Source organism: Streptomyces sp. NPDC030245, assembly GCF_055572995.1.
Map to the genome: position 1 here is coordinate 227566 of NZ_JBVICF010000007.1, position 54316 is coordinate 281881.

At 72.4% G+C, this 54316-nt stretch carries 57 protein-coding genes (2 of these 57 running past the window's edge); 17 read left to right on the forward strand and 40 right to left on the reverse strand.

Annotation, left to right across the window (positions count from 1 at the left end; all coding sequences use genetic code 11):
• A protein-coding gene (locus tag ACZ4Z4_RS20610; RefSeq protein ID WP_468328902.1) for a class I SAM-dependent methyltransferase crosses the window boundary here: on the reverse strand, positions 1-498 show its 5' portion. 336 nt of this gene lie to the left of the window's left edge; only the first 498 of its 834 coding nucleotides appear in the window; it begins with the start codon at positions 496-498; the stop codon falls past the left edge of the window.
• A 138-nt stretch (positions 499-636) separates the two neighbouring features.
• On the opposite strand from ACZ4Z4_RS20610, the gene ACZ4Z4_RS20615 reads away from it, so the two are divergent.
• From ACZ4Z4_RS20615 to ACZ4Z4_RS20650, 8 genes are all read left to right on the forward strand, one after another.
• A complete protein-coding gene (locus ACZ4Z4_RS20615; protein WP_468329455.1) occupies positions 637-2412 on the forward strand; it encodes a S9 family peptidase in 1776 nt (591 codons plus the stop codon).
• A gap of 113 nt (positions 2413-2525) precedes the next feature.
• On the forward strand, positions 2526-2759 hold the full coding sequence (locus ACZ4Z4_RS20620; protein WP_468328905.1) for an acyl carrier protein: 234 nt from the start codon (positions 2526-2528) through the stop codon (positions 2757-2759).
• Complete coding sequence (locus tag ACZ4Z4_RS20625; RefSeq protein ID WP_468328908.1) at positions 2756-3991, forward strand: beta-ketoacyl-[acyl-carrier-protein] synthase family protein; 1236 nt, start codon at positions 2756-2758, stop codon at positions 3989-3991. The genes ACZ4Z4_RS20620 and ACZ4Z4_RS20625 overlap by 4 nt, the downstream gene beginning before the upstream one ends.
• A 78-nt stretch (positions 3992-4069) precedes the next feature.
• A complete protein-coding gene (locus tag ACZ4Z4_RS20630) occupies positions 4070-4915 on the forward strand; it encodes an alpha/beta fold hydrolase (protein WP_468328911.1) in 846 nt (281 codons plus the stop codon).
• Between the two features lie 77 nt (positions 4916-4992).
• Positions 4993-5274: an acyl carrier protein gene (locus tag ACZ4Z4_RS20635; RefSeq protein ID WP_468328914.1), complete on the forward strand. Its 282-nt coding sequence runs from the start codon at positions 4993-4995 to the stop codon at positions 5272-5274.
• On the forward strand, positions 5271-6497 hold the full coding sequence (locus ACZ4Z4_RS20640; protein ID WP_468328917.1) for a beta-ketoacyl-[acyl-carrier-protein] synthase family protein: 1227 nt from the start codon (positions 5271-5273) through the stop codon (positions 6495-6497). Before ACZ4Z4_RS20635 ends, ACZ4Z4_RS20640 begins: the two co-directional genes overlap by 4 nt.
• A complete protein-coding gene (locus ACZ4Z4_RS20645) occupies positions 6494-6712 on the forward strand; it encodes a hypothetical protein (protein ID WP_468328920.1) in 219 nt (72 codons plus the stop codon). The genes ACZ4Z4_RS20640 and ACZ4Z4_RS20645 overlap by 4 nt, the downstream gene beginning before the upstream one ends.
• A gap of 54 nt (positions 6713-6766) precedes the next feature.
• Positions 6767-7588, forward strand: a complete 822-nt coding sequence (locus ACZ4Z4_RS20650; protein ID WP_468328924.1) for an SURF1 family protein — start codon at positions 6767-6769, stop codon at positions 7586-7588.
• Here ACZ4Z4_RS20650 and ACZ4Z4_RS20655 read toward each other — a convergent pair.
• The 13 genes from ACZ4Z4_RS20655 to ACZ4Z4_RS20715 form a co-directional block, all read right to left on the reverse strand.
• Positions 7585-9168, reverse strand: a complete 1584-nt coding sequence (locus ACZ4Z4_RS20655) for a hypothetical protein (protein WP_468328927.1) — start codon at positions 9166-9168, stop codon at positions 7585-7587. The genes ACZ4Z4_RS20650 and ACZ4Z4_RS20655 overlap by 4 nt on opposite strands.
• Positions 9165-9827 (reverse strand): SigE family RNA polymerase sigma factor, encoded by a 663-nt coding sequence (locus ACZ4Z4_RS20660; protein WP_468328930.1) that lies wholly within the window; start codon positions 9825-9827, stop codon positions 9165-9167. The genes ACZ4Z4_RS20655 and ACZ4Z4_RS20660 overlap by 4 nt, the downstream gene beginning before the upstream one ends.
• A 352-nt stretch (positions 9828-10179) precedes the next feature.
• Entirely contained in the window at positions 10180-11238 is a 1059-nt protein-coding gene (locus ACZ4Z4_RS20665; protein ID WP_468328933.1) for an aspartate-semialdehyde dehydrogenase, read from the reverse strand.
• Positions 11235-12512, reverse strand: a complete 1278-nt coding sequence (locus ACZ4Z4_RS20670; protein ID WP_468328936.1) for an aspartate kinase — start codon at positions 12510-12512, stop codon at positions 11235-11237. Before ACZ4Z4_RS20670 ends, ACZ4Z4_RS20665 begins: the two co-directional genes overlap by 4 nt.
• A 239-nt stretch (positions 12513-12751) precedes the next feature.
• On the reverse strand, positions 12752-13330 hold the full coding sequence (locus ACZ4Z4_RS20675) for a Uma2 family endonuclease (protein WP_468328939.1): 579 nt from the start codon (positions 13328-13330) through the stop codon (positions 12752-12754).
• 50 nt (positions 13331-13380) lie between these two features.
• On the reverse strand, positions 13381-14337 hold the full coding sequence (locus ACZ4Z4_RS20680) for a hypothetical protein (RefSeq protein ID WP_468328942.1): 957 nt from the start codon (positions 14335-14337) through the stop codon (positions 13381-13383).
• A gap of 275 nt (positions 14338-14612) precedes the next feature.
• Positions 14613-14933, reverse strand: coding sequence for a DUF397 domain-containing protein (locus tag ACZ4Z4_RS20685; RefSeq protein ID WP_468328945.1), 321 nt, complete (start codon positions 14931-14933; stop codon positions 14613-14615).
• Complete coding sequence (locus ACZ4Z4_RS20690) at positions 14930-15100, reverse strand: hypothetical protein (protein WP_468328949.1); 171 nt, start codon at positions 15098-15100, stop codon at positions 14930-14932. Before ACZ4Z4_RS20690 ends, ACZ4Z4_RS20685 begins: the two co-directional genes overlap by 4 nt.
• Positions 15101-15120: 20 nt before the next feature.
• On the reverse strand, positions 15121-15453 hold the full coding sequence (locus ACZ4Z4_RS20695) for a helix-turn-helix domain-containing protein (protein ID WP_468328952.1): 333 nt from the start codon (positions 15451-15453) through the stop codon (positions 15121-15123).
• Entirely contained in the window at positions 15453-15836 is a 384-nt protein-coding gene (locus ACZ4Z4_RS20700) for a type II toxin-antitoxin system RelE/ParE family toxin (protein WP_468328955.1), read from the reverse strand. Before ACZ4Z4_RS20700 ends, ACZ4Z4_RS20695 begins: the two co-directional genes overlap by 1 nt.
• A gap of 95 nt (positions 15837-15931) precedes the next feature.
• Positions 15932-16597, reverse strand: a complete 666-nt coding sequence (locus ACZ4Z4_RS20705; RefSeq protein WP_468328958.1) for a DUF5063 domain-containing protein — start codon at positions 16595-16597, stop codon at positions 15932-15934.
• A complete protein-coding gene (gene recR / locus ACZ4Z4_RS20710) occupies positions 16590-17189 on the reverse strand; it encodes a recombination mediator RecR (RefSeq protein ID WP_016638709.1) in 600 nt (199 codons plus the stop codon). Before recR ends, ACZ4Z4_RS20705 begins: the two co-directional genes overlap by 8 nt.
• A 73-nt stretch (positions 17190-17262) precedes the next feature.
• Positions 17263-17604: a YbaB/EbfC family nucleoid-associated protein gene (locus ACZ4Z4_RS20715; protein ID WP_079087076.1), complete on the reverse strand. Its 342-nt coding sequence runs from the start codon at positions 17602-17604 to the stop codon at positions 17263-17265.
• A 241-nt stretch (positions 17605-17845) separates the two neighbouring features.
• Between ACZ4Z4_RS20715 and ACZ4Z4_RS20720 the strand changes: the two genes are divergently transcribed.
• The gene (locus tag ACZ4Z4_RS20720) at positions 17846-18649 is read left to right on the forward strand and encodes an SLATT domain-containing protein (RefSeq protein ID WP_468328961.1); all 804 of its coding nucleotides are present in this window, start codon (positions 17846-17848) and stop codon (positions 18647-18649) included.
• An 11-nt stretch (positions 18650-18660) separates the two neighbouring features.
• On the opposite strand, the gene ACZ4Z4_RS20725 is transcribed toward ACZ4Z4_RS20720, so the two are convergent.
• From ACZ4Z4_RS20725 to ACZ4Z4_RS20745, 5 genes are all read right to left on the reverse strand, one after another.
• Positions 18661-19311 (reverse strand): hypothetical protein, encoded by a 651-nt coding sequence (locus ACZ4Z4_RS20725; protein ID WP_468328964.1) that lies wholly within the window; start codon positions 19309-19311, stop codon positions 18661-18663.
• 124 nt (positions 19312-19435) lie between these two features.
• Positions 19436-21844, reverse strand: coding sequence for a dolichyl-phosphate beta-glucosyltransferase (locus tag ACZ4Z4_RS20730; protein WP_468328967.1), 2409 nt, complete (start codon positions 21842-21844; stop codon positions 19436-19438).
• Positions 21841-22536, reverse strand: a complete 696-nt coding sequence (locus ACZ4Z4_RS20735; protein WP_468328970.1) for a GntR family transcriptional regulator — start codon at positions 22534-22536, stop codon at positions 21841-21843. The genes ACZ4Z4_RS20730 and ACZ4Z4_RS20735 overlap by 4 nt, the downstream gene beginning before the upstream one ends.
• 137 nt (positions 22537-22673) lie before the next feature.
• Positions 22674-24029: an aminotransferase class III-fold pyridoxal phosphate-dependent enzyme gene (locus ACZ4Z4_RS20740; protein WP_468328972.1), complete on the reverse strand. Its 1356-nt coding sequence runs from the start codon at positions 24027-24029 to the stop codon at positions 22674-22676.
• A gap of 300 nt (positions 24030-24329) precedes the next feature.
• The gene (locus ACZ4Z4_RS20745; protein WP_468328976.1) at positions 24330-24839 is read right to left on the reverse strand and encodes a hypothetical protein; all 510 of its coding nucleotides are present in this window, start codon (positions 24837-24839) and stop codon (positions 24330-24332) included.
• A gap of 80 nt (positions 24840-24919) precedes the next feature.
• Between ACZ4Z4_RS20745 and ACZ4Z4_RS20750 the strand changes: the two genes are divergently transcribed.
• Positions 24920-25627: a response regulator transcription factor gene (locus ACZ4Z4_RS20750; RefSeq protein WP_468328978.1), complete on the forward strand. Its 708-nt coding sequence runs from the start codon at positions 24920-24922 to the stop codon at positions 25625-25627.
• Positions 25628-25631: 4 nt separating this feature from the next.
• Positions 25632-26996, forward strand: coding sequence for a sensor histidine kinase (locus ACZ4Z4_RS20755; protein WP_468328981.1), 1365 nt, complete (start codon positions 25632-25634; stop codon positions 26994-26996).
• Here ACZ4Z4_RS20755 and ACZ4Z4_RS20760 read toward each other — a convergent pair.
• A complete protein-coding gene (locus ACZ4Z4_RS20760) occupies positions 26914-27741 on the reverse strand; it encodes a VTC domain-containing protein (RefSeq protein WP_468328984.1) in 828 nt (275 codons plus the stop codon). The two genes, ACZ4Z4_RS20755 and ACZ4Z4_RS20760, sit on opposite strands and share 83 nt — an antisense overlap.
• On the reverse strand, positions 27738-28385 hold the full coding sequence (locus ACZ4Z4_RS20765) for a DUF4956 domain-containing protein (protein WP_468328987.1): 648 nt from the start codon (positions 28383-28385) through the stop codon (positions 27738-27740). Before ACZ4Z4_RS20765 ends, ACZ4Z4_RS20760 begins: the two co-directional genes overlap by 4 nt.
• 144 nt (positions 28386-28529) lie before the next feature.
• On the opposite strand from ACZ4Z4_RS20765, the gene ACZ4Z4_RS20770 reads away from it, so the two are divergent.
• The 4 genes from ACZ4Z4_RS20770 to ACZ4Z4_RS20785 all read left to right on the forward strand — a co-directional run bounded on the left by ACZ4Z4_RS20770 (position 28530) and on the right by ACZ4Z4_RS20785 (position 33318).
• Positions 28530-29135, forward strand: a complete 606-nt coding sequence (locus tag ACZ4Z4_RS20770) for a type 1 glutamine amidotransferase family protein (protein WP_468328989.1) — start codon at positions 28530-28532, stop codon at positions 29133-29135.
• 14 nt (positions 29136-29149) lie between these two features.
• Complete coding sequence (locus tag ACZ4Z4_RS20775) at positions 29150-29656, forward strand: MarR family winged helix-turn-helix transcriptional regulator (protein ID WP_468329458.1); 507 nt, start codon at positions 29150-29152, stop codon at positions 29654-29656.
• Between the two features lie 79 nt (positions 29657-29735).
• The gene (locus ACZ4Z4_RS20780; protein WP_468328991.1) at positions 29736-31619 is read left to right on the forward strand and encodes a serine/threonine-protein kinase; all 1884 of its coding nucleotides are present in this window, start codon (positions 29736-29738) and stop codon (positions 31617-31619) included.
• A gap of 100 nt (positions 31620-31719) precedes the next feature.
• Entirely contained in the window at positions 31720-33318 is a 1599-nt protein-coding gene (locus tag ACZ4Z4_RS20785) for a substrate-binding domain-containing protein (protein ID WP_468328993.1), read from the forward strand.
• Here the strand turns inward: ACZ4Z4_RS20785 and ACZ4Z4_RS20790 are convergent.
• The gene (locus ACZ4Z4_RS20790) at positions 33302-34585 is read right to left on the reverse strand and encodes an adenylosuccinate synthase (protein ID WP_399535686.1); all 1284 of its coding nucleotides are present in this window, start codon (positions 34583-34585) and stop codon (positions 33302-33304) included. The two genes, ACZ4Z4_RS20785 and ACZ4Z4_RS20790, sit on opposite strands and share 17 nt — an antisense overlap.
• Positions 34586-34761: 176 nt before the next feature.
• Between ACZ4Z4_RS20790 and ACZ4Z4_RS20795 the strand changes: the two genes are divergently transcribed.
• A complete protein-coding gene (locus ACZ4Z4_RS20795; RefSeq protein WP_468328996.1) occupies positions 34762-35628 on the forward strand; it encodes a diacylglycerol kinase family protein in 867 nt (288 codons plus the stop codon).
• A 34-nt stretch (positions 35629-35662) separates the two neighbouring features.
• Here ACZ4Z4_RS20795 and ACZ4Z4_RS20800 read toward each other — a convergent pair whose 3' ends face one another.
• From ACZ4Z4_RS20800 to ACZ4Z4_RS20850, 11 genes are all read right to left on the reverse strand, one after another.
• On the reverse strand, positions 35663-36889 hold the full coding sequence (locus ACZ4Z4_RS20800; RefSeq protein WP_468328999.1) for a cytochrome P450: 1227 nt from the start codon (positions 36887-36889) through the stop codon (positions 35663-35665).
• 19 nt (positions 36890-36908) lie between these two features.
• Positions 36909-37586 carry a response regulator gene (locus ACZ4Z4_RS20805; RefSeq protein WP_468329002.1) on the reverse strand — a complete coding sequence of 226 codons (678 nt, stop codon included), beginning with the start codon at positions 37584-37586 and terminating at the stop codon, positions 36909-36911.
• The gene (locus ACZ4Z4_RS20810) at positions 37583-38920 is read right to left on the reverse strand and encodes a sensor histidine kinase (RefSeq protein WP_468329005.1); all 1338 of its coding nucleotides are present in this window, start codon (positions 38918-38920) and stop codon (positions 37583-37585) included. The genes ACZ4Z4_RS20805 and ACZ4Z4_RS20810 overlap by 4 nt, the downstream gene beginning before the upstream one ends.
• 87 nt (positions 38921-39007) lie before the next feature.
• Entirely contained in the window at positions 39008-39676 is a 669-nt protein-coding gene (locus tag ACZ4Z4_RS20815; RefSeq protein WP_468329008.1) for a response regulator, read from the reverse strand.
• On the reverse strand, positions 39673-40998 hold the full coding sequence (locus ACZ4Z4_RS20820) for a sensor histidine kinase (protein WP_468329012.1): 1326 nt from the start codon (positions 40996-40998) through the stop codon (positions 39673-39675). The genes ACZ4Z4_RS20815 and ACZ4Z4_RS20820 overlap by 4 nt, the downstream gene beginning before the upstream one ends.
• Positions 40999-41008: 10 nt before the next feature.
• The gene (locus ACZ4Z4_RS20825) at positions 41009-42190 is read right to left on the reverse strand and encodes an acyltransferase family protein (RefSeq protein WP_468329015.1); all 1182 of its coding nucleotides are present in this window, start codon (positions 42188-42190) and stop codon (positions 41009-41011) included.
• Positions 42183-43136 (reverse strand): alpha/beta hydrolase, encoded by a 954-nt coding sequence (locus ACZ4Z4_RS20830; RefSeq protein ID WP_468329018.1) that lies wholly within the window; start codon positions 43134-43136, stop codon positions 42183-42185. The genes ACZ4Z4_RS20825 and ACZ4Z4_RS20830 overlap by 8 nt, the downstream gene beginning before the upstream one ends.
• A gap of 184 nt (positions 43137-43320) precedes the next feature.
• A complete protein-coding gene (locus ACZ4Z4_RS20835) occupies positions 43321-44199 on the reverse strand; it encodes an alpha/beta hydrolase (protein ID WP_468329021.1) in 879 nt (292 codons plus the stop codon).
• Between the two features lie 91 nt (positions 44200-44290).
• Entirely contained in the window at positions 44291-45505 is a 1215-nt protein-coding gene (gene kynU / locus ACZ4Z4_RS20840; protein ID WP_468329024.1) for a kynureninase, read from the reverse strand.
• Positions 45498-46370 (reverse strand): tryptophan 2,3-dioxygenase family protein, encoded by an 873-nt coding sequence (locus ACZ4Z4_RS20845; protein WP_468329027.1) that lies wholly within the window; start codon positions 46368-46370, stop codon positions 45498-45500. Before ACZ4Z4_RS20845 ends, kynU begins: the two co-directional genes overlap by 8 nt.
• Before the next feature lie 182 nt (positions 46371-46552).
• Positions 46553-47140 (reverse strand): CGNR zinc finger domain-containing protein, encoded by a 588-nt coding sequence (locus ACZ4Z4_RS20850; RefSeq protein ID WP_468329030.1) that lies wholly within the window; start codon positions 47138-47140, stop codon positions 46553-46555.
• Between the two features lie 56 nt (positions 47141-47196).
• Here ACZ4Z4_RS20850 and ACZ4Z4_RS20855 point away from each other — a divergent pair, with 56 nt between their 5' ends.
• Positions 47197-48393 carry an NADH:flavin oxidoreductase gene (locus ACZ4Z4_RS20855; protein ID WP_468329033.1) on the forward strand — a complete coding sequence of 399 codons (1197 nt, stop codon included), beginning with the start codon at positions 47197-47199 and terminating at the stop codon, positions 48391-48393.
• 243 nt (positions 48394-48636) lie between these two features.
• On the opposite strand, the gene ACZ4Z4_RS20860 is transcribed toward ACZ4Z4_RS20855, so the two are convergent.
• From ACZ4Z4_RS20860 to ACZ4Z4_RS20890, 7 genes are all read right to left on the reverse strand, one after another.
• Complete coding sequence (locus ACZ4Z4_RS20860) at positions 48637-49050, reverse strand: DUF3151 domain-containing protein (RefSeq protein WP_055533774.1); 414 nt, start codon at positions 49048-49050, stop codon at positions 48637-48639.
• A gap of 90 nt (positions 49051-49140) precedes the next feature.
• Positions 49141-50163, reverse strand: coding sequence for a class II fructose-bisphosphate aldolase (gene fbaA, locus ACZ4Z4_RS20865; RefSeq protein WP_468329036.1), 1023 nt, complete (start codon positions 50161-50163; stop codon positions 49141-49143).
• A gap of 115 nt (positions 50164-50278) precedes the next feature.
• Positions 50279-50827 carry an orotate phosphoribosyltransferase gene (pyrE, locus tag ACZ4Z4_RS20870; RefSeq protein ID WP_358709961.1) on the reverse strand — a complete coding sequence of 183 codons (549 nt, stop codon included), beginning with the start codon at positions 50825-50827 and terminating at the stop codon, positions 50279-50281.
• Between the two features lie 10 nt (positions 50828-50837).
• Entirely contained in the window at positions 50838-51626 is a 789-nt protein-coding gene (locus tag ACZ4Z4_RS20875) for an aldose epimerase family protein (RefSeq protein ID WP_468329039.1), read from the reverse strand.
• Between the two features lie 25 nt (positions 51627-51651).
• Positions 51652-52524 carry an SRPBCC domain-containing protein gene (locus ACZ4Z4_RS20880; protein WP_468329042.1) on the reverse strand — a complete coding sequence of 291 codons (873 nt, stop codon included), beginning with the start codon at positions 52522-52524 and terminating at the stop codon, positions 51652-51654.
• 59 nt (positions 52525-52583) lie between these two features.
• On the reverse strand, positions 52584-54152 hold the full coding sequence (locus ACZ4Z4_RS20885; protein ID WP_468329045.1) for a polyamine aminopropyltransferase: 1569 nt from the start codon (positions 54150-54152) through the stop codon (positions 52584-52586).
• 72 nt (positions 54153-54224) lie between these two features.
• Positions 54225-54316, reverse strand: partial view of a DUF2617 family protein gene (locus tag ACZ4Z4_RS20890; protein WP_468329048.1) — the 3' end only. 433 nt of this gene lie beyond the right edge of the window; only the last 92 of its 525 coding nucleotides appear in the window; its start codon lies off the right edge, out of view — the gene reads right to left on this strand; the stop codon is at positions 54225-54227.

Here is a 54316-nt window from a genome sequence, read left to right on the forward strand (position 1 = left end):
CGGATGGAATTCGTTGAGGTAGAGGAAGCCGCCGGGGGCGACCAGCGAGGCGGCGGTCTCGGCCCAGCGCCGGATGTCGGGGAGCCAGCCGAGCGCGCCCACTCCGGTGTAGACGATGTCGTACGAGGAGTCGGGCACCGCCTCGGCCGCGTCGTACACGTCGGCGGTGACGAAGGTGGCCTGCTCGGGGGTGAGGCCGAGCTCGGCGGCGAGCTCCCGGGCCGCCTCGACGGCCGGCTCGGAGAAGTCGAGCCCGACCACGCGGGACGCGCCGTGGCGCGCCCAGGACAGGGTGTCCAGGCCGATGTGGCACTGGAGGTGCAGCAGTGACTTGCCGCGTACGTCGCCCACTTCCGCGAGCTCGTGGTCGCGCAGGGGGTCCTTGCCGGCGCGGAAGGCGTCGAGGTCGTAGTAGTCACTGGCGAGGTGGAGAGGAACCCGCTCGTCCCAGCGTCTCCGGTTGGTCTCGCGCCAGTCGGCGGGCGTCGGGGAGTACATGGCCGGAAAGTTATCCACAGGCTGGGGAATCCCGCCAGCGGATTGTCGGCGGGGCCAGGCAGTATGGAGGGCATGAGCGAGACGGGTGCGACGAGCGCGACAGGTGCGGAGAAGAACACGGGTGCCGTGGCGGACGCCATGCCGGACTGGGAGAAGCGGTTCAGGGCGCCGCGCGTCTCCCTGCCCGACTGGGCGGAGGACGCCCCCGAGCGCTCCCTCTTCGTGTCGAACGCCACGGGGACGTATGAGCTGTACGCGTGGGACCGGTCGACCGGCACCCAGCGCCAGGTGACCGACCGGCCGAACGGCACGACGGACGGCGCCCTGTCGCCCGACGGCGAGTGGATCTGGTGGTTCGACGACAAGGACGGCGACGAGTTCGGCGTCTGGCTGCGCCAGCCCTTCGGCGGCGGCGCCGACGAGCCGGCGGTGCCGGGCCTGGGCGCCTCGTATCCCGCGGGTCTCGCCCTCGGCAGGGACGGCGGGACGGTGGTCGTCGGCCGCTCCACGGACGAGGACGGTTCGACCATCCACGTCGTGCGCCCCGGCGGCACGGAACCGGTCGAGGTGTACCGCCACCGCGAGTCGGCAGGCGTCGGCGACCTGTCGTACGACGGCTCGCTGATCGCCGTGGAGCACACGGAGCACGGCGACGCGATGCACTCCGCGCTCCGCGTGATCCGGCCGGACGGTTCGACGGTCGCCGAGCTCGACGACACCGAGGGCGGCACGGTCGAGCTGGGCCTGGAGGTCCTCGGCTTCGCGCCGGTGGAGGGGGACGCGCGCCTCCTCGTCGGGCATCAGCGGCGCGGGCGCTGGGAGCCGATGGTGTGGGACGTCGCGTCCGGCGAGGAGCACGACCTCGCGCTCGGCCTGCCGGGCGACGTGAGCGCCGAGTGGTATCCGGACGGCTCCGCGCTCCTCGTCGCGCACGGCTTCGAGGCACGCGGCGAGCTCTTCCGGTACGACTTCGCCTCCGCCGAGCTGGTCCGGATCGACACGCCCGCGGGCTCCGTGTCGGGCGCGACGGCCCGCCCCGACGGCAGCGTGGAGTACATGTGGTCGTCTGCGGCCGAGCCGCCGGTGGTCCGCTCCACGGCGGGCGGTGTGGTCCTGGACCCGCCCGGTATGAAGGCACCGAAGTCCGTGCCGGTGGAGGACGTCTGGGTGGACGGGCCCGGCGGCCGCATCCACGCGCTGGTGCAGCGACCCGCGGGCTCCTCGGGCCCGCTCCCCACGGTCTTCGAGGTGCACGGCGGCCCCACCTGGCACGACAGCGACTCCTTCGCGGCCGGCCCGGCGGCCTGGGTCGACCACGGTTACGCGGTCGTGCGGGTCAACTACCGCGGCTCCACGGGCTACGGCAGGGAGTGGACGGACGCCCTCAAGCACCGCGTCGGCCTCATCGAGCTGGAGGACATCGCCGCGGTGCGGGAGTGGGCGGTGGCCTCGGGCCTGGCCGACCCGGCGCGCCTGGTCCTGTCGGGCGGCTCCTGGGGCGGCTATCTCACCCTCCTCGGCCTCGGCACGCAGCCCGATGTCTGGGCGGTCGGTCTCGCCGCGGTGCCCGTCGCGGACTATGTGACGGCGTACCACGACGAGATGGAGGCGCTGAAGGCGATGGACCGCACGCTGCTCGGCGGCACGCCGGAGGAGGTCCCCGAGCGCTTCGCCGCGTCGTCCCCCCTGACGTACGTCGACGACGTCAAGGCCCCGGTCTACATCTCGGCGGGTGTCAACGACCCCCGCTGCCCGATCCGCCAGATCGACAACTACGTCGACCGCCTCGCCGCCCGCGGCGCGACCCACGAGGTGTATCGCTACGACGCGGGCCACGGCTCCCTCGTCGTGGACGAGCGCATCAAGCAGGTGACTCTGGAGCTGGACTTCGCGGAGCGGCACCTGGGGGCGTGACCCTCCATGCGCCCGAGCGTGCTGACGGACTCCCCTCAAGGGTGGTTTAGGTATACGCCCACCACCCGGATGGAACTCCACTGACATGGACATTCCGACCTCGGGGAGCACGCATGAACGCCACGCAACATGTCTACGAGGTGCTGCGTCAGAGTTTCGGTGTCGACGCACAAGCCGTTCCTGACGACACCGCTCTTCAGCAACTGCGCATGGATTCCCTCGCGTTGGAGGAGTTCCGGGTCATCATCGAGGAGCGGCTGGGCATCGATCTGGACGAGGCCAGGATCACCTCACGGGACACGGTGGCCCACCTCGTCCACGTCGTCACCGCGAGGGCGACGCCGTGAGGCCGCCCCGTGCGGCGCCGTTCTCCGCCGCGGTGACGGGGGTCGGACTGGTGACCGCGGCCGGCCCCGACGCCTCCCGTTCCTGGAAAGCGGTGGTGAGCGGCGGTGTCCCGGCCGGGGTGGGTCCGCACCCCGCTTTGGAGGGCCTGCCCTGCGACTTCGCCTACGCCGTCGACGCCGACGTGGCGGAGCGGCTCGGGGTGGCCGTGGCCCGGCTGATGGACCGGTTCGCCCAGTTCGCCGTGGTCGCCGCGCGCGAGGCGGTCGCCCACGCGGGGCTGGACAGCCGGGCCTGGGACAGCACCCGCGTGGGTGTCGTCATAGGCAACGCCCACGGCGGCCTCCCCTTCTACGACGAGCAGCTCGCCCGCATGCTGGCACGCGGCCGCGTCTCCCCCAAGACCAGCCTGCTCACGCCCGTCAACGGAGCCACCGGCAGCGTGACCCGTGACCTCGGCGTGGCCGGGCCGAGTTTCGCCGTCTCCGCGACCTGCGCCTCCGGCACCCATGCCGTGGGCGCGGCACACCGGCTCCTGCGCTCCGGAGTGTGCGACGTCGTGATCACCGGCGGTGCCGAGGCGGCCATCTGCCGCATGCTGGTCGCCAGCGCCTGCCGGCTCAAGGCGCTCTCCACCCGCCGCGACGCCCCCACGGCCGCCAGCCGCCCCTTCGACGCCGACCGGGACGGCTTCGTCGTCGGTGAGGGCGCCGGCATCCTCGTCCTGGAACATCCGGAGCACGCGCGGGCCCGCGGAGCGAACGTCGTCGCGCGGGTCAGTGGCTTCGGGTCCGCGACCGACCCCGGGGCGACCGTGGCCCCGAGCACCGACGGCGCCGCGCTGGAGCGCGCCCTGCGCGCCGCCCTCGCCGACGCCGACATCTCCGGCGCGGAAGTGGACCACGTCAACGCCCACGGCACCTCCACGCGGATGAACGACCTGGTGGAGAGCGAGGTCCTCGCCAGAGTCTGCGGCGAGCGCCCGCTGATCACCGCGAGCAAAGGCATGGTCGGGCACACGCTCGGGGCCGCGGGCGGCATCGAGACCGCGCTGACCGCGCTGACCCTGCGCGACCAGGTCGTGCCGCCCACCGCCAACCTCACGTCGCTCGACCCGGGCGTCCGGGGCCGGATCGTCAGCGAGGAGGCCCGGCCCGCGCGCCTCGACCGCGCCGTGAAGACCTCCATGGGCTTCGGTGGCTTCGCCGCCGCGCTGGTGCTCACCCGGGCCTGAGCCCGACCCGCGCGAAGCCCGGCCCCCGCGCCGACCACCCGTTTCCTCGGCCCGAACACCGTACGGGAGAACCGAACCGTGCCCGACGAGATGGTCCGCTCCATGACCGTGGACAACCTGCGGTACGCCTACCGACTCCTCCGCCGACCGCCGCCGCGCACCACCCACCCCGTCGTGCTCCTGGGCGGCATCTTCCAGGGGATGTACGACTGGTCCTCGCTGGAGAGCGCACTGCTGCCGGTCGCCGACGTCGTGACCCTCGGCCTCGACAGCAGCGACAGCGGCGACAGCGGCGACAGCACGATTCCCGCCGTCCCGCTCCCGCCGGAGCTGCTGTGCCGAGCGGTCGCCCAGGTCGTCGACGACCTGGGGGCGGAACAGGTCAACCTGTTCGGATACTCCTACGGCTCCGTCATCGTCCACCGGTACGCCCTGGCCCACCCGCGGCGGGTCGCACGCCTGGTGCTGGGCGGTGTGCCGTGGGACATCCCGGACGACCGGTGGAGGCGGTTCAAAGCGCGTTCGGAGGCGTTCCCCGCGGGGCAGGAGCCAACGCTGGCAACCATGTGGGCCGAGACAATGATGTGCTTGGACCCCGAACTGCCGGTGCTGCACCGCGAGTTGGTCTACCGCTTCGTCCGGCGGACGCTGCTTCAGCATCTGCGGATCCCCCACGCGCGGCAGGCCATGGAGGAAAGGCTCGGCGAGATGTGCGGCAGGACGGCCGGCGCCCTCGACGGCATCCCCACGCTCGTCTTCAGCGGTGCGCACGACACGCTCATCCCCGCGCCGACACAACGCGCCTTCGCCGAGACCATCGGGGGCAGCTCGTTCGTCGTCCTGGACTCCTCGGACCACTGGGTGCTGCTCGAACGGCCCGACGCGGTGGCGGATCTCGTACTGCGCCATTTCACCGACCGATAGCGCCCCCCTCAAAAAGGGCTCGCCTCCGCACCTCGTTCCCCACCCCGCACACCCCACACCCCAAGAAGGTGCCCCCCATGCCCGACACCCCCGACATCACCGCCACCATCCACCGCATCCTCACCGACGACTTCGAGGTCCCCTCCGAGGCCATCCATCCGCTGGCCACCCTGGAGTCGCTCGACCTCGACTCGCTGGCGCTGGCGGAGTTCGCCCTCATCCTTCAGGAACGCGTCGGTGTGAAGCCCGCCGCCGGCATCGTCGCCACCACGACGACCGTCTCCCGGCTGGCCGCCTCCCTGGAAACCTGCCGGGAGGCCGGCCGGCGGACCGGCCGCGACCCCGGGGCCGCCACATGAGCCAGGCCGACATCGCGGTCACCGGCATCGGCCTCGTCACCGCGGCGGGCGACGGCGCCGAACCCACCTGGCAGGGCGTCCTCTCCGGCGCCTCGACCGCCACGCGTGACCCCCGCCTGGCCGGTCTGCCGGTCGACTTCTCCTGCCGCGTGCCCTCCCTCGGGGACCTGCCCCGCCGGATGGGCGGCCGCAAGGCCTGGCGCATGGGCCGCTTCGTCAAGCTCGCGGTGCTCGCCGCACGCGAGGCGGTCCGGGACGCCCGCCTCGACCCGCGCACCTGGGACAGCACCCGTGTCTCCGTGGTCATAGGCTGCGGCCTGGGCGGCACGTGGGAGTGGGAGGAACAGCACCGGCGCCTCCTGGACCAGGGCGCCGACAGGGTCTCCGCGCTGGCCACCGTCCACTTCCTGCCGAACATGGCGGCCGGCGAGGTCTCCATCGACCTCGGCGTGCGCGGCCCCGGCCTCTGCGTCTCCACGGCCTGTGCCTCCGGCGCGACCGCGCTGGCCACCGCCCGCGACCTGCTGGCCAGGGACGCCTGCGACATCGCGATCGCCGGCGGTACGGAGGCGTCCACCAGCCCCCTGACGACCACGAGCTTCCACCGCACCGGGGCCCTGTCCGCCCGCCGCGAGGACGTGCGGGGCGCCTCGCGCCCCTTCGCCGCCGACCGCGACGGCTTCGTCATGGCCGAAGGGGCGGGCGTCCTGCTGCTGGAGCGCGCCCCGGACGCAGCCGCCCGCGGCCACCGGCCCAGGGCCCTGCTGGCCGGCTGCGGCACCACGTCCGACGCCCACCACCCGACCGCCCAGCCCGAGGGCGCGCCGGGAGCCGAACGCGCCCTGCGGGCCGCGCTGGCCGACGCGGACCTCGCCCCGCGCGACATCGACCACGTCAACGCCCACGGAACGTCCACCCTGGCCAACGACCTGACCGAGGCCTCCCTGATCTCCCGAGTGCTGCCGCACCGCCCCAGCGTCACGGCCCCGAAAGGGGTCCTGGGGCACAGCCTCGGCGCCGCGGGGGCCATCGAGGCCGCGCTGACCGCGTTGACGATCCAGCACCGGCAGGTGCCACCGATCGCCAATCTCCAGCACGTCGCCCCCGGCCTCGACATCGACTGCGTCACCGACCGCCCCCGCCCGCAACGGGTCCGCGCGGCCGTCAGCCACTCCTTCGGATTCGGCGGCCACAACACCGTGCTCGTCCTCGTCCGGCCATGACCGGCGTCGACCACCGGTGCGCGCTGCGCCGGGAACTCGAACACTTCGTCCACTGGGTGAGCGGCATGCCCATGCCGACACCACGGGACCCGCGCGCCGAGGAGCTGCTCCTGCTACGGGACCGGGGCGGCCTCGACATCACCGTCTCCGCCGTCCGCGACATGCTGGGCAGCGTCCTCGTCCGCCAGGTCCGTGCCGGGTGCGTCCGCGAGTGAGGCGGGGCGGACCCCACGGGTCGGCGAAGGGCGGCGGCACCGTACCTTGGGGGTGTGTACCGGTTTCTGCTGACGCCCCGCTGGTGGGGGATCAACATCTTCGTCGTGCTGGCCATCCCCTTCTGCATATTCATGGGGTCCTGGCAGCTCGGCCGCTTCGAGGACCGCGTACAGGACCACGAGTCCGCCAAGGAGCAGGTCGAGGAACAGGCCGCGGACGCCCGCGGTGACGCCGAGGGGCGTCCCCTCGCCTCCCTGCTGCCCGTCGACAAGGAGACCTCCGGCGAGCAGGCCACGGCCACCGGCCGCTACGGCACGCAGCTCCTCGTCCCGGACCGGGAGCTCGACGACAAGCGCGGCTTCTACGTCCTGACCCTGCTCCGCACGGACGGCGGCAAGTCGCTGCCCGTGGTCCGCGGCTGGCTCCCCGGCGACGCGAGCGCCGCCAAGGCCCCCGCCGCCCCCAAGGGCGAGGTCACGGTGACCGGGGCCCTCCAGGCGTCGGAGAGCCCGGGTTCGAACGGCGTGAGCGCCGCGGGCGGCCTGCCCGCGGGCCAGCTGGGCGCGATCAGCTCGGCGTCACTGGTCAACCTCGTACGCGACGACGTGTACGACGCGTGGATCACCCTCGACAAGGGGGACTCCGGGATGAAGGCGGTCCCGGCGACCGCGCCCAACGACACCGGCCTCGACCTGAAGGCCTTCCAGAACCTCGGCTACACCGGCGAGTGGTTCGTCTTCGCGGGGTTCGTCCTCTTCATGTGGTTCCGGCTGTTCCGCCGCGAGGCGGAGTTCGCCCGCGACGCCCGGCTCGGCCTGCTCGAAGAGACCCGGGCCACAGAGCCCCAGCCCGCAGGGCCTCAGCCGCAGGGCTAGGAGGCGGGCAGCACCCCGGTCCGGTACACCGTCCCCGCGCACGCGTTCGGGACCGTGGCGGCCGCCGACGGGGCCCCCGCCTCGGCGGTCAGGGAGACCACGACGCTGCCGTCGGCCACACCGCCGTCCGTCCGGCCCAGCTGGGTCTCCATGCCCTCGGGCGTTCCGCCGCCCGGAGGAGTACCGCCGCCGCCCTCCGTGGGCGTCGGGTCGGGCGAGGGCTCGCCGCCGTCCGAGGGGCACTTGTCCGAAGGCAGCCAGGCGAACCGCACCTCGTACGCCGCGCCCGGCTGGAGCACGAGCGAGCTGGCCTCCTGGGAGGGGTCGGGCAGGCCGAGCGCCGCGTCCCCCGCCGTGTGGTCGACCACGACGATCTTCGTGGGGTCGGCCGCGCCCTGCGCCACCGCGCTGACGGCGCCGGCGGCCTCGACCGTACAACTGCTGTCGGAGATGTTCGAGACGCGGAAGGAGCCGTACACCGAGCCGTTCACGTCCGCGGGGTTCGCGCTGCCCGTGGCGCCGAGCTGGGCCGCGTCGCAGACCGGCGAGCTGGCGGCCTCGGAGGTGGCGGGGTCGGGCGATCCCGTACCACCGCCGCCCGTGCCGCCCTTCGCCTTGCCGTCCTTCTTGTCCTTCTTGCCCTTCTTGTCCTTGCTCTTGGACTTGTCGGGCTTCTTCTCGGACCCCTTCGAGCCCGGGTCCTGTTCCTTGCCCTGGGTCGAACCGCCCTGCGCGTCCTGGCTGTTGCCCGCGATCGAGGGGCGGTCGTCCGCATCGCCCTTGGAGTTGGTGACGTGCACCAGGGCGGGGACGGCGGTGCCGATGAAGAGCGCGGCGGCCGCGATGCCGACGACGGCCTGGCGCTTGCGGGCCCTGCGGGCGGGGACCGCCTGACGCAGGTGGTCGAGGGCGCGCTCGCCCGGCTCGATCTCCTGCACGGCCTGGCGCATCAGCCGCCGCAGCGCGAGCTCGTCGGCGCCGAGCGCACTCTCGGGGCCGGGCTCGCTCTCGTCCCCGAACCCACCGACGGCCCGAAGCCCACCAGCGACTCCCCGCCCACCGACCGAGCCCCGCGCACCCGCCGAGTCCTGACCGTCCGCCGAGTCCCGCGCCTCCGCCGAGTCCCGACCGTCCGCCGAGCCCCGCGCACCCGCCGAGTCCCGACCGTCCGCCGAGTCCCGCGCCTCCGCCGAGTCCCGACCATCCGCCGAGCCCCGCGCCTCCGCCGAGTCCCGACCGTCCGCCGAGCCCCGACCGCCGACCGAGCCCCGCACATCCGCCGAGTCGTCGTGCTTCTCCGGGTCCGCCGAGCCGCCGCGCTTGCCTGCGTCGGCCAAGCCGCGCTCATCCACCGACGTGCCGCGCTCGCCTTCGTCCACCGAGCCGCCGCGCTCGTCGCCGTCCGCCGAGCCGCGCTCGCCCGACGCGTCGCGCTCGCCCTCCGAGCCGAGTCCGTCTTCAGCACCGGACCCTTCGGGTCCGTTGTCCGGCCGGGGGCCGCCATCGGGACCGTGGTTCACGTTTCCGTTCCTGCCATGGTGCTCAAATCCGCCCTGCTCGTCACGCTTGCGCTCACTCATGCCGGCGCCTCCATGGCGACCCTCAGGGCCGCGATGCCACGCGAGCCGTACGCCTTCACCGAGCCCAGGGATATGCCCAGGGTCTCGGCGACCTGCGCCTCGGTCATGTCGGCGAAGTAGCGCAGCACGAGGACCTCGCGCTGGCGCCGCTGGAGACCGCGCATCGCCTTGATCAGCTCGTCGCGCTCCAGCTGGTCGTACGCCCCCTCCTCCGCGCTCGCCATGTCGGGCATCGGCTTGGAGAGCAGCTTGAGCCCGAGGATGCGCCGGCGCAGCGCGGACCGCGAGAGGTTGACCACGGTCTGACGCAGATACGCGAGCGTCTTCTCCGGGTCACGCACCCGCTTGCGGGCCGAGTGCACCCGGATGAACGCCTCCTGCACCACGTCCTCGCAGGACGCCGTGTCGTCGAGGAGCAGCGCGGCGAGGCCGAGCAGCGACCGGTAGTGCGCGCGGTAGGTCTCGGTGAGGTGGTCGACTGTGGTGCCCGCGGTCATCGTGTCGTCAGCGCCCTCGCGCTGCGCCGGCATGCGGGCGGGCCGCGTCGCGGGCATGGGTGCGATCACCGGCATGCCGCCGGCCGCGCGGGGACGACGAGGCGGACGCAGCGCTGCCGCGCCTCTCGCCTGTACCGCTGTGAAGTCGAGTACCTCTGCCACGCTTGTTGGACACGCTTCCCCCCATCAGGGTTGTACGCGTCCGGCATCGCGTTTGCGGCATGTCGCGCGGGCACCGCTTGTGACGATGCATCAAAAGCCCCCATGCGTACCAGCTCTTCCCCTATGCCCCATTTTTTCCCGGCGCTCGGGCCGCCCCTGAGGGCGACCGCTAAAGACGCCCCCCGCCTCGCCGCCGGTTGCAGTGATCAGAGGCGAATCTTCGAACGCGGAGATGATCCAGTTCAAGCGCCTACGGTCACCGAGTTGGACACAGAACTTACACAGATCCCACAAAGGGCTCGCCCGTGGGGTGGTATGCACCAATCCGCGTAAACCGCGCAGCGCCCGCCCCTCAGCCGGCGGTGAACTCCCCGGCCACCAGCTCGGCGATCTGCGCGGTGTTCAGCGCGGCGCCCTTGCGCAGGTTGTCCCCGCAGACGAAGAGCTCCAGCGCGGTGGGGTCGTCCAGGGCGCGCCGCACCCGCCCCACCCAGGTCGGGTCGGTCCCGACCACGTCGGCGGGGGTGGGGAACTCCCCCGCGGCCGGATTGTCGAACAGCACGACACCCGGGGCAGTGGCGAGGATCTCGCGCGCCTTGTCCACCGTGACCTCGTCCTCGAAGCGCGCGTGGACGGTCAGGGAGTGGGTGGTGACGACCGGCACGCGTACGCAGGTGGCGGCGACGCGGAGGCCGGGCAGGCCGAGGATCTTCCGCGACTCGTCCCGGACCTTCATCTCCTCGGACGACCAGCCGTCGTCCTTCAGGGAGCCGGCCCACGGCACGACGTTCAGCGCCACGGGCTCCGGGAAGGGACCGGTGTCGTCGCCCACGGCCCGGCGTACGTCGCCGGGGCTGGTGCCCAGTTCGCTGCCCGCGACGAGGTTCAGCTGCCGGCGCAGCGTGTCGATGCCGTCGCGTCCGGCCCCGCTGACGGCCTGGTACGAGGAGACGATCAGCTCGCGCAGGCCGAACTCGGCGTGCAGCGCGCCGACGGCCACGATCATCGAGAGCGTCGTGCAGTTCGGGTTGGCGACGATGCCGCGCGGCCGCACGCGCGCGGCGTGCGGGTTGACCTCGGGGACGACCAGCGGGACGTCCGGGTCCATCCGGAAGGCGGCGGAGTTGTCGACCACGACGACGCCCTTGGCGGCGGCGACGGGCGCCCACTGCGCGGACACCTCGTCGGGTACGTCGAACATGGCGACGTCGACCCCGTCGAAGACGTCCTCGGACAGGGCGTGCACCTCGACCTCCTCCCCGCGCACGGCCACCTTGCGGCCGGCCGAGCGCGGGGAGGCGACGAGTCTGATCTCGCCCCAGATGTCGGCGTGCTGCGACAGGATCTGGAGCATGACGGTGCCGACGGCCCCGGTCGCTCCGACGACCGCGAGCGTCGGCTTACGGCTCATCGGCCGGTGCCTCCATAGACGACGGCCTCGTCCGTGTCGGAGTCGAGCCCGAAGGCGGTGTGCACGGCACGCACGGCTTCGTTCACGTCGTCGGCGCGGGTGACGACCGAGATGCGGATCTCGGAGGTCGAGATGAGCTCGATGTTCACACCGGCGTCGCTGAGCGCCTCGAAGAAGGTCGCGGTGACGCCCGGGTTGGTCTTCATCCCGGCCCCGACGAGCGAGATCTTGGCGATCTGGTCGTCGTAACGGAGGGAGTCGAACCCGATGGCCGAGCGGGTCTTCTCCAGGGCGTCGATGGCCTTGCGGCCCTCGGCCTTGGGGAGGGTGAAGGAAATGTCGGTCAGGCCCGTCGAGGCGGCCGACACGTTCTGCACGACCATGTCGATGTTGACCTCGGCGTCCGCGATGGCGCGGAAGATCGAGGCGGCCTCTCCCGGCTTGTCGGGCACGCCGACGACCGTGATCTTGGCCTCGGAGGTGTCGTGCGCGACACCGGAGATGATGGCCTGCTCCACCGTGCGGTCCCCTTGCTGACTCGGCTCATTGCTGACCCACGTGCCCTGAAGCCCCGAGAACGAGGACCTCACGTGGATCGGGATGTTGTAACGACGTGCGTACTCCACACACCGGTGGAGGAGCACCTTGGACCCGGAGCTCGCGAGCTCCAGCATGTCCTCGAACGAGATCCAGTCGATCTTCCGCGCCTTCTTGACCACACGCGGGTCGGCGGTGAAGACGCCGTCCACGTCCGTGTAGATCTCGCAGACCTCGGCGTCGAGGGCGGCGGCGAGGGCGACGGCGGTCGTGTCCGAACCGCCGCGCCCGAGGGTCGTGATGTTCTTCCCCTCCTGGCTGACGCCCTGGAACCCGGCGACGATGGCGATGTTGCCCTCGTCGATCGAGGTCCGGATGCGGCCCGGGGTCACATCGATGATCCGCGCTTTGTTGTGGACGGAGTCGGTGATGACGCCGGCCTGGCTGCCCGTGAACGACTGGGCCTCGTGGCCCAGGTTTTTGATCGCCATGGCCAGCAGGGCCATCGAGATCCGCTCACCGGCGGTCAGCAGCATGTCGAATTCGCGCCCGGCAGGGATCGGCGACACCTGCCCGGCAAGATCGATCAACTCATCCGTCGTGTCACCCATCGCGGACACCACGACAACGACCTGGTGGCCGTTCTTCTTGGCGTCGACGATCCTCTTGGCGACCCGCTTGATGCCCTCGGCATCGGCTACGGAGGAGCCTCCGTACTTCTGCACGACAAGGCCCACGTGCGCTCCTCGCTCAGTCCGTCTGTCACCGCACTACTGCGGTCGGCTCAGTCTAACGAGCGGCCGAAATTCGCCTCGCCGATATCACATCGTGAGATGTCCCGCTCACAAGTTGATCACCGCTGGCATACGTTCCCGCTGTTCGGGGCGTACGTTTCGACCGCTCGGCTTGGCACATGCCCGGTTCGGAGCGGGGCACTCCGGAAAGTGGGCCGGCTCACATGGCCTGGCCGGGGGCCTCAGGCGGTGTACTCCTTGAGCTTGGCTGTGTCCAAGGTGATCCCGACGGGGCCGGGAAGCTCAACGGCGTCACCGAACGCCCGCCGGACCAGGCTGCGGTACCTCCCGTCCTCCGGATCCGCGTAGACCCGGACCTCGCCCGCGTCCCGGTCGACGAGGAGATACACCGGAATCCCGGAGGCGGCATACGCATCGGGCTTCTCGACGCGGTCGCGCCGGTCGGCGTCCTGGTCGTAGGAGGTGACCTCCACGGCCATCAGCACACCGGTCGGCTCGGCCCACTGCCCCTGCCCCACGAAGTTCTCGTCCGGCGCGAGCACGCCGTCCGGGCGAGCCCGGCCTTTCCGGTAGCCCTCGATTCTGAGCCCCTGCTCGGGAAAGAGGGACAGCTCAGGGCGCTGCTGCATGCAGCGCTTGATCAGCCACATGACGATCTGGCCGTGAGAACCATCCGGCACCGGCTTGACCTGGACCTTTCCATTGATGAACTCCAACCGCACCGTCTCGGGCGCACGGCTGGCCAGCTCCTCGAATTCCTCGACGGACATCTGGGGCCGGTCGGTGGTCCTGGGGGTCATGGCGTCGCCTCCTTGACTCCATGGTGCCCGGACCAGCACGTCCCGCACGCTCATACGCCGTCCCGCCCCGTCGGCAGTCCGGCGGCCCGGCGCAGCTCGGCCACCCGCTCGGTGACGTCCACGACGTCGTCGTACTCCGCCGGGCGCGGGCGCGGCGGACGCGGCGGACGCGGCGGGTTCGACGGCCGTGCGAGGAACGTGTCCGGGACGTACCCCGCCCGCTCCTCCGGCGGGCAGCACTCCATACAGATCCCATTGACCAGCTCGACAGAGGTCTCGGGCTCCTCGCAGAAGGGGCAGATCATGACGGCGCGGGTGACGCGGGCGCGTGCCTTGGCGGGGGCCTGACGCTTGGGGGGCATCTTGTTCTCCAGTCTGTTCCGGGCGAGACCGCCCGGGTTGGTGACGGTGGACGGCAGCCCTTCGGTGAGGGCGCGGGTGATGTCGTGCGGGGTGGCGCCCCGCTCCAGCCACTCCTCCACGCGGGGCGCGAGCTGCGCGCACTCCTGCTCGGAGAGGGCCATGCGACGGTCGACGGTGCGGAGTCGGGCGAGGGTTCGGTGTGCCGCGGGCGGCTCGGGTGCCTCCTTCGCGACGGGCTCCGGCTCGGGCTCGGTCACCCTGGCCAGCCCCGGCTGATAGGCATCGGTGACATCCCGCCCATGCCGCTCCCGCACGAACTCGGCCCACCACTCGAGGGACTTGGGCTCCCGCGACCAGTACGTCCTGGTCACCCATCGCATCGAGTTGTCCTCGACGGTGATGTGCTCCTTGACCCACCGCAGGTGGCCGGCCTCGGTGAGACGCCTGAGGGAGGTCCGGGTGGCCTGCTGGCCGTAGCGAGGGTGTTCGGCGGCGATGACCTTGTGCCCCATCGCGGCCCCATCGGGCAGGTGATCGACGAACGTCGCGAACTCCGCGTCGCGGGGACTCAAGTGTGCGAAGTCGGGCTCGGTGTCCGGTTCCGCGTCACCCGCGAGGCGTTTCCCGTAGCCCGATTTGGCCATCGGGTGGGACGGGGAGGGGAGGGCAGGATTAGGCTGAGCACAAGTCACGGTCGACCTTGATTCGACTCGTAGGGCTAGGCCTCGGAACCGGTGTTGGCGCACCGTCCGAGGCCGTTCTATTGCCGCGAACCTAGATCGCTCTCACGCTCCGGCGCAAGCCGACTACGGAACGTCACTCCTGAGGGTGACGGAACCCTCAACTCCGTTACGCACCGGGTTGGTTGGGTCCATTTCCTCGGTGAACCAGACCCAGAAAAGAGCTCGGGCCCCGAGGCTCAAGCCCCGGGCTGAACTGCGGCGATGAAGGCGGCCCAGGCGGGGGCGGAGAGGGAAATCTCGGGGCGAGCGAGGTCCTTTGAGTCGCGGACGCGGATGGCCACGGGCCTGGTCACGTTCGAACCCACGGCGACTTCCAAGCAGTTGGCACCCTCGTCATCGCTGTAACTGGACTTGGCCCAGCCGAGGGCGACTTCAAGGCAGGCATCCCCTTCGGGACCGCTGTAGCTCGACTTGAACCAGCGAAGGGCCACTTCGAGGCAAGCGCCCCCCTCGCTGTCGCTATAGCTCGACTTGAACCATTCCAGCTCGTTGCTCACAGCTCATCCGCCATCCGCTCAATGAAGCGCACCGACTCCTCAGTGCCGAGGGCTTCCATGCGGATCACGCTAAGCCGCTCCGTGTACGGACTCACCACCTCCGCGCCGGAAGTGAGCTGGCGCGCCGAGGAGCCGTCCGCGTAGGCGAAGCGCTCACGGTCCGTCATAAAGAGAGGGAGTTGCCACGTCATGCCGCGCCGACGACCCGATCCCCGTACTCGATCGACACCGTGATCCTCGCCCCGAGCGCCGCCGCGTACGTTCGCATGGTTTCCAAGTTGTGGATCTCGCCCCGCTCGACCTGCGAGACCCGCGCCTGGGAGATGCCGACCGCCTTGGCGACGTCCGCCTGTGTCAGGTTCTGCTCTTCGCGGATCTCGCGCAGGTGATGTCCGAGGACGCGTGCCTCGGTGGCGGTGCGGGCCGTCTGCTTGCGGTGCTCCCACTCGGCGTCGGACACGTCGGGCGCGTTCTCCCGCATCCGGCGCTTTACCTCTGCCCAGCTGCTGTACTCACCCATCAGACGCCTCCGCCCTCTCCTGCACCGTCCCGTGACGCCAGGTACTCGTCATAGCGCGCCTCGGCCACGGGGATCGCCTCCTGGTACCAGTCCCGCCAGCGTCCGGCCTTGTCACCGGCCACCAGCAGGATCGCCTGCCGCCGTGGGTCGAAGACGAAGAGGATCCGGACCTCCGTCCGTCCCGAGCTGCTCGGACGCAGTTCCTTGAGATTGTGGGTCCTGCTGCCCGTGAGCCTGTCGACGAGCGGGCGTCCCAGCGCCGGACCGTGCTCCGCCAGCATGTCGACAGCTGCCTCGACCAGGTCAGCCGACACCGCGTCCTCCTCTGCCAGCACGAGCAACCATTTCTCCACCGCCGAGTGGAGATTGATCTGCCAGTTCATGCCCCGCATCCCAGCGTAGGACGCGAACAGATAGAAGGGAATCCTTATACGCTCAGCTCAACGAGTGAATGCGGACCATCCACACGTCAGGAAATCTACTTGACCGTCCGCAACCCCAACGGCCCCGCGATCTCCTCCGCCATTACCTTGCCCGCCTCCTCCTCCAGGCCCTCCGCCGTCAGGTCCTCGTCCGTGTCCAGGCCGTCGAGGTCTTCGAGGGGCTGGTTGAGGCGGACGTGGGCCACCAGGGACTGGAGGGCCCGGAGGGCGGCGGAGGCTGTGGAGCCCCAGTTGGAGAAGTAGGAGAACTGCCACCACCACAGGGCCTCCGTGGTGCGGCCCGCGCGGTAGTGGGCCAGGCCGTGGGAGAGGTCCGCGACGACGTCGGCCAGGTCGTCCGAGATGCGGCAGGCAACCGGGGCCTTGCGGGGCTCGTAGGGGTCGAAGACCTCGGAGTAGACGTCGACCGGGTCCAGGAGGAGGGCCAGGCGTTCGCGGAGGTCGTCGACGTCCTGTTCCGGGCCCAGGTCCGGTTCGTACCGCTCCTCGGGGACGATGTCCTCGTGGGCGCCGAGGCGGCCGCCGGCCAGGAGGAGCTGGGAGACCTCCAGGAGGAGGAAGGGCACCGCCGAGTCCGGCTCGTCGCCCCTCGCGACCTCGCGGACCGAGACGATGAAGCTCTCGATCTGGTCGGAGATCTGGACCGCGAAGTCGTCCGGGTTCCGGTTCTGGGCGGTCGCGTGCAGCGTGGCGTCAGACATCTAGGAGTCGTCTCCCCTCGAAAGCGCGGCCCAGGGTGACCTCGTCCGCGTATTCCAGATCTCCCCCGACAGGGAGTCCGCTGGCCAGGCGGGTGACCTTCAGGCCCATGGGCTTGATCATGCGCGCCAGGTACGTCGCCGTCGCCTCACCCTCCAGGTTCGGGTCCGTCGCCAGGATCAGCTCCGTGACCGTGCCGTCGGCCAGGCGCGCGAGGAGTTCCCGTATGCGCAGGTCGTCCGGGCCCACGCCCTCGATCGGGCTGATCGCGCCGCCCAGGACGTGGTAGCGACCGCGGAACTCTCGCGTCCGCTCGATCGCGACCACGTCCTTCGGTTCCTCCACGACGCAGATCACCGACGGGTCTCGGCGGGGGTCTCGGCAGATGTTGCAGAGCTCTTCCTGCGCGACGTTCCCACAGGTCGCGCAGAAGCGGACCTTGTCCTTGACCTCGAGGAGGGCGTGCGCGAGGCGGCGTACGTCCGTGGGCTCCGCCTGGAGGATGTGGAAGGCGATCCGCTGCGCGCTCTTGGGACCGACGCCGGGCAGCCTGCCCAACTCGTCGATGAGGTCCTGAACCACGCCTTCGTACACGGAACGCCTTTCCGATATGGACTACTGCCGACAGTGTCCGGCTTCTACGTACCGTAGTTGGCCGGGGGGTTTCTTAGAAGGGAAGGCCCGGGATACCGCCGCCGCCCAGGCCCTGGGCCAGCGGGCCGAGCTTCTGCTGCTGGAGCGCCTGCGCGTTCTCGTTGGCCGCCTGGACCGCCGCGACGACCAGGTCCGCCAGCGTCTCCGTGTCCTCGGGGTCGACCGCCTTCGGGTCGATCACCAGGCCGCGCAGCTCGCCGGAGCCGGTCACCGTCGCCTTGACGAGGCCGCCGCCCGCCTGGCCGTCCACCTCCGTGCGTGCCAGTTCCTCCTGCGCCGCCGCGAGGTCCTGCTGCATCTTCTGGGCCTGCTGGAGCAGCTGCTGCATGTTGGGCTGGCCACCACCGGGGATCACGATCAGCTCCGTTTCGTACGGGTCCGTTTTTGCGGGTCCATCTGGCGGGGTTGCCGCCAAGAACGAGCCTACGTGGTCCACGGGCGGGTCGCTCCAGCACTCTTTCGAGTGAGATCTGCCGTCTTCCTATACCTGATCAAGCGCCTCTTCCGGGCGGAAAAGCCGTGAATCCGGGCTCATGGCCACCCATTGGGCGGTAGAGATTGGGGTCGATACGCGCCATCTCGTAGAGGAGTGCCGGGTGAGCCAGCCGGAGATGCAGCCCGAGGGGATGCCCCCTGAGGGGGTGCCCCCCGAGGGGCAGGGTTCGGGGGCGGGCTCCGGGCCGGGACCGGGGGCGGGGCCCGGGGCGAGCGCGGGTGCGGGGGCGCGGGTCGGGGATCTGACCGGGCGGGCCTTTCCCCTCGGCGACTGGGGCGAGCCCGCCGCGCGCCTCGACGAGCTGTACCGCTGGGTGGAGCGCGGCGCCCTCGACACCGCCGAGTGGTATCTCGCCGACCGCGGCCGGAAGCGGCGCGCGGCCCGGCTGCTGCGGGTGGGCGCCGCGCTGGGCGCCGTGGGCGCCGGCGTGCTGCCGCTGCTCGATCTGGCCGCGGTGGCCGGGCCCGATGCCTCCTGGGGGTTCGTGTCGCTGCTCGCCGGCGTGGCGTGCGTGGGGTGCGACCGGTTCTTCGGGCTCACGTCCGGCTGGATGCGGGACGTGGCGACCGCGCAGGCAGTGCAGCGGCGGCTCCAGGTGTTGCAGTTCGACTGGGCGTCGGAGAGCGTGCGGGAGGTCCTCGGGCCCACCGAGGGCACCGCCGGGGAAGCGGCCGAGCGGTGCCTCGGGGTGCTGCGCAGGTTCTCCGACGACGTGACGGAGCTGGTGCGGGCGGAGACCTCGGACTGGATGGTGGAGTTCCGGGCCGGTCCCGTGCCGCTCGCGATGCAGGCGACGATTCCGGGCGGTCCGCAGCGGGAGGCGCCGACCCACCCCGGGCGGTTCCCTCTGCCGCCCGGGGCCCGGCCGAACATGCCCCGGCAGCGGCCGCCGGAACCCCGCTGACCTGTCGGCGGTCAGCTGTAGATGATCATCGAGCCCTGTGCCAGGCTGCGGGTCGCCGCCGCGTGCAGGCCCAGCCAGACGTGGCGTTCCCGCGCGAAGGGGCTCGCGTCCGGCGGTGGCGTGGCCGCCGGTTCCTCCAGGGAGGTGGGGGCCGCGGGCGGGGCCGGGGGCAGGGGCGGGTTGGCGGGGTCTATGCCGATCGAGGGCGCCACGTACTCCAGCTCGCGCAGGAGCGCCTGGGAGGAGCCGAGGGGGCCGCCGCCCGCGAGCAGCTCGTCGTTGGAGAGCGGGGCGGGGAAGTCCACGGGGACGTAGGCGCCCGCGTGGTCGTAGTGCCAGACCAGGTGCGACTGCTGGGCCGTGGCGTCGAACATCTCCAGGAGCTGTTCGTAGTCACCGCCGAGCGCGTCGACCGGCGTGACCTCCAGGCCGCAGATCTGGAGGAGGTACGCGCGGCGCAGGAAATGCAGCGCGTCGTAGTCGAAGCCCGCGACCGGGGCCACGTCGCCGGACAGACCGGGCATGTAGGCGAAGACGGGGACCGGCGGGAGCCCCGCCTCGTTCAGCGCCTTGTCGTAGACGGCGAGCTCTTCCGCGAAGGGGTTGTCGGCGCTGTGGCACAGCACGTCGACGAGCGGGACCAGCCACAGGTCGCAGGCCAAGAAGGACTCCTCGGGTCAGGTCGGGCGACGGACGGTACGAGTGAGCGGTCGTTGCGGAGGTGCGGGGTACGGAGGTGCGGAGCGTTGCTTCGCGTGCAGGCAGCGTAGTTGCGCACCTGGTCCTCTAGCTGCCCTGGTGCAGGTCCCATATCCATACGCCGCCCACCCACTTTCCGTGACGGCCGATCAGCGCGTCCACGGTCGCGCGCAGTTTCGTGTCGTTCTGCTGCGGCGCCAGGACCAGGAGGCCCGCGTTCCAGAAGGTGAGGTCCTTGCGGACCGCCTCGCGCCAGGCGGAGGTGATCTCGGAGACGCGGCCCGAGGAGCGGACGTGCCCGAGGAGGTTCGAGGTGTTCGTGGGCGTCGGGCCGTAGATGCCGATGCGGTCGGGGCCCCAGGGGCCGTTGAAGTAGCCGCCCGGGATGCGGAAGCCCAGGTCGGCGACGGTCTGCCAGTGCAGGCCCTCCGCGTTGCCGGGGTCGGGGACCGGCACCGGGACGAGGGTCTCGCCCTCGCTCAGGTACGAGCGCCAGGTGCCCTGCGCGATGAACGGCGGCACGTCGGCCCGGTCCACGGCCTTGAGCGGCGCGGGCACGATCGGCAGCAGCGCGACGGCGACGGCCGCGAGACCCGTGTACCGGTGCGTGCGCCGGGGAGCGGAGAGCAGGCGGGCGAGTGCCAGCGCGAGCAGCATGCCGAGCGCCGGAGCGCACACCATCGCCACCCGCGACTCGATGACGGACTCGAAGAGGGGCAGGTCGGAGAGGGCCGCCCACGGTCCTGGCAGGACGGTGTCCGTCAGCGGAATGCGGAACTTCGGCCCGAGCGAGAGGAGCGCGGCCGCGACCACGGTGAACGCGAGCGCCTTGACCACCGTGCGCTCCCAGAGGCGTACGACGATCGCGAAGGCCAGGGCGACGAGCGGCCAGCCGAAGAAGGCGTTCTCCTCGGTGGGGTTCATGGCGAGGTGGTCGGCGGTCGCGTCGCTGCCCGCGAGCGAGCGCTCGGCGAAGGAGAGAAAGGCGAGGGGGCTGTTGCCCGCGTTGTCGCCGTGCAGCACGCTCTTGTAGCTCTGCGGCCCGAAGAACTGCCAGTACAGGGGGAAGGCGACCAGGGGGACCGTGACCGCGAGGGCGACCGCGAGGCCGCGCGCGAGCGGGCGCCAGGACTCCCGCGCCACGTCCCGGCGTACGACCGCGTAGGCGAGGGCGAAGAGCAGCATGCCGAGCGCGGCCAGGAGGAGCGGTTCCTCGCCGAGGAAGATCTGGTACGTCGTGAACAGGCCGAGGACGACCCCGTCGCGTACGACCCGGCTGCCCTCGCAGAGCCGCAGCGCCCTCTCGATGATCAGCGGGATCATGAACAGGACGATGAAGTTCGGGTGGGCGTTGGCGTGGCTGACCATCGGGGGCGCGAAGGCGGCGAGGGCCGCGCCGGTGGCGGCGGCGCCCCGGTGCGGGACGAGCCGCCTGCGGATCAGCCGGTACCAGGTGAGGGCGGTGGCGGCGAGGCCGCCGGTCATCGCCACGTTCAGGGCGACCGCCGGGCCGAGGAGCCAGGTGATGGGGGCGAGCGGGACGGAGAGGCCGAGCATGACCGTGTTGGCCATGAGGTTCACGCCGTCCGGGACGTTCTGGAGGGTGGTGAACAGGGGGTTGTTCAGGTGGCGGACGTTGTCCGCCGTCACCGCGAAGAACCACTCCCACTGGTTCTGGTCCTGCATGGAGTCGGGGAAGTAGCGGTGGGCCGGGGCCGGCCAGCGTCCCGAGAAGAGGAAGAGGGAGAGGGCCAGGAAGAGGAGGGGGATCAGGACGTCCGCCCGGCGCACCGAGCGGGCTTTGAGGAGGGTCAGCTCGGCGAGGACTTTCACGTAGTCGAGCGGCCTGACCTTCGAGCCCTCCTGGTGGGACCAGCGCACGGGCACCTCGGCGACGGGCCAGCCGGCCCGCCGGAAGTACTGCAATATCTCGACGTCGATGCCCCAGCCGTGCAGCCTGGACGCGGCGAACGCCTCGCGGGCCCGGTCGCCGTCGAAGAGCTTGAAGCCGCACTGGGTGTCGCGGATTCCGGGGACGGCGACCGTGCGTATGAGGAAGTTGCCGGTCCGGCCGAGGAGCTCGCGCAGGCGGTGCTGGTGGGCGCCGATGGTCGCGCCGGGGCGGGCGCGGGAGCCGATCGCGGCCGCGTTGCCGTCGGTGAGCGCCTTGTCGAGGTGGTCGAGCTCCTCGATGGGCGCGGCGAGGTCGGCGTCGGTGACCAGGACGCGGCGGCCGTAGGAGGCGAGGACGCCGAGGCGCAGCGCGTGGCCCTTGCCGCGGTTGCGGCCGCCGCGGACGAGCTGGACGCGGGGATCGTCGGCGGCCGCCTCGGCGGCGATCTCCGCGGTGCGGTCGGTCGAGCCGTCGTCGACGACGATCAGCTCCCACGCGCCCCGGTACGTCAGGTCGAGGTGGTCGCGGAGCGCGGCCAGCGTGGGGCCCAGGCGCCGCTCCTCGTCGTACGCGGGAACGACGACCGTCAGATCCACGCTCATGCAGCGGCCAGCCGCTCGATGAGGGACAGGGAGTGCGCGTTGTACTCGACGACGATCGCGTGGGCGGCCGCCGGGTCGCGGCGGACCAGCGCGTCGACGAGTTCGGTGTGCCGGGACCAGAGCAGGCCGCGCAGGTCACCGCCGTTGATGTCGCTCCAGCGCCGCAGATGGGGGACGGCGCAGACCCAGGACTTCACGCGCAGGCGGTGCAGGAAGTCGGAGAGGTGGGGGTTGCCGAAGAGGGCGCTGAGTTCGCGCCAGAAGCGCAGGTCGTAGCCGATGAGGACGGTCAGGTCGCCGGCGCAGGCCGCGCGGGCCGCCTCCTCGCCGCGGCGGCGCACGGAGAGCAGGGCGTCGCCGACGTCCCGGTGGGCGCCGCGCTCCGTGAGGTCGCGGAAGATGCCGTCGGCGACGAGACCGCGGGCCTCCAGCATGGAGCGGTAGTCGTCCAGGGTGTGCTCGTGGACGCGGAAGCCGCGGTGCTGGTCGGCGTCGAGGAGTCCCTGCGCGGTGAGGTCGACCAGGGCTTCGCGGACGGGGGTCGCGGAGACGCCGTACTGTTCGGCGATCTCCTTGACCGTGAACTCCTGGCCCGGCTCCAGCCTGCCGGCCAGGACCTCGTCGCGGAGGGCGTCGGCGATCTGCTGGCGCAGAGTGCTGCGGATGACGGCTGGGCCGTCGGTGCCGGGCATCTGTTTCCCCCGCGGAGGTCGTGTACGTGGTCGTGTGTGTGTTCCCTTACGAGCACGCCAGACTACGCGGTCGGGGTTTCGGGGCGGGGGCCCGAAACCGGCCCCCGCCCGATGCCGTCACCCCAGGTGAGGCGGTGCTACACGGTGTGTTCGTCGGCCACCGAGAGCGCCGCGTCCAGGGCGGCCAGGCCCTCCTTCGCCTCCGCCTCCGTGATGTTGCACGGGGGCACGACATGGGTGCGGTTCATGTTGATGAAGGGCCACAGGCCGTGCTTCTTCGCGGCGGCGCCGAACGCGGCCATGGGGGCGTTCGCCTCGCCGGTGGCGTTGTACGGCACGAGCGGCTCGCGAGTCTCCCTGTTCTTCACCAGCTCCAGGGCCCAGAACATGCCGACGCCGCGCACCTCGCCGACCGACGGGTGCCGCTCGGCGAGCGCGCGCAGGCCCGGCTCGATGACCTCGGCACCGAGGGTCGCCGCGTGCTCGACGACACGCTCCTCCGCCATGACGTTGATCGTGGCGACGGCGGCGGCGCACGCCAGGGGGTGGCCGGAGTAGGTGAGGCCGCCCGGGTAGGGCCGCTTGGCGAAGGTCTCGGCGACCTTCCCGGAGATGGCGACGCCGCCGAGCGGTACGTATCCGGAGTTCACGCCCTTGGCGAAGGTCATCAGGTCCGGCGTGACGTCGTACAGGTCGGCGGCGAACCACTCGCCGGTGCGGCCGAAGCCCGCCATGACCTCGTCGAGGACGAAGACGATGCCGTACTTGTCGCAGAGCGCGCGCACGCCCGCGAGGTAGCCGGGCGGCGGCAGCATGATGCCCGCGGTGCCGGGGACGGTCTCCAGGATGATCGCGGCGATCGTCTGGGGGCCCTCGAAGGCGATGGTGTCCTCCAGGTGCTGGAGCGCGCGCTCGCACTCCTGCGCCTCCGTCTCCGCGTAGAAGCGGGAGCGGTAGAGGAACGGCGCCCAGAAGTGCACGACGCCCGCCGTGCCGGTGTCGGAGGCCCAGCGGCGCGGGTCGCCGGTGAGGTTGATGGCCTGCTGGGTGCCGCCGTGGTACGAGCGGTACGCGGCGAGGACCTTGGGGCGGCCCGTGTGCAGGCGGGCCATCCGGGTGGCGTGCTCGACGGCGTCGGCGCCGCCGTTCGTGAAGAAGATCTTGTCCAGGTCGCCGGGGGTGCGCTCCGCGATGAGGCGTGCGGCCTCGGAACGCGCCTCGACGGCGAAGGCGGGCGCGAAGGTCGTCATCGTCGCCGCCTGCTCCTGTATCGCGGCGACGACCTTCGGGTGCTGGTACCCGATGTTGGTGTAGACGAGGCCGCTGGTGAAGTCGAGGTAGCGGTTTCCTTCGTAGTCCCAGAAGTACGAGCCTTCGGCGCCGGCGATCGCCGGGGGGTCGATGAGCTCCTGTGCGGACCAGGAGTGGAAGACATGTGCGCGGTCCGTGGCCTTCACGGAGGCGCCGACCTGCGGGTTCGGCTGAGGGGTCATGGGGCCGAGGGTAAATGTCCACGGAGTGGACGGGACATGGGCGTCCTGTCGGGCGTGGGGGGTGGAACCCGACAGAGTGTCGGGTGACGCCACCTCTTTCTTTTCCCTCCGGGTGCTTTTCTTTTTTTCGGGTGCGGGTGGGTGGGGGCTGGTCGCGCAGTTCCCCGCGCCCCTGAGAGGGGGGCCGGGTGGGCGCCCCCGCTCTGGGGCGCAGAACCGGGGCGGCGGAACGGGTTACCCAGGGGCGCGGGGAACTGCGCGATCAGCCACAGTGGGCCCGCAGTCGGAGCGCGGCCGGACTCAGTCCTCGTCCGTATCGGGGACGACCTCGGCCCGTGGGCCGGACCCCGTGCAACGGAGCTCGTACGGAAGGTCCTCCCGTTCGTCGTCGTCGGCCGGCTCCGCCTCCAGGCGTACGACAGGCGCCGGCCCGCGTTCGACGTCGTCGTCGATGTGGAAGCCGTCGGCGGGACTCCAGGAGATGAGCCGGACGGTGCCGTCGGGACGGCACCCCACCGTCGCCGAGCCGCCGGTGAACCGAACCGTCGACCGTTCAGCAGAGGGAGAGGGGGAAGTCGAGGGGGAAGCCGAGGACGGCAGTCGCGCAGGGGGCGAGGTTTCCCGGCGTACCGGAGGAGAGTCCGCCGCCCCGGCCAGCGCCCTCCGAACCGCCGCCTCGTCCAGCGGACGACTGTGCGCCGCCCCACCCCCACCGTCCGCACTCGCCAGCTGCCACGCCCCCAGCGCTCCCGCCGCCGTCCCCACGGCCACCCACGCCGCCGTGCCGACGGCGTTCCGCCACTTCCTCATGCCACCACTGTGCCGCATCGTTTCCTAACGTCCGGTTAAGGCCCCGACAAGGACAGGGACCGGGACACTACGGTGGTTGTATGGCACATCTTCTCGTCGTCGAGGACGACCCCCAGCTCCGCGGCGCGCTGGTGCGCGCCCTGCGCGACAAGGGGCACGCCGTGGCGACCGCGCCGAGCGGCATGGCGGGGTTGGACGCGGCGGTGACCAGCGGGCCCGACCTGGTCGTCCTCGATCTGGGGCTGCCGGACGTCGACGGCGCCCAGGTGCTGCGGATGCTGCGCGCGGTCAGCGACGTTCCCGTCATCGTGGCGACGGCCCGTGACGACGAGCCCGAGATGGTCACGGTCCTCGAAGCCGGCGCCGACGACTACATCGTCAAACCCTTCGGCGCCGCCCAACTGGACGCCCGCATCAAGGCGGTGCTGCGCCGCCTCGGCGTGGCGGAGACGGAGGAACCCCTCCGCGTGGGCGCCCTCTCCGTCGACCCGACGGCCCGCGAGGTCACCCTCGACGGCACGCCCCTCGACCTCACCCCGCGCGAGTTCGACCTGCTGGCCTATCTGGCCCGCCGGCCCGGCCAGGTCGTCTCGCGCCGCGAGCTCCTCGCCGAGGTGTGGCAACAGCCCCTGGGCGGCGCCGACAAGACGGTCGACGTGCATCTGTCCTGGCTGCGCCGGAAGTTGGGCGAGACCGCGCAGCAGCCCCGGTACCTGCACACGGTCCGCACGGTCGGTGTGAAGCTCGCGGCCCCGGAGGGCCACGTCACCACCACGGACACGGACTGAACCCATGCGCCGCAGCCTCCTCCTCCTGACCGCGGCCACCACCGCCCTCGTCCTCACTGCCCTGCTCGTCCCCCTCACCCTCCTGACCCGCAGCCACGCCGCCGACCGCGCCACCGCGGAGGCCACCGCACGCGCCCAGTGGGTGGCCCACGCCCTGGGCCCCGCCCTGGCGACCGCCGACGAGCGCGAGACCGCCGAGCAGACGGTCGAGAGCGTCAACGGAAAGGGGCTGCCCGCCACTTCCCTCATCCTCGCGGACGGGTCGGTCATCGGTCCGCGCGCGCACAGCGGCTCCGCGCTCACCGATCCGGTGCGCCTCGCCCGCACCGGCCGCGCCTTCACCTATGAGACGGACTCCGGCAGCCGCCTCGTCCTGGTTCCCGTGCAGGGCGCCAAGGACGGGACCGCCGTGGTGCAAGTGACCATCACCGAGAAGCAGTTGTACGCGGGGACCCTTGCCTCCTGGCTCGTGCTCGCGGGCATCGGCGTGGGACTCGTACTCCTCGGTCTGCTCCTCGCCGACCGTCTCGGTGCCCGGCTCGTCGGCGCCACCCGCCGTCTCGCCCGCACCGCGGACCGCCTCGCCGCGGGCGACCTCACGGCGCGCGCCACCCCGGAGGGCCCGCCCGAACTCCGCCTGGTGGCGGGCGAGCTGAACCGCCTCGCCGCCCGCATCGACGAACTCCTCACCGCCGAGCGGGAGAACGCCGCCGACCTCGCCCACCGGCTGCGCACCCCGGTGGCCGCCCTGCGCCTGGACGCGGAGACCCTCCGCGACCCGGCCGAGGCCCACCGCATCGCGGCGGACGTCGCCGCCCTGGAGCGCAGTGTCGACGACGTCATCCGCCGGGCGAGGCGTCCGCTGCGCGAGGCGCCGCGCGCGGACCTCGCGGCGGTGGCCCGCGAACGGGCCGCGTTCTGGGCGCCGTTGGCCGAGGACCAGGGGCGCAGGGCGGAGACGGTCACCCCCGGCGAGGACGCACCACTGCCTGTTCCTGTCGCCGTCCCCGCCGACGAGCTCGCCGCCGCCCTGGACGCCCTGATCGGCAACGTCCTGGACCACACACCCCAGGGCACCGCCTACCGCGTGACGGTCCGCGTCCTGCCCGACGGCGAGGCGGAGCTCACCGTCGCCGACGAGGGCCCCGGCTTCCCCGACGCGACCGCGCCGGACCGCGGCACGAGCGGCGCGGGCTCCACAGGTCTCGGCCTGGACATCGCACGCCGCACGGCCGAGGAGGCGAACGGCCGCTTCGAGACGGTGAGCACGGACCGCGGCGCCGAGGTCACCCTGACGTTCCCGCGCCCGCTCCCCGAGGGGCCGCCGCCCGCGGGAACGCCGTCCGCACCGCCCGCGCCCACTTGTTGACGCCCAGCTCGGGCCGGACCGCGGCATACCCCCCGCAGTACTTGGTGAACTCCGCGGCGCGCACCCCGAACCGGTGCAGCACCCGGTCGGCGTCCGTCAGATGCCCCTTGGTCTTGGTCTCCACCAGCACGAGACCGCTGTCGGCGGCGGCGGTGCGGCCCGTCGCCGTGTCGCGCACGACGAGCCCCGCGTCGCACGTGATGCGCTGCCCGTCGGCGACGAAGGTCGCGCGCTGGTAGTCGGTGACGAGGGAGGGCGTGAGCCCGTCCGGCGCCTCGATGCCGTACGACCCGCGCAGCACTCCGGCGAGGAATCCGAGCCTCACCGCGTCCAGGACGTGGTCGGCGTCCTCCAGGCGCTGCCGGTGCTTGACGGTCTCGCCGCGCCCGCTCTTCAGCTTGATCTCGAACTGCCGCTCACCGCTGTCCCGGTAGACCCGCTCGCGGATGCGATAGCGCAGCCGCCGCCCCTGCCGGTGGTCGTGGAAGGTGTGCAGCTCGGGGGTGTCGTAGTACGTCGAGTGGTAGCGGAACCAGCGCTTTCCGCCGATGCTGAGCGCCCGGAAGGGGCCGCCGCGCCGCCGGGGGTCGGTCAGCAGGGCCGCGAGATCCTCGAAGATCTCGACGGGCACCAGATAGCTGTTGTCGAAGCGGGCGAGCAGCTCCGCCCTTGCGTTCACCTCGTCGAGCGAGATGGGGTGCGCGGCGAGCGCGGCGCGGCCGATGGCGCGTACGGCGGGGTTCACACGGTCTCCTTCTGGTGGCCGGGGGTGATCGTGCGGGACCGGGTCGTGCGTCGTCGTACGGTCAACTCCTCGCGCCGCCCGGAAGGTTCCGGCTGCCGGAATCGGACTTCCAGCACCATGAGGTCGCGTACGTAATCCACCTCCTGGACCGTCCAGCCGAGCGGCCGCCCGAGGCGCCGCTCCAGCTCGGCCCTGAGCGGGCCCTCCTCGCGGTAGACGGCGTCCAGGGTGACGATGGCGCGCCGGTCGCCCGCGAAGAGGCGGGGGTGGTCGGCGCCGTACATCACCGCGAGCAGGACGCCGGCGAGCAGCGCCGCCACCGGCAGGCCGAGCGCGGGCAGACCGCAGAGGAGGCCGAGCACCAGGGTGATGAAGTAGTACGCCACTTCCTGGTGCTGAAGGGCGTCGGAGCGCAGCCGCACGATCGAGAGCACCCCGAAGAGGCCGAAGCCGAGGGCGAGCCCGCCGTCGCCGCCGACGGTCCCGAGCCCGGCGACCACCGCGAACAGCGCGACGTTCAGGGCGAGATACGCGGGGACGAGCTCACGCCTGCGGTGCCGCGGATAGAAGACCCCGAAGGTCAGCAGGGCGACGGCGGCCAGGTCGAGGCCCAGGTGGGCGCTGAGGGTCAGTGTGCTGTCCATGGCGAGGACGCTAGGGAGGTGCGGGTTAAGGGCGCCCCTGGTGGACGTTAACGAAGCGCGGGCTCCATAGAGATGGCGATGCATTGACAGCGTGCTGTCATTTTGCCAGGATGCTGTCAATCGATACGGCACCTGGAGGCCCCGATGTCCCGCAAGCCCGTATACCTGGCCGTCTACGACACCTTCGCCGACTGGGAGACCGGCCACACCACGGCGTGGCTCGCCCGCTTCGGCTACGAGATCCGCACGGTCGCCCCGACCACCGCACCGGTCACCTCCATCGGCGGCCTGCGCGTCCAGCCCGACCTGGCGCTCGGCGACCTGCGCACCGAGGACGGCCCGGACAGCTCGCTGCTGATCCTGCCGGGCGCCGACCTGTGGGACACGAGCGACGACCTCGCGCCGTTCGCCCGCACGGCCCGCGCGTTCCTGGCCGCGGGCGTGCCGGTCGGCGCCATCTGCGGGGCCACGGCGGGCCTCGCCCGCGAGGGGCTTCTCGACGACCGCGCGCACACCAGCGCCGCGCCGATGTACCTGGCCGCCACCGGCTACAAGGGCGGCGAGCGGTACGTCGAGACGGACGCGGTCACCGACGGCGACCTGGTCACGGCGGGCCCGACCGAACCGGTCGCGTTCGCCCGGGAGATCTTCGGCCGGCTCGGCGACGTACTCGACGCCGGGAAGCTCGACGCGTGGTACCGCCTCTTCCACGACTCGGACCCGGCCGCATACGAAACGCTCAACTCGTGAGCGCGGAGACGCAGATGACGCGCGCGCAGCAGGACCTGCTCAGCCGCACCGCACTGACCGTCTTCCGGCTCAACGGCCAGTTCCTCGCCGTCTCCGAGGAGCTGGCCGGGCCCGCGGGGCTGACCGCCGCCCACTGGCAGGTCCTCGGCGCCGTCCTGCGCGAACCCCTGCCCGTCGCCGGCATCGCCCGCGCGATGGGCATCACGCGGCAGAGCGTGCAGCGCGTGGCGGACCTCCTGGTGCGCAACGGCCTCGCCGAGTACGCCCCGAACCCGGCCCACCGCCGCGCCAAGCTGCTGCGCCCCACGGACGCGGGCCGGGCCGCGGTCGCGAGGATCGACCCGGGCCACGCGGAGCTGGCGGAGCGCCTCGCGGGGGTGCTCGGCGCGGACGGATTCGCGGAGACGGTACGGGTGTTGGAGCGGCTGTCCGCCGCGCTGGACACGGCTGCCGCCGCCGAGCCGGAACCCGTCGCGGAACCTGTCGCGAAACCCCATACGGAACCCGTTACGGAACCGTAGGGGCAAGCCCGCCCCACCCCGTCCCACGCCCGCACTATCCTCACTCTGTTGCACACCAATGGGGGAGGTCGGTGCGGCGATGGAGAAGCTCGTGCCCGGGGATCCGCAGCGGATCGGCGCGTACCGCCTGCTGGCGCGGCTCGGCGCCGGCGGCATGGGGCAGGTGTACCTCGCGCGGTCCGACCGCGGCCGTACGGTCGCGGTGAAGCTGGTCCGCCAGGAGCTCGCGGAACAGGACGAGTTCAGGAACAGGTTCCGGCAGGAGGTGCGGGCCGCGCGGCAGGTCGGCGGCGCGTGGACGGCGCCGGTCCTCGACGCGGACACCGAGGCGGCCATCCCGTGGGTCGCCACGGGGTACGTCGCGGGGCCCTCGCTCCAGAGCGTCGTCTCGCGCGACCACGGCCCGCTGCCCGAGCGGTCCGTGACCATCCTCGCGGCCGGGCTCGCGGGCGCGCTCCAGGACATCCACGCGGCGGGCATCGTCCACCGCGACCTCAAGCCCTCCAACGTCCTGGTCACCATCGACGGCCCCCGCGTCATCGACTTCGGCATCGCCCGCGCGCTGGAGACGGTCACCGACGGCGGCCTCACCCGCACCGGCGCGCTGGTCGGCTCGCCCGGCTTCATGGCACCGGAGCAGGTGCGCGGCGACCGCATCACCCCGGCGTGCGACGTGTTCTGCCTCGGCTCCGTCCTCGCGTACGCGGCGTCGGGGGCGCTGCCCTTCGGCACGGCCAACAGCGGGGTGCACGCGCTGATGTTCCGCATCGCGCAGGAGGAACCGGATCTGGCAGAGCTCCCCGAGAGCCTCTCCGAGCTGATCGCCGCATGCCTCCGCAAGGACCCTGCGGCCCGGCCCTCCCTCGCCGAGATCCTGGAGCGCACGGGCGCGGCGGCCGCGCTCGGCGACGGCCGCACCATCGACCCGTGGCTGCCGGCCGCACTCGTCGCCCAGCTCGGCCGGCATGCGGTGCGGTTGCTGGAGGTGGAGGATCCGGAGAGCCCTGAGGGTGCCGTGAGCCCCGAGAGCCCTGACGACGCGGAGGACTCGGAAAGCTCGGAAGGCTCGGAAGGCTCGGTCGCCCCTGACAGTTCCGTCGATCCGGACAGCGTGCCCGCGCAAGCCCCTCCCGCGATACCGGCCGCGGTCAACGGCGACCAGGCCACTCCCCCGCCCCCCGGCGCCCCCGGCGCCGCGCCCCTCGACCACCTGCCCACCATGGTGTCCGGGCAGGCCCCGCCGCCCACGCCACCGCCCGGCGCCCCGGTGTACGGATACCCCCACCAGCCGCCGCACCCCCGGCCCGCCCCGTACGGCTACCCCCAGCTGCCCCCTCCCGGGTACGGCCCCACACCCCCGTACGGCCCCGCCCCCCTGCCCGAGCCCCCGCGCCGCAGCGCCCGGTCGACCGTGGCGCTGGTCGCCATGGCGTTGATAGTGGCCGTCGGAGCGGGCGGCACGGTCTACGCCGTCATGAACGGTGACGGCACCGAGGAGAAGCGCGGCTCCGGCAAGAACAGTGCGAGCAGTTCACCGGAGACACCGGGGCCTTCCTCGCCGACACCCGGCCCGAGCACCCCGGGCCCCACGACCCCGGCACCGGACAAGGGCGCCATCCCCGACAAGTACCTGGGCGGCTGGAGCGGCAGCCTCACCACCGACACCGGGCGCAGCACCCGCGAACTCACCCTCCAGCAAGGTGAGGTGGGCGACACGGTGCTCTCGGTGACGGCGGACGGGCCGACCGAGGACGGCGGCACGTACCACTGCGTCTTCCAGGGGAAGCTGGAGTCCGCGTCCGGCGACCGCCTGCGCATCGGCCCCACCGTGGTCACCGTCGGCGAACCCATGTCGTCCTGCACGCCGGGTGAGCCGAGCGTCATCACGATCCTCAGCAACGGCAAGCTGCGGCGCGCGAACACGGACGGGAGCGGCGAGTTGACGTACGACCGGGGCAACTGACCGGAGTACGCCTGCGGTTCGCTGAACCCGTGGCGAACAGCGCGCGACAGGAGGGGGAAGCCGCTGCCGGACGGCAGCACGCCGCCTACCGTCACCGCCCATGGACTGGTTGAGCGCCGAGAACACCATCGCCGTACTCACGGCCGCCCTCGGCCTGGTCGCCACCGTCGGCGCGCTCTGGTACGAGCGCCGGGTGCCGCGCCGCAAACGCATCGGCTATCGAGTGCAGCTGGACACGGCGATAGGGGACAACGTCCGTACGGGGGGCGCCAACACGCGGCTCGGGCTCTTCGACGAGACACCCGAGATGTCCGACGCCACGCTCGTCCTGCTGCGCGTCGAGAACGACGGATCGCAGGCCGTGACCGACGCCGACTACAGCGGCCGCGCCCTGCACGGACTCACCGCCGTCTTCACCGGCCGCACCGTCCGCGGTCTCGCCGTCACCGCGCCGTCCGGCGACGACCACCTGATGGAGCACTTCACGGCCGCGGCCGGGCTGCGGTACGAGGGCAGCACCCTGCACATCCCGCGCGTCCCGCTCAACCGGGGACAGCATTACAAGCTGCTCGTCCTCCTCACCGGCGGACCCGTCGGCGGCGAGGTCACCCTCTCCGGCGGCATCCAGGCCGGCGAGGTGCGGCCCAACCGCTCCACCACCCTCGACGGCAAGCCGCCGCTGCTGTCCCGGCCCGCGCAGCTCCTCACCGTGCTGCTCACCCTGTCCGTGATCACACTGGCCTCGATCATCGTGCTGCGGGACACCGACCCGCCGCCGATCGAGTGCGCGACGGGCGAGCTGACGGTGCTCGGCTCGACGGCGTTCGCGCCGGTCGCCGAGGAGCTCGCCGCCAAGTACGAGGAGGACTGTCCGGGCTCCGACATCACCGTCAGCGCGTACGGCAGTGCGGCTGGTGTGCGCGAACTGGACGACGCGGGGCGGAAGTTCGGCCGGGCGAAGAAGGACGGGGCGCCGCCTCTGCTCACCTTCTCCGACGGGCCCAAGTCCGACGTCTTCCCGCGACTCGCCGAGACCCGCGTCGCCGTCTCCGTCTTCGCGCTCGTCCTCAACGACCGCGTACCGCTGCGCAATCTGACGCTGCCGCAGGTGCGTCGGATCTACCGGGGCGACGTACGCAACTGGAAGGAGCTCGGCGGGCCCGACCTGCCCGTCGTCCTCGTCAGCCGCGGGTCGAGCTCCGGCACCCGCGACACGCTCCAACGCCGCCTCCTCGGCGGCGACTTCGAGATCAAGGCGTCGTCCAACGACTGCCTGAGCAAGGACGACCGGTCCGTCCCCGTCACCCGCTGCGAACTCGACTCCACCGACCAGGTCCTCGACGCCGTCGGCCGCATCCCCGGCGCCATCGGCTACAGCGAACTCCGCGCCGCGTCCGGCCTCAAGGGCCTGCACCGCCTCGATCTGGAGGGCCACGCGCCGTCCACCGACCAGCTCCTGAAGACGGGCTATCCCTACCGCGAGATCGAGTACGCCTACACCTACGGCCTCCCGCCCGCCGACTCCCTCGCCGCCGGATTCCTCGCCTACGCACGCGGCACCGGTATCGACGTCATCCGCACCCACGGCCACCTGCCGTGCGCCACCCCGGAAGGCCTGCGGGTATGCGCGGAGGGGCGCCCCGGCGACAGTGCCGGGACGCCCCTCCCACAGGGTTCTGCGACTAGACGAACGAGTTGATCTCGATCGTCTCGGTGCGGCCCGGACCCACACCGATCGCGGAGATCGGCGCGCCGGACATCTCCTCCAGCGCCTTCACGTAACCCTGCGCGTTCTTCGGCAGGTCGGAGAAGGTCTGGGCCTTGGTGATGTCCTCGGACCAGCCCGGCAGCATTTCGTAGATCGGCTTCGCGTGGTGGAAGTCGGTCTGCGAGTAGGGAAGCTCCTCGACGCGCTTGCCGTCGATCTCGTACGCCACGCAGACCGGGATCTGCTCCCAGCCGGTGAGGACGTCGAGCTTGGTGAGGAAGAAGTCCGTCAGGCCGTTGACGCGCGTCGCGTAGCGGGCGATCGGGGCGTCGAACCAGCCGCAGCGGCGGTCACGGCCGGTCGTCACACCGCGCTCGCCGCCGATGGTGCGCAGCGCCTCGCCGTCCGCGTCGAACAGCTCCGTCGGGAACGGGCCCGCGCCGACGCGGGTCGTGTACGCCTTCAGAATGCCGATGACGCGGCTGATCTTCGTCGGGCCCACGCCCGTACCCGTGCAGGCGCCGCCCGCGGTCGGGTTCGAGGAGGTGACGAAGGGGTACGTGCCGTGGTCCACGTCCAGGAGCGTGCCCTGGCCGCCCTCGAAGAGGACGACCTTGTCGTCGTCGAGCGCGTTGTTCAGGATCAGCGTGGTGTCGGCGACGTACTGCTTGATGTTCTCGCCGTGCTCCAGGAGCTGCTCGACGATCTGCTCCGCCTCGATCGCGCGGCGGTTGAACACCTTGGTCAGGAGCTGGTTCTTCTGCTCAAGGGCCGCTTCGACCTTCTGCTTCAGGATCGACTCGTCGTAGAGGTCCTGCACGCGGATGCCGGTGCGGTTGATCTTGTCGGCGTACGTCGGGCCGATGCCGCGCCCGGTCGTGCCGATCTTGCGCTTGCCGAGGAAGCGCTCGCCCACCTTGTCGACCGTCACGTTGTACGGCGTGATGATGTGGGCGTTTCCGCTGATCAGGAGCTTCGACGTGTCGACGCCGCGCTCGTTCAGACCGCTCAGCTCGGAGAGCAGGACCGACGGGTCGACGACGACTCCATTGCCGATGACAGGCACACAGTCCGGGGAGAGAATCCCGGAAGGGAGGAGATGCAGCGCGTACTTCTGGTCGCCTACGACAACCGTGTGGCCGGCGTTGTTGCCGCCCTGGTAGCGCACTACATAGTCCACCGAGCCACCGAGCAGGTCAGTGGCCTTTCCCTTGCCTTCGTCACCCCACTGAGCACCGAGCAGCACAAGTGCGGGCACAGGCGTACACCCCTTCCGGGCGGGGCATGTCCAAGGTCTGGGGCCGTAGCCGCCGTATGGGTGTGCCTTGGATGCTGCCCCGGAATAGACGAAGCCCCTGGCGCAATAGCGCAAGGGGCTCTTGCACAAAGATGCTACCCGAGGTCTCAAAGAACGGCTAAAAGAAAGGGCGCACGTTGTCGGCTCGCGACCAGCTCCTAGTCGTCATCGACCCGGTCGCCCGGCGCACGGACGGTGAGTCGGTACGGATCGCGAAGGATGTGCTCGGTGCGGGTGCGGCGGTCCGTCTCTGTCTGCCCGACGGCCCCGAGGACTTCGCGAAAGCCCTGGCCAGACGGGGTGCCCGGCGTCTCGTGGTGATCGGGGACGACCGGGCGCTGCTGCGGGCGGTGGGGGTCCTCCACCGGGAGCGGGACCTCGCCGGGTGCGTGCTCTCCGTCGTGCCGGTGGGGGCCTCGCAGACGCTCGCGCGGGGCCTCGGTGTGCCGGCCGGGGCGGTCGCCGCGGCGCGGGCCGTGCTGGAGGGGGCCGAGCGGCGGCTCGATCTGCTCGTCGACGACAGCGACGGGGTCGTCCTGGGCGAGCTGCGCATTCCGCCCGTGGGAGCGTCGGCGGTCGTCCGGGGTGCCGCTCTCGGCGCCGCCGATCGCGTGCCGGCCGGGGCCGCCGCCGGGGGCCACGCCTGGCTGCGGACCTGCCAGTCCTTCGTACGGACCCTCGCCACGCGCCCTTCCCGGCTCGCGGCGGCCGACGGGCGCTCCCCGGCGCGGCTGCGGATCGAGGCGGACGGGGTCACGCTCGTCGACCTGGACCAGCCGGTCGAGACCCTGCACGTCACCGCGGGGCCCGGCGGCCTCGCCCAGGTGGAGGTCCGGCCGACGTCGGTGGGCGCGGAGGCGGCGCCGCTGCGGGTGCGGGCGCGGACGGTCACGGTGTCGGGGGCGGACTTCCGCTACCGGGCGGACGCGGTGGTGGCGGGCCCGGTGCGCAGCCGGACCTGGACGGTCCATCCGAAGGCGTGGCGGCTGACGCTGCCGCGGTGAGCCGCCGGGGGCCACGGCCGGGCGGCGGTCCGGCTCACACCTCGACCAGGAGCTCCTCGAACCCCCGGATCACGAAGTTCGGCCTGCGTTCCGGCTCCGCGGCGAGGCGCAGCCCCGGGGCGCGGCGCAGCAGCGCGCCGAGTGAGGCCGTCAGCTCCATGCGGGCCAGGGGGGCGCCGATGCAGTAGTGGATGCCCGCGCTGAAGGAGATGTGCGGGTTGTCGCGGCGCGTGAGGTCGAGGGTGGCGGGGGTGTCGAAGACGGCCGGGTCGTGGTTGGCGGAGCCGAAGAGGAGGGCCAGTTCCGAGCCGCGCGGGACCGTCACTCCGTCGATCTCGATGTCGTCGAGGACCCAGCGTTCGAAGAGCTGGAGCGGGGTGTCGTACCGCAGCAGCTCCTCGACCGCCGTGGGGACGAGCCCGGCGGGGTCGGCGCGCAGCGCGGCCAGCTGCGCGGGGTGCGTGAACAGCGCGTGCCAGCCGTTGACGGTGGCGTTCACCGTCGCCTCGTGCCCTGCGTTGAGCAGCAGCACGCAGGTCGAGATCATCTCCTGTTCGGTGAGCGAGTCCCCTTCGTCGTGGGCCGCGACGAGGGCCGAGAGCAGGTCGTCGCCCGGCTTCCGGCGGCGGTCGGTGATCAGCTCCGTGAGGTACGCGGTGAATTCCAGGGACGCGCGTACGGCCCGCGCCGCCGTCTCCTCGGACGGGTTCAGCTCGTACATGCCGCAGATCGCCGCCGACCAGGGGCGCAGGAGGGGGCGGTCGCTCTCCGGGATGCCCAGCAGCTGCGCGATGACCGCCACGGGCAGCGGCTCGGCCACGCGGACCGCGAGGTCCCCGCCGCCGTCCGCCACCAGGTCGCACACAAGGCGGTCCGCCAACTGGTGTACGTAGGGCTCCAGTTGCTCGACCGTGCGGGGTGTGAACGCCTTGGCGACCAGGCGGCGGATGCGGGTGTGGGCGGGCGCCTCCAGGTCGAGCATGCCGTTGTCGTTGAGGACGTGGAACGGCTCGCGCTCCGGGGGCGGGGCCTCGCGGCCGAACTCCTCGTACGTGAAACGGTGCAGGTGGGTGCGGCCCAGGCGGCGGTCGCGCAGCAGGGCCGCGACGTCCGCGTGGTGCGGGACCAGCCACTGGCCGGTGGGCTCGTAGCGGTGCACCCGGCCCCTTTCCCGCAGGGTCGCGTACGCCGGGTACGGGTCGGCCACGAAGGAGGGCGACGAAGGGGCGAAGACCTCGGAGGCGTCGAAGGCGGCGTCCATGGCCGGACGCTAGCCCCGCTCACCCCGGTGTGACCAGCCTCGCCTCGTACGCGAAGACCGCGGCCTGCGTGCGGTCCCGCAGGCCCAGCTTCACCAGGACCCGGCTGACGTGCGTCTTGATGGTGGACTCGGCGACCACGAGCCGGGAGGCGATCTCCGCGTTCGACAGGCCCTGCGCGATGAGGACGAGCACCTCCGTCTCGCGCTCGGTGAGCTCGCCGTACTGCTGCGCCTGGACGGCCGCCGAGAGCCGCGGCGTCTCCGCGAGCTTCGAGAACTCGGTGATCAGGCGGCGGGTGACGGTCGGCGCGAGCAGCGCCTCGCCGGACGCCACCACCCGTACGCCGTCCGCGAGCTGGCGTGCCGACGCGTCCTTGAGGAGGAAGCCGGAAGCGCCCGCGCGGAGCGCCTGGTAGACGTACTCGTCGAGGTCGAACGTGGTCAGGACGAGGACCTTGCACCCGTCCGTGTCGCCCTCGGACGCGACGATCTCGCGGGTCGCCTCGATGCCGTTCAGCTCGGGCATGCGGATGTCCATCAGGACGACGTCGGGGGCGAGTTCCCGGACGCGCTCGACCGCCTCACGGCCGTTCACCGCCTCGCCGACCACCTCGATGTCCGGCATGGCGTTCAGCAGGACGGAGAAGCCCTCGCGGACCATCATCTGGTCGTCGGCGATCAGCACCTTGATCGTCATGCGTCCTCTCCCGCCGGGTCGAGCCGGTCGGCGAGCGGCACCGGCAGGAACACCGTCACCTCGTAGCCGCCCTCGGCCGTCGGCTCCGCCGTCATCTCGCCGTTCAGCATCGTCACCCGCTCACGCATCCCCGTGATGCCGTGGCCCGCTCCGGGGGACGGCTTGACCAGGCCGGTCGCCGGGCCGTTCACGACGCGCAGGCCGAGCCCGCCGAGGACGTAGCCCACCTCGACGCGGGCGGCGGCGCCCGGCGCGTGGCGCAGGCTGTTGCTGAGCGCCTCCTGCACGATGCGGTACGCCGACAGCTCCACGCCCTGCGGGAGCTCGCGGACCGCTCCGGTGACCACCTTGTCGACGGTCAGGCCGGCGTCGCGGACGTTGTCGAGGAGCCGGTCGAGGTCGGCGAGCGTGGGCTGCGGGGCGTCCGGCGCCTCGTAGTCCTCCGCCCGTACGACACCGAGGACGCGGCGCAGCTCGGTCAGTGCCGACACCGCGTTCTCGCGGATCGTCACGAAGGCCTGCTCCAGCTCGGGCGGCGGGTTCTCCACACGGTAGGGCGCGGCCTCCGCCTGGATGGCGACCACCGACATGTGGTGCGCGACCACGTCGTGCAGCTCGCGGGCGATGGTGGTGCGCTCCTCCAGGAGGGTCCGCTTGTCGCGCTCGATGGCGGTGACGGTGCGCTGCACGGTGACCTCGCGCTGCGCCTCGCGGCGCACGTGCACCACGGTGGTGATCAGGAGCGCGAGCGCCGAGAAGAACAGCATCTGCGGGGCGTTCGTGCCCATGCCGCCGAGGAACACCTCGGCCGCCACCGCGTACACGCCCGTGCCGACCCACATCCACAGCGCCGTCCGCGGCCCCGTCCTGGCCGCCACGACGACCATCACCACGATGTGCCCGAAGAACGCGGCGGGCCCCCACGGCCAGCCGTCCCAGCTGTTCCCGAGCGCGCCGGTGACCGGGGTGGACAGCAGCGAGAACCAGTAGGCGCCGACCGGCCTGGCCAGCGTCATCAGGATCGCCACCGCGGGGATGAAACCGGTCAGGACGTACGCGATGTCGTTCGCGACGCCGCCCGTGCCGGCGGCGAGGAGCAGGGTGATCAGGGCGGCGGACACCACCAGGGCGTGCCGGCTCCAGACCGCGTAACCGCGTATCCGCTCGGGCAGCCGGCTGCTCAGCGGTCCGTACGTGCCCCGGGGCGGCAGGGGCCGGTAGACGAAGGCGTCGTGGAACAGCGCCTGGCGCATGCCCCCGAAGAGGTCCATCACGAGGTGGTACTCGGAGCTGGTGCGGCCGTGGGCCTTGAGCTGCTCAGTCGTATCGGTCACGCCTACGAAGGTACGGGGGCGCGGCCGGGCGGTCGTCCGCACCAGGACGGGTTCGGAGAGGTCCGTCGCAAGTACTACTCGGCGGCCTCAGAGGCCGTTCGACGGGCGGACCACTCCCGACTCGTACGCGAAGACCGCCGCCTGCGTGCGGTCGCGCAGGCCCAGCTTCACCAGGATGCGCCCGACGTGTGTCTTCACGGTCTGCTCGGCGACCACGAGCCGCGCCGCTATCTCCGCGTTCGACAGGCCCTGCGCGATCAGCGCGAGGACCTCCGTCTCGCGCTCGGTGAGGTCGCCGACGCGGGACCTGAGCGGGCCGCGCGGGCCGCCGTCCATGCGGGAGAACTCGGCGATGAGGCGCCGCGTGATCCCCGGCGCGAGCAGCGCGTCGCCCGCGGCCACCACGCGGACCGCCTCCGCGAGCTGGTCCGCCGACGCGTCCTTGAGCAGGAAGCCGGAGGCGCCCGCGCGCAGCGCCTCGTACACGTACTCGTCGAGGTCGAAGGTGGTCAGGACGAGGACCCGCACGCCGGGCAGGGTGGACGTGATGCGGCGGGTCGCCTCGATGCCGCTCAGTTCGGGCATGCGGATGTCCATCAGGACCACGTCCGGGACGAGCTCGGCGACCTGGGCGACCGCGTCCGCGCCGTCGACGGCCTGGCCGATCACCTCGATGTCCGGCTCCGCGTTCAGCAGGACGGAGAAGCCCTGTCTGACCATGATCTGGTCGTCGGCGATCAGGACTTTGATCGTCATGGTGTCGTCTCTCCGTGAGTCGGCTGAACGGTGGTGGTCGGCAGGTGGGCGGAGACTTCGTAGCCGCCGCCCGGGATGGGTCCTGTGACGAGGTCGCCCCCCAGCATGGCCGCCCGCTCCCTCATGCCGAGCAGCCCGTGCCCCGCACCGGGCGAGGGCGGCGCCGCGCCGCGCGCGCCGGAGTCGGTGACGCGGACGCCGAGCCCGGCCCGCGTGTACGCGAGCCGGATCCGTACCGTCGACCCCGGCGCGTGCCGGATCGCGTTGCTGACCGCCTCCTGCACGATGCGGTACGCCGACAGGTCCACGCCGGGCGGCAGCGGGCGCGCCTCGCCCGCACTCTCACGGTGGACGGTCAGCCCGGCCGCGCGCGCGTTGTCGAGGAGGCCGTCGAGGCGCTCCAGGGTGGGCAGCGGGGTCTGGGGCGCGGCGTCCGGGTCCCCGGGGTTCTCCGAGCGCAGGACGCCGAGGACGCGGCGGAGTTCGGTGAGGGCCTCCAGGGCGTTCTCGCGGATGCCCGCAAGGTTCTCCCTGAGCTCGTCGGGCGGGTCCTTCACCAGGTGCGGGGCGACCTGCGCCTGGATGGAGATCACGGACATGTGGTGGGCGACGACGTCGTGCAGCTCGCGGGCGATGCGGCTGCGCTCCTCGAGGAGGGTGCGGCGGGCGCGCTCCTCGGCGGTGAGCGTCTCCTGCCGGACGAGTTCCTTGCGGGCCTCACGGCGGCCGCGCAGCAGGACGCCGATCAGCGTGGCGGCGCCCAGGACGATCACCGCGAGGGCCACCGTGCTCTCGTACGTGTGCGGGGCGCGCACCCGCTGGAAGAGCGGCGGCAGCGCCGCGCTGGCCACCAACGCCGCCACCGCCGAGCGGGCGGGCAGCCGCAGCGCGAGCAGCAGCATGATCACGGCGTGGCCCATGAGCGCGGGCGGCCCCCAGGGCCACGGCTCGTGCGCGACGTCGGGGGTGAGGTTTCCCGTCGCGCACAGGGCGGCGGTCTCGGCCGCGGCGAGCGAGAGCCACCACGCGTCGACCGGCCGCCACAGGGCCAGGACGATGGCCGTGCCCTGCGTGAACGTGACGAGGAGCCCGATCCCGTACCCGAGGTGGTACCGGTCGACGAACTGGTCGAGGTTGCCGAGGGTCACCGCGACGCTCATCCAGACAACCAGGACGTGCGGCGTCCAGCGCAGCAGCTTCGGCTTGGCCGGCGGCGGCAGCGGCATCCGCCCCAACCGTCCCAGCGGCCGCACGGCGCTCAGCACCAGCCCGCCGAAGCCCTCGTCACCGCTGTGCCCGTCCCCCGCGTCCGCCCTCTCCACAAGTTGAACCTTAGGCACGCCGCACCGCCTCCGCTCCGGCCGCCCCACGCCCCCGGTGCACCCGCACGGCCCGGGAGCCACTCCCGCCGCCCCTCTGCTCGTACGTGTGGAACGCCGCCCAGCACACCGCGAGGCCCAGCGCGAACACCGGCAGCCAGGCGAGGCGGGCCGCCACCCAGCCGAGCCCGTCGGGCACGGTGTGCAGGCCCGGCAGCGGCGTGCCGGCGAGCAGACCGAGCGCGGTGACCGCCATCAGTGCCGTCTGGTGCCAGAGAAATATCGTCATCGCGGAGAGGTTCACCAGGGCCACCGCGGCCCAGCCCGCGGGCCGGCGCAGCCACCGCGCCAAGGGCTCCCGCAGCAGCAGCGCCAGACCGCACTGGGCGAGGCCGAAGGTGACGGCCGCCAGCGTGGGCGGGTTCAGGTTCGACACCGGCTCGCCCGGGACGCCGACCATCGAGGCGGGATAGCCGCCCCACAGGACGAGACCGGCGGTGGCCGCCGCGCCGCCCGCAAGGAGCACCCGGCCCGAGTGCCGCGTCAGCTCGCCGCGCGCCCAGGCCGCGCCCAGCGTGTAGGGCACGAGCCAGCCCGCCGCCAGGTTGACCCAGCCCAGCCAGGCCGGGCCGCCGTATCCGAACCGTATGAGGTCCACGTGGAGAACGACGGCCAGCGGCCACAGCGGGTTGAGCCGCCGCACCAGCGGGGTCGCCGCGGTGAGACCGGCGAAGGCCAGCAGGAACCACAGGGGTGACAGCGCCAGCTTCACCAGCGTGTGGACGGTGTCCGGGGCCGCGCCCGACAGGACCAGGCCCGCGCCGACCGCGGTCCACAGCGCGAGCACCGCGGCGACCGGCCGGAAGAGGCGACCGACGCGGGCCGCGAGCCACGGCAGGTAGCCGGTGCCGCGCGCCCGCGCCGACGCGTAACTCTTCGTCGCCACGTGCCCGCCCACCAGGAAGAACACGGCGAGCGTCTGGAAGACCCAGGAGACCGGCGCGAGCCACGGCATGTGCCGCAGCGGGCTGGCGGCGCGGAGGGTGCCGCCGTCCCACACCAGGGCGGTGACCAGCCAGTGGCCACCCACCACCCCGAGGATGGCGAAGGCCCGCAGCCCGTCGACGGCACGGTCCCGGCCGGGGGGCGTGGCCGCGTCGACCCGCCGGACGAGACCGGTCAGGCGCTCACGCACGAGTGACCTCCGTGTCGTCGCCGCGCACGATCCGCGCGAGGTTGCCGAGCGGGACCGAGCCCGGCTTCAGGTAGTCGCTGTGGCCGCCGTCGCCGGCCGCGAAGACGCGGGCGCCGAAGTCCGCGGAGACCGGGTCGGTGCCGAAGCCGACGGTCGTGCCGAAGACGTCGGCGCTGGTGTGCGGCACGTCGGCGATCCAGTCGCCCGCGCCGCGGCCCGCCCAGATCCGGGCCCGCGTGTGCAGGTCGTCGGCGCCGTCGACGCCGGTGCCCGGACTGCCGTAGAACACGATGTCGGCGACGTCCAGGCCGCGCGGCCCCGAGGCGGCGCTGCCGCACACCACCGAGCCGTACGAGTGGCAGAGCAGGGACACGCGCGCGTGGGCGTTGATGCCGTGCAGCTCGCCGACGAAGGAGCGCAGCGCGGGCGCCGCGCCCTCCGCGCGGCCGGTGGTCAGGACGGCGGGGCTGACGGTGCCCGGCGTCTCGTAGCCGAGCCAGGCCACGACGGCCGTGCGCGGGCCGAGCTCCGCGTGCAGGGTGAGGGCGCCGGAGCGCAGCCTGCCGTACGAGTCGAGGGACGTGTCCGAGCCCGGCACCAGGACGGCGACGCGGTCCGCGCCCGCCAAGTCGCCGAAGACCTCGGCGGTGCGGCCCGCGCCCCGCCCGTCGAAGGCGAGGAAGTGCCGGCCGGGCGAGGCCATGGAGCGCAGCGCCGCGGCCCGGTCCGCCGCGCCGTACCGCTCGGCGCGGGCCGCCGCCTCGGTGGCGTTCGCCCGGTTCGCCGCGTACGCGTCGAGGAGGGTCGCCGCCGTGACGCGGCCCAGCGCGGCGGGCGCCGGGGCCGGGATCTCCGGGCGCGCGGCGCCCGACACCGGGACCACCACGGCGGCGGCCACACCGAGGGCCAGCAGGGTGCGGCGCAGCCGCCGGGACCGGAACCTCATCGCGTCCATACCTTCCGCTTCCGTGCGGGCCGGTGCTCCGACTCGCTCTCACGGAGAGGAAGTTATGGATCGGGCGCTGTCGCTCACATCACGCTGGGGTATACAGCCGCGCCGTAGCTCTCAGGTATTACGGGTATCCCCGGGACGGGCCGGAGTGGTGGCCCTGAGCCCTGTGGCAGGCGCGTCAGAACGCCAGCTGGGCGATCTCCTCGGCGACCACCGCGCACGCGTCAGCCGCCGGGTCGATCAGCGGGAAGTGGCCCACGTCCTCAAGGAGGGTGAGCCCCACGACCTCGCCCGCCTTCGCGGCCGCGTCGGCGTACGCCTCGGCGACCGCCTGCGGCACGACGATGTCGGTGCGGCCCTGCACCACGGTCGTGGCGATGCCGGTCGGCAGCAGCGCGGCCGGGTCGGCGTACGGCAGCCGCGCCTCGAACCGGCCGCCGCCGCCCAGGAGTTGCACCGGCGCGCCGTCGCAGACCGCAAGGTCCTCTGCGGCGCGGAAGTCCGCGATCGGCGCGAGCGCGACGACTCCGCGCAGCGGTGCCGGGCGGTCGGTGCGCCACGGCGCGTCGGCGGGCAGGACGTGCCGGGCGGCGGCCCACAGCGCGAGGTGGCCGCCCGCCGAGTGCCCGGTCACGACGGTGCGGCGCGGGTCGGCCGACGGCAGTGCTTCCCGGACGAGCGAGGGCAGCGCGTCGAAGACGGCGGCCACGTCGTCGAAGGTCTCGGGCCAGCGTCCGGCCACCGGGCGTGTGCCGCCCTGTGCGGGGATCGGACTGCCCCTGCGGTACTCGACGTTGGCCACCGCGAAGCCGCGGCGGGCCAGGAAGTCGGCGAACGGCGTGACGTGGCGCCGGTCGTAGGGCGCGCGCCACGCGCCGCCGTGCAGCAGGACGACGAGGGGCGCGGGGCGGCCCACGTCGCCCCTGGGCGCGTAGAAGTCGACGAGCTGGTCGGGGTGCTCGCCGTACGCGACGGTGGCGTCCGGCTCCACGGCGGGATGCGAGAAGGCGGCTTCGGCCTCGGCGGCATCGCGGGCCACGGCGGCGTCGTCCGGCATGCGGCAACCTCTCAACAGCGGTACGGCGGCGGGCTCACCCCCCGGCCCCTCCGGGACGCGGAGCGGCGGGGGCAAGATCCGCCGGACGTTATCAGCCCAGGGTCTCCGCGAGGACACGAGCCGCCCGCTCGGCGTCCGCGAAGGACACGTACAGCGGTGTGAAGCCGAACCGCAGCACGTCGGGCGCGCGGAAGTCCCCGACGACGCCCCGCTCGACGAGCCGCCGCATCACGTCACCCGCGCCCTCGCAGCGCAGCGCGACCTGGCTGCCGCGCTCGCCGTGCGCGGCGGGCGTGAGGGACTCGACCTTGCCCATCGGGACGTACGCGCCGACGCACCGCAGGAAGAAGTCCGTCAGGGCGAGGGACTTGGCGCGCACGTCGTCGACGGACACGCCGTCCCAGACGTCGAGCGCGGCTTCCAGAGCGAGCATCGAGAGGATGTCGGGCGTGCCGACGCGCCCGCGCACCGCCCCGTCCGCCGCCGCGAACTCCGGCCGCATCCCGAAGGGCTCGGCGTGCGAGTTCCAGCCGGGCAGCGGGGAGTCGAAGCGGGACTGGAGTCCTTCGCGCACGTAGAGGTAGGCGGGCGAACCCGGGCCGCCGTTCAGGTACTTGTAGGTGCAGCCCACCGCGAGGTCCACGCCGTGCGCGTCCAGGCCGACGGGCAGCGCGCCCGCCGTGTGGCACAGGTCCCAGACGGCGAGGGCGCCCGCCGCGTGGACCGCAGCCGTCAGGCCCGGCAGGTCGTGCAGGCGTCCGGTGCGGTAGTCGGCGTGGTTGAGCAGGACGGCGGCGGTGCGCTCGCCGAGCACGCCGGGGACGTCGCCCGGGGCCACCGGGACGAGCCGGCGGCCGGTGAGGCGGGCCGCCGACTCGGCGATGTACCCGTCGGTGGGGAAGGTCGTGGCGTCGACGACGATCTCGTCGCGCCCCTCACCGGCCATCCGGACGGCCGCCACGAGCGCCTTGAAGACGTTGACGCTGGTGGAGTCGCCGACGACGATCTGGCCCGGCGCGGCGCCGACCAGCGGGGCGATGCGGTCGCCGATCCGCTCGGGGGCCGTCCACCAGCCGCTCTCCTCCCACGAGCGGATGCGGAGCGTGCCCCACTCGTGGGTCATGACCTCGGCGAGCCGGGCCGGCACGTGCGCGGGCAGGGCGCCCAGCGAGTTGCCGTCCAGGTACACCGTGTCGTCGAGGGCGAACTCCTTGCGCTTGGCGGCGAGTCCGTCGCGGGAGTCGAGCGCCTCCGCCTCGCTCCGGAGGTCATCGCTCCGGAGGTCATCGCTCCGCAGGTCAGACATGGCTCCTCGCAGTCCACAGCTCGGGGAACACGTTCTTCGACGCACGCTTCTCCAGCCAGGCCACGCCCGCCGAGCCGCCCGTGCCCGTCTTGGCGCCCATGGCGCGGCGGGTGGCGACCAGGTGGTCGTTGCGCCAGCGCCAGACCAGCTCGGCGACGTCGGTCAGCGTCTCGCCGAGGCGGGCCAGGTCGGCGTGCTCGTCGCCGGAGTAGAGCTCGGTCCAGACGGCCTCGACCTCGGGCGACGGCTCGTACTTCTTGGCGAGGTCGCGCTCCAGGACGGCCGCCGGGATCGCGTACCCGCGCCGCGCGAGCAGGCCGAGCACCTCGTCGTAGAGGCTCGGCTCGTGCAGCGCCTTCTCCAGCTCCGCGTGGACGCGGGGCGCGCCCCGGTGCGGGACGAGCATGGACGTGGACTTGTCGCCGAGCAGGAACTCCATGCGGCGGTACATCGCGGACTGGAAGCCCGAGCCCTCGCCGAGCGCGCCGCGGTAGGAGTTGAACTGGGCGGGCGTGAGCTGGGCGAGGGGCCGCCAGGAGGCGTTCAGGGCCTCCAGCTCGCGCAGGCTGCGCTTGAGCGCGTTCTGCGCGGTGGGGATGTCGTCGCGCCGCAGGGCGTGCGCCGCGGTCTCCCACTCGTGCACGATCACCGTGAACCACAGCTCCATGACCTGGGTGGTGACCAGGAAGACCATCTCGCCCGGGTCGTCCGAGCGCAGGTGCTGAAGATGGGTGAGGACGTCCGCCTGGACGTAGTCCTCGTACGGGGTGGTGCCTGCGAAGTCGAGGTTCGGGCTCTCCGCCTCGTGGACCTCGGTGGACGCCGCGCGCTCCTCGGGGGATGCCTCATGCGTCTCTGGGGACATCGCTGTCTCCTCGATACGTACTCCGGGTAGCGGTCCGCCCCTGCCGTTACCGGCACGGGGGCCCCGGTCCCCACCGGCATCTTCCGCAACTTTCCCGCGATCGGCAAGGCACCGACCCCACCCACACAGCACCAAATCCCATACGCAACTGTCGCGCCCCGCAGCCCTGGCGGGGCCCGGCCTCAGCCCAGGGCGCGGCGCCGCTCGCGGCAGGCCCGCAGATGCGCGGCGTTCCCGCAGCCGCGCACCGAGTGCCAGACGCCGCTGTTGTTGCGGGAGCGGTCGTAGAACGCGGCGGCACAGAGGTCGTTGCGGCAGATCTTCAGCCGCCGCCAGAGGCCCGACGTCTGGGCCAGCAGCGCCTCGGCGAGGACCGCGGAGGCCAGCCAGCGCGCGCCCGCGCCCTCCGGCTCCACGGTGAGGGCGCCGTTGCCCGAGAGGGCGACCACGACCGGCGCGGAGGTGAAGCGCACCGCGTCCCCGTCCCGGTCGGTACAGGCCAGTGCGCGCCGCAGCTGGTCCCGCAGACAGCGCAGCTTCACCAGGTCATCAGCTGTCAGGACCAGGCGCACGTCCCCCCGGCCCGCCTCCTCCGCCCAGCCCCGCACGGCATGGTCGGCCCACTCCTGGGCGCGGTCGAGCGCCCCGTCGGCGAGCAGGTCGACGGAGTCGGCGTGGCCGGCGGGCGCGGTGTTCAGCAGCTCCTGAACGAGGGCGAGGCCGCCGGGCGCGGGGGTCAGGCTGAGGCGCTCGATCGCGGGCCAGTTCATGCCGTTCACGGTACCCGCCCCGCTACAGACATGACCAAAGTACGTACAGTGCTGTCATGGAAACCACGAAGAGCACGCAGAGCGCGCAGAGCACGCAGAGCGCGCAGAGCACGAAAAGCACGCAGAGCGCGGACCCCACGGAAACCACCGCCGCACGAGCCGCCCGGCTCCTCGGCCGCCCCTTCGACATCAACGGCCTCAGCCTGCGCAACCGCATCGCCATGGCTCCCATGACCCGCGAGTTCTCGCCGGACGGCGTGCCGGGCGCGGACGTGGCGGAGTACTACGCGCGCCGCGCCGCGGGCGGCGTCGGCCTGATCGTCACCGAGGGCACCTACGTCGGCCACCCGTCGGCCGGCGGCAGCCACCGCGTCCCGCGCTTTCACGGAGAAGCCGCCCTGGCGGGCTGGCAGCGGGTCGCCGAGGCCGTGCACGCGGCGGGCGGGAAGATCGTCCCGCAGCTGTGGCACATCGGCGCGGTCCGCGACGAGGGCCAGGGCCCGGTCCCCGACGCGCCGCCGGTCGGCCCCTCCGGCCTCGCCCTCGACGGCACCGCCAAGGGCCGCGCGATGACCGGCGCCGACATCGACGCGGTCATCGGGGCCTTCGCCGACAGCGCGGCCGCCGCCGAACGGATCGGCTTCGACGGCGTCGAACTGCACGGCGCCCACGGCTACTTGATCGACCAGTTCCTCTGGGGCACCACCAACCGCCGCACCGACGGCTACGGCGGCGACCTCGCCTCTCGCACCCGCTTCGCGCGCGAGATCGTCGAGGCGGTGCGCGCGGCGGTCTCGCCGACGTTCCCCGTCATCTTCCGCTTCTCGCAGTGGAAGGCGGACGCGTACGACGCGAAGATCGCCGCCGACCCGGCCGAACTGGACGCGCTGCTCGCCCCCTTGGCGGCCGCGGGCGTCGACGCCTTCCACGCCTCCACGCGCCGCTACTGGCTCCCCGAGTTCCCCGGCGACGACCTGAACCTCGCGGGCTGGGTCAAGAAACTCACCGGCAAGGCCGCGCTGTCGGTCGGCTCGGTCGGCCTCGACAAGGAGTTCCTCGCCCCCGGCTGGACGAAGGAGACCGCGACGACCGGCATCGCCCTGCTCCTCGACCGCATGGAGCGGGACGAGTTCGACGTGATCGCGGTGGGGCGGGCGCTGATCGCTGACGCAGGGTGGGCGGACAAGGCGATGGGGGGCCGCCTTGGGGAGGCGGCGCCGTTCGATGCGGGGCTGCTGGGGTCCTTGCGTTGATTTTTCGGGTGCGGGTTGGTTGTGGCTGGTCGCGCAGTTCCCCGCGCCCCTAAAAACGCCCCCGGCGCCGTAGTGTCAGCCCGTCCGGGCCCGAGGATTTCAGCCGGGCCGGGGAGTTTCAGCCCGTCCGGCGATTGAGGACGAGGCCGTTCAGGCCGATAAAGGGGGTCCGGGGGCAGAGCCCCCGAGGGCAGGGGGTCCGGGGGCAGCGCCCCCGTGGCGGCACCCCGGACCCCGCCAACGTCAGCCGAGCGTCTTCGCCGCGGTCTCCGAGGAGTCACGGAGGAAGCCCGCGCAGCGCTCGTACTCCTCCTGCTCACCGATCGCCTGCGCGGCCCGCGCGAGGGCGTGCAGGGCGCGCAGGAACCCGCGGTTGGGCTCGTGCTCCCACGGCACAGGCCCGTGGCCCTTCCAGCCGCTGCGGCGCAGGGCGTCCAGACCGCGGTGGTATCCCGTACGGGCGTACGCGTACGACTCGACGACGCTGCCCCGCTCGTACGCCTCGTCGGCGAGCTGGGCCCACGCGAGCGAGGACGTGGGGTACTTCGCGGCGACGTCGGCGGGCGCCGTACCGTTCGCGAGGAGCTCGCGCGGCTCCGGGTCGTCGGGCAGGTGGGTCGGGGGCGGTCCCCCGAGCAGATCCTTGTGAATGGCCATGGGACCCAGTCTGCGGCATGCCGATACGGCGAAGGCCCCGGGTCACCGACCCGGGGCCTTCACACGCGGAACAAGAGGTACTACGAGGTACTACTTCAGCTTCGTGCCCGTGGAGCGCAGGTTCGCGCAGGCCTCGGTGACGCGCTGGGCCATGCCGGCCTCGGCGAGCTTGCCCCAGGTGCGCGGGTCGTACGTCTTCTTCGAGCCGACCTCGCCGTCGACCTTCAGGACGCCGTCGTAGTTCTTGAACATGTGGTCCGCGACGGGACGCGTGAAGGCGTACTGCGTGTCGGTGTCGAGGTTCATCTTCACGACGCCGTTCTCCAGGGCGGTCGCGATCTCCTCGGCGGTCGAGCCGGAGCCGCCGTGGAAGACGAAGTCGAACGGCGACTGCTTGCCGTACTTGGCGCCGACGCCCTCCTGGAGGTCCTTGAGGAGCTCGGGACGGAGGACGACGTTGCCCGGCTTGTAGACGCCGTGCACGTTGCCGAAGGAGGCGGCGAGGAGGTAGCGGCCCTTCTCGCCCAGGCCCAGGGCCTCGGCGGTGCGCAGCGCGTCGTCGACGGTCGTGTACAGCTCGTCGTTGATCTCGTGGCTGACGCCGTCCTCCTCACCACCGGTCGGGGTGATCTCCACCTCAAGGATGATCTTCGCGGCGGCGGCCTTCGCGAGCAGCTCCTGGCCGATGGCCAGGTTGTCGGCGAGGGTCTCGGCGGAGCCGTCCCACATGTGGGACTGGAACAGCGGGTTCTGACCGGCCTTGACGCGCTCGGCGGAGACGTCGAGGAGCGGGCGGACGTAGCCGTCGAGCTTGTCCTTGGGGCAGTGGTCGGTGTGCAGCGCGACCGTGACGTCGTACTTCTTGGCGACGATGTGCGCGAACTCGGCGAGCGCGACCGCGCCGGTCACCATGTCCTTGTTGTGCTGGCCGCCCAGGAACTCCGCGCCACCGGTGGAGATCTGGATGATGCCGTCGCTCTCGGCCTCGGCGAAGCCGCGCAGCGCCGCGTGCAGCGTCTGCGAGGACGTCACGTTGATCGCCGGGTAGGCGAACTTGCCTGCCTTCGCCCGGTCGAGCATCTCGGCGTAGACCTCGGGAGTTGCGATGGGCATGTGTCCGCTCCTTGTGATGTGCGGGTGGGTGCTGTGCTGCCTGGACCCTGACCTGGGGGCGACGACATTGTCGCCCCCATCTTTCCAGACGCGACGGTCCTGACGGACCCGGCCGTCAGTCCAGGCCGAGGTCGTCCTTCGAGTACGCGAAGAGGTACGGCACACCCGCACCCTCGGTGATCTTCTCGCCGGCGCCGGTGGCCCGGTCCACGATCGTGGCGACGCCGACGACCTCGGCGCCCGCCTCGCGGACGGCCTCGACGGCGGTCAGCGGGGAGCCGCCGGTGGTGGAGGTGTCCTCGACGACCAGGACGCGGCGGCCCTTGATGTCGGGGCCCTCGACGCGGCGCTGCATGCCGTGCGCCTTCGCGGCCTTGCGGACCACGAAGGCGTCCAGGCGCCTGCCGCGCGCGGCGGACGCGTGCAGCATCGCGCCCGCGACGGGGTCGGCGCCCATGGTCAGGCCGCCCACGGCGTCGAAGTCGAGGTCGGCGGTCAGGTCGAGCAGGACCTGACCGACCAGCGGCGCGGCCTCGCCGTCGAGGGTGATCCGGCGGAGGTCGATGTAGTAGTCGGCCTCCAGGCCGGACGAGAGCGTCACCTTGCCGTGCACGACGGCCTTGTCCTTGATCTGCTGCAGCAGCTCGCCGCGTACGTCAGTCATGCCTGAAAGCTTAAAGCCGACGCCAGGTCCAGGTCGTCGCCGTCTCCAGGGGCTCGATGGGGGTGACCAGGCGCGGGTCGGTGTTGAGCCCGTTGGGCGGCCCGGTCTGCGGCTCCACACAGACCGCGGCCTCCTGCTCGTCGTAGACGACGACCCACTGCTCGCGGCTCTTGACGTTCACCTCGAACCGTCCGGGCCAGGTCAGCTTCACGTCGACGCCGTCGGGCATGCCGAAGCAGTCGTCCCAGGGGCCGGGCTTCGGGTCGACGCGGTGGCCGGTGGGGAGGTGGTCGGCGCCGCGCTCCTCCTGCCAGGCGGGGTCGAAGTCGATCCGCACGTCCGCGCCGTCGAGGGTGCGGTTGAACCAGGGGTGCCAGCCGGCCTGCGCGGGGAACGAGTCGCCGTACGTCTCGATGCCGAGCCGCAGCGTCAACGTGTCCTCGCCGAGTTCCACGATCTGGGTGACGCGCCCGGGGTACGGCCAGGGGTCGGTCAGGTCGTACGTGAAGACGGCCTCGGTCTTCGAGGACCGTGCCGTACGCCATTCGGCGTCGCGGGCGAAGCCGTGGATGGCGTGCGGCGGGGAGTTCAGCGGCATCTGGTGGACCACCGCGCCGTCGCGGAACCGCCCGTCCCTGATCCGGCCGCACCACGGCACCATCGGGAAGCAGCCGTACTTCTCGCCCTGGCGCAGCAGCTCGACGCCGCCGACGCGCAGGCTTCCGATGCGGCAGCCGTTGCCCGGCTGCACCGTCACTTCCGCGTCGCCCGCGGTGAGGGTCACGTCTTCGGTACTCACAGGGCCGACCCTACGGCGTGCGCGGTCAGCGGCGGCGGCGCAGGGCCCGGCCGACGACGATGGCCGACGCCAGCGCGAGCGCGGCGGCGGGCGCGGCCCAGCGCAGCGTGGCGCCCGCGGTGAGGGACTCGGCGGCGGGCGCGGGCGCGTACCGGCCGCGGGGCGGGGCGTGGTCGACCTCCTCGGCGCTGCGGCCGATCATGGTGCGGCGCGCGTGCGCGGCCTCGGCGGGCGGCACGTCGATGTCGCCGATGTCGTCCATGTTCTCCAGGGCCCCGAGGCGCTCCAGCTCTTCGAGGTCGTCGAGGTCTTCAAGGTCTTCGATGCCGTCCACCTCGTCGAGGACGTTGGTGTCGTCGAGGTTGATGCCGTCGTCATCGTCATCATCGTCGTCGTCGAGCACGTCGTCGGCGTCGGCGTCGGCGTCGGCGTCGGCGCCATCGTCGTCGTCGCTCGGTGCCGTGTCGGGGGGCGCCGCCGCTCCGAGGCCTTCCGCGAACCGGTCCAGGAGCCGCCGGACCGCGGATTCCACAGCCTGTGGAGAACCCTCCGTGATCCGGCCGTCGGCGGTCGCGCCGCCGTCGAACACGAGGGTCGCCCCCTCGACGCCCGACACGATCCGCACGGTCAGCGTCAGCCGCACCGAGCCGGAGCCGCGGACCTCCGCGCCCTCGCCCTCGACGGTGTACGCCCCGTCGGCGCGGGCAGCCGTCCGCGCCGAGCCGCGGTAGGTGATGGTGTGGCCCCCGACGCGCACCTTGAGGCGGCCGGAGAGCGGCCCCGCCGTCTCCTCCGCGTCGCGCTGAAGCCCGGGAACCGCCCCGGCGACCCGCTCGGGATCGGCCAGGACCTGCCGGAGCCGCTCTGCTGAGACCGGCACGAACACCTCATGCTCCATGGCAGGGGAGCCTACCCACGCGGCCACCACTTGTACGACAGTTCGCCGCACCGTGTACGTCAGTTCGCGTAACGCGGATGCACCAGGGTCGAGGGCGGCAGTCCCCGCTGCCGGGTCGGCGCGGCCGCCCGCGCCCCGGCCCGCACCACCTCCGACCGGGCCGCGCGCAGCAACACGGGCCGGGTCCGCGAGGCGAGCACGAAGCCCCAGTCGCGGGCCGCCCCGGCCCCCTGGGCCGTGCGGTCGGGACCGGCGGCGAATCCCGTGAGCCGCCCGCCGACCCGGTACGCCACGGTCCGCAGGCCGGCCGCCCGCAGTGAGGCCTCCACCGTCCAGAAGACGCGCGGCCTGGCCGTCAGCGGCCCCGCGTGCACGGCGATCCTGCCGCCGTCGGCGAGGGCCCGGGTGGCGAGGCCGTAGAACTCCTGGGAGTAGAGCTTGGTGCTGGCGGTGATGCCCGGGTCCGGCAGGTCGGAGATGACCACGTCGTACTTCGCGCGGGTCTGGCGCAGCCAGCGGAACGCGTCGGTGTGCACTACCCGCACGCGCGGGTCGTGGTGCGCGCGGCCGTTGAGCTCGCTCAGGGCGGGGTCGTTCCGTGCGAGGTCGACGACGCCCGCGTCCAGCTCGACGATGTCGACGCGGCGCACGTCCGGGTGGCGCAGGGCCTCGCGCGCGGCGAGGCCGTCGCCGCCGCCGAGGACGAGGACGCGCGCGTGCGGCCCGCGCATGGCGGGTGCGACGAGGCCCCGGTGGTAGCGCTTCTCGTCGCGGCCGCTGATGCGCAGGCGGCCGTCGAGGAAGAGGTCGAGGGAGCTGCGGCGGCCGCCGGTGAGGACGACCTCCTGCACGTCGGTCTGGACGGCGACCCGGATGTCCGCGCCGTACACCGCGCGCCGCGCGGCCCGCTCGAAGTCGTCGACGAGGACGGCGGCGGCGGCGAGCAGGGAGAGGACCACCACGTTGGCGGTGAGGAGCACCCAGCGACCGCGCGCGCTCAAGTCCTGCCGGAACAGGCCGAGGACGAGCGCGCCGCCCGCGACGGCGTTGACCGCGCCGGTGAACAGGGCGCCCGTCAGCTGCCCGAACATCGGGAGCAGCAGAAAGGGGAAGGCGAGCCCGCCGACGAGGGCGCCCACGTAGTCGGCGGCGAAGAGGTCGGCGACGGCGCCGCCCGCGTCCTGCCGCCGGATGCGCTGGATGAGCACCATCAGGAGCGGCACCTCGGCGCCGATGAGGATGCCGATGGCGAGGGAGAACGCGACCAGCAGGCCGCGCGAGCCGCTGGCCCACACCTCGCCCTTGTCGCCGGTCCACGCGAACGCCGCGTACAACGCCATGGCGCTGCACCCGCCGACCAGCGCGAGCGCCGCCTCGACGAGGCCGAACCAGGCGGCGGCGCGCCGTCTCAGCCGCTTGGCGAGCAGCGATCCGATGCCCATGGCGAAGACCATGACGGAGAGGACGACGGATGCCTGGGTGACGGAGTCACCGATCAAGTACGCGGCGAGGGCGACGAGTTCCAGTTCGTACACGAGGCCGCAGGCAGCGCAGACGAAGACGCCCACGAGGACGAGGAACCGTCCTGTACGGGGCGAGACCGGCAACCGCACCGACGACTGGAGCACCCCTGGAACGCTACGTCACCACCGGCTCACGCCGGGTCCCCCACATGAGTGCAAATCCCCCCGCCCGCCCGGTCAGAGCGCCGTGGACAGCGGCATGCGCGCACCCACCCTCGTCCGGGTCGCCACGAGCTGGCCCTCCTGGGGATACGCGTGCCACGTACGCC

Bases quoted from the DNA above. Each gene is read 5' to 3' on its own strand.
- kynU (WP_468329024.1), bottom strand. From the start codon at position 45,505: ATGTCTGACCTGCGGAGCGATGACCTCCGGAGCGATGACCTCCGGAGC.
- ACZ4Z4_RS20785 (WP_468328993.1), top strand. From the start codon at position 31,720: ATGGACTGGTTGAGCGCCGAGAACACCATCGCCGTACTCACGGCCGCC.
- pyrE (WP_358709961.1), bottom strand. From the start codon at position 50,827: ATGACTGACGTACGCGGCGAGCTGCTGCAGCAGATCAAGGACAAGGCC.
- ACZ4Z4_RS20880 (WP_468329042.1), bottom strand. From the start codon at position 52,524: ATGGAGCATGAGGTGTTCGTGCCGGTCTCAGCAGAGCGGCTCCGGCAG.
- ACZ4Z4_RS20740 (WP_468328972.1), bottom strand. From the start codon at position 24,029: ATGACCCCTCAGCCGAACCCGCAGGTCGGCGCCTCCGTGAAGGCCACG.
- ACZ4Z4_RS20620 (WP_468328905.1), top strand. From the start codon at position 2,526: ATGAACGCCACGCAACATGTCTACGAGGTGCTGCGTCAGAGTTTCGGT.
- ACZ4Z4_RS20775 (WP_468329458.1), top strand. From the start codon at position 29,150: ATGACGCGCGCGCAGCAGGACCTGCTCAGCCGCACCGCACTGACCGTC.
- ACZ4Z4_RS20815 (WP_468329008.1), bottom strand. From the start codon at position 39,676: ATGACGATCAAAGTCCTGATCGCCGACGACCAGATCATGGTCAGACAG.
- ACZ4Z4_RS20745 (WP_468328976.1), bottom strand. From the start codon at position 24,839: ATGAGGAAGTGGCGGAACGCCGTCGGCACGGCGGCGTGGGTGGCCGTG.
- ACZ4Z4_RS20640 (WP_468328917.1), top strand. From the start codon at position 5,271: ATGAGCCAGGCCGACATCGCGGTCACCGGCATCGGCCTCGTCACCGCG.
- ACZ4Z4_RS20615 (WP_468329455.1), top strand. From the start codon at position 637: ATGCCGGACTGGGAGAAGCGGTTCAGGGCGCCGCGCGTCTCCCTGCCC.
- ACZ4Z4_RS20635 (WP_468328914.1), top strand. From the start codon at position 4,993: ATGCCCGACACCCCCGACATCACCGCCACCATCCACCGCATCCTCACC.
- ACZ4Z4_RS20850 (WP_468329030.1), bottom strand. From the start codon at position 47,140: ATGAACTGGCCCGCGATCGAGCGCCTCAGCCTGACCCCCGCGCCCGGC.
- ACZ4Z4_RS20835 (WP_468329021.1), bottom strand. From the start codon at position 44,199: ATGCCGGACGACGCCGCCGTGGCCCGCGATGCCGCCGAGGCCGAAGCC.
- ACZ4Z4_RS20805 (WP_468329002.1), bottom strand. From the start codon at position 37,586: ATGACGATCAAGGTGCTGATCGCCGACGACCAGATGATGGTCCGCGAG.
- ACZ4Z4_RS20765 (WP_468328987.1), bottom strand. From the start codon at position 28,385: ATGGACAGCACACTGACCCTCAGCGCCCACCTGGGCCTCGACCTGGCC.
- ACZ4Z4_RS20830 (WP_468329018.1), bottom strand. From the start codon at position 43,136: ATGAGGTTCCGGTCCCGGCGGCTGCGCCGCACCCTGCTGGCCCTCGGT.
- fbaA (WP_468329036.1), bottom strand. From the start codon at position 50,163: ATGCCCATCGCAACTCCCGAGGTCTACGCCGAGATGCTCGACCGGGCG.
- ACZ4Z4_RS20665 (WP_468328933.1), bottom strand. From the start codon at position 11,238: ATGAGCCGTAAGCCGACGCTCGCGGTCGTCGGAGCGACCGGGGCCGTC.
- ACZ4Z4_RS20855 (WP_468329033.1), top strand. From the start codon at position 47,197: ATGGAAACCACGAAGAGCACGCAGAGCGCGCAGAGCACGCAGAGCGCG.
- ACZ4Z4_RS20645 (WP_468328920.1), top strand. From the start codon at position 6,494: ATGACCGGCGTCGACCACCGGTGCGCGCTGCGCCGGGAACTCGAACAC.
- ACZ4Z4_RS20770 (WP_468328989.1), top strand. From the start codon at position 28,530: ATGTCCCGCAAGCCCGTATACCTGGCCGTCTACGACACCTTCGCCGAC.
- ACZ4Z4_RS20860 (WP_055533774.1), bottom strand. From the start codon at position 49,050: ATGGCCATTCACAAGGATCTGCTCGGGGGACCGCCCCCGACCCACCTG.
- ACZ4Z4_RS20845 (WP_468329027.1), bottom strand. From the start codon at position 46,370: ATGTCCCCAGAGACGCATGAGGCATCCCCCGAGGAGCGCGCGGCGTCC.
- ACZ4Z4_RS20695 (WP_468328952.1), bottom strand. From the start codon at position 15,453: ATGGGTGAGTACAGCAGCTGGGCAGAGGTAAAGCGCCGGATGCGGGAG.
- ACZ4Z4_RS20750 (WP_468328978.1), top strand. From the start codon at position 24,920: ATGGCACATCTTCTCGTCGTCGAGGACGACCCCCAGCTCCGCGGCGCG.
- ACZ4Z4_RS20755 (WP_468328981.1), top strand. From the start codon at position 25,632: ATGCGCCGCAGCCTCCTCCTCCTGACCGCGGCCACCACCGCCCTCGTC.
- ACZ4Z4_RS20700 (WP_468328955.1), bottom strand. From the start codon at position 15,836: ATGAACTGGCAGATCAATCTCCACTCGGCGGTGGAGAAATGGTTGCTC.
- ACZ4Z4_RS20680 (WP_468328942.1), bottom strand. From the start codon at position 14,337: ATGGCCAAATCGGGCTACGGGAAACGCCTCGCGGGTGACGCGGAACCG.
- ACZ4Z4_RS20730 (WP_468328967.1), bottom strand. From the start codon at position 21,844: ATGAGCGTGGATCTGACGGTCGTCGTTCCCGCGTACGACGAGGAGCGG.
- ACZ4Z4_RS20735 (WP_468328970.1), bottom strand. From the start codon at position 22,536: ATGCCCGGCACCGACGGCCCAGCCGTCATCCGCAGCACTCTGCGCCAG.
- ACZ4Z4_RS20705 (WP_468328958.1), bottom strand. From the start codon at position 16,597: ATGTCTGACGCCACGCTGCACGCGACCGCCCAGAACCGGAACCCGGAC.
- ACZ4Z4_RS20675 (WP_468328939.1), bottom strand. From the start codon at position 13,330: ATGACCCCCAGGACCACCGACCGGCCCCAGATGTCCGTCGAGGAATTC.
- ACZ4Z4_RS20690 (WP_468328949.1), bottom strand. From the start codon at position 15,100: ATGACGGACCGTGAGCGCTTCGCCTACGCGGACGGCTCCTCGGCGCGC.
- ACZ4Z4_RS20655 (WP_468328927.1), bottom strand. From the start codon at position 9,168: ATGAGTGAGCGCAAGCGTGACGAGCAGGGCGGATTTGAGCACCATGGC.
- ACZ4Z4_RS20780 (WP_468328991.1), top strand. From the start codon at position 29,736: ATGGAGAAGCTCGTGCCCGGGGATCCGCAGCGGATCGGCGCGTACCGC.
- ACZ4Z4_RS20800 (WP_468328999.1), bottom strand. From the start codon at position 36,889: ATGGACGCCGCCTTCGACGCCTCCGAGGTCTTCGCCCCTTCGTCGCCC.